At 75.0% G+C, this 42,147-nt stretch carries 4 protein-coding genes and 1 pseudogene; all 5 read right to left on the reverse strand.

Features of this window, described 5'->3' with window-relative positions:
* Positions 1-3,053: type I polyketide synthase (locus FPZ41_RS18365; RefSeq protein WP_152863971.1), on the reverse strand; the 3,053-nt coding region annotated here is incomplete at its 3' end.
* Between the two features lie 28 nt (positions 3,054-3,081).
* Positions 3,082-12,480 carry a type I polyketide synthase gene (locus FPZ41_RS49515; protein ID WP_152863974.1) on the reverse strand — a complete coding sequence of 3,133 codons (9,399 nt, stop codon included), beginning with the start codon at positions 12,478-12,480 and terminating at the stop codon, positions 3,082-3,084.
* Between the two features lie 94 nt (positions 12,481-12,574).
* Positions 12,575-15,856 (reverse strand): annotated as a pseudogene (locus tag FPZ41_RS18375) (type I polyketide synthase); the annotation flags it as partial.
* Positions 15,857-16,077: 221 nt separating this feature from the next.
* Positions 16,078-31,422 (reverse strand): type I polyketide synthase, encoded by a 15,345-nt coding sequence (locus FPZ41_RS48375; protein ID WP_322620400.1) that lies wholly within the window; start codon positions 31,420-31,422, stop codon positions 16,078-16,080.
* 49 nt (positions 31,423-31,471) lie between these two features.
* A partial coding sequence (locus FPZ41_RS18410; RefSeq protein WP_152863978.1) for a type I polyketide synthase occupies positions 31,472-42,147 on the reverse strand: 10,676 nt, incomplete at its 5' end.

Raw genomic sequence — 42,147 nt, forward strand, 5'->3', positions numbered from 1 at the left:
GTGTCGAGTCGGCCGGAGGCGTGGACGGTCCACTCGGCCCGCGGTTCGGCGGTGTCGGGGCGGGAGTGGACACTGACGGGGCGGCGGCCGTCGGCGGCGGGTGGGCCCACGCGTACCTGGAGTTGGATGGCCTCGCGTTCCGCGATGTCGAGCGGGGCCGTGAGGGTGAGATCGTGGACGCGCTCGCAGCCCACCTCGTCGCCGGCCCGCAGAGCGAGTTCCAGGAAGGCGGTGCCGGGGAGCAGGACGCGGCCGTGGACGACATGGTCGGCGAGCCATGGTTGCCGGGCGGGGGTCAGCCGGCCGGTGAGGACGACGCCCTCGCCGTCGGCCAGGTCGACGGTGGCGGCCAGCAGCGGGTGGCCGGACGCGCCGAGGCCGAGTCCGGTGGCGTCTCGGACACGACCGGTGCCGGTGGGCCAGTAGGGCTGCCGTTCGAAGGCGGTGGTGGGCAGGTCGACGCGGCGGGCACCGGTGTCCTGGTAGAGCGCGGCCCAGTCGACGGTTCCGGCGGCGCTGGCGGTGTGCAGCCGGGCCAGGCCGGTGATCAGGGACAGTTCCTCGGGGCGGTCGGCGCGCAGGAGCGGTACGGCGACCGTCTCGGGGTCGGCGAGGGTCTCCTCGACGAGCGCGCTCAGCACGCCGTCGGGGCCGAGTTCGAGGTGGGCGCGCACGCCTTGGGCGGCGAGGGTCCGTACGGCGTCGGCGAACCGCACGGTGGCGACGGTCTGCCGGGTCCAGTGGTCGGGATCGCGCAGTTCACGGGCGGTGGCGGTGCGGCCGGTGACGGTCGAGACGACGGGCAGCCGCGGGTCGTGGAAGGTGAGCCCGGCGACCACGGCGCGGAAGTCGTCGAGGACGGGCGTCATCAGCGGTGAGTGGAAGGCGTGCGAGACGGCGAGCCGGTGGGTGCGGTGCCCGGCGTCGCGGAGCCGGTCGGCAGCCGCGAGTACGGCGTCCTCGGCACCGGACATGACCACGGAGGCCGGGCCGTTGACGGCGGCGAGCGCGACGTCGTCGCCGAGCAGCGGGCGCACCGCGTCCTCGGACGCCGCCACGGCGACCATGGCGCCGCCCTCGGGCAGCGCCTGCATGAGGCGGCCGCGGGCGGTGACGAGGGCACAGGCGTCCTCGACGGACAGCACACCGGCGACATGCGCGGCGGTGATCTCGCCGATGGAGTGCCCGGCGACGAAGCCGGAGCGCACACCCAGCGATTCGGCGAGCCGGTACAGGGCGGTCTCAACGGCGAAGAGGGCGGGCTGGGTGTGTTCGGTGCGGTTGAGCGCGGCCTCGTCGCCGCCCCACATGACGTCCCGCAGGGCGGGGTCGAGGTGGCCGAGCAACTCGTCGAGTGCTTCGGCGAATGCGGGGAAGCGGTCGTACAACTCCCGTCCCATGCCGAGGCGTTGGCTGCCCTGGCCGGTGAAGAGGATCGCGAGGCCGCCCTCTGTGGCGGTGCCGCGGGCCAGTTCGCGCGGTCCGTCCTCGTGCGGCAGGAGTACGGCGCGGTGTTCCAGGTGGCCGCGTCCTGTGGCGAGGGAGTGACCGACGTCCGGTGCGGCCAGGCCGGAGGCGGCGGCCGTGACCCGGTGGAGCTGGGTGTCGAGGCCGGTGGCGGTGCGGGCGGACACCGGCCATGGCGTCAGGGCCGGGGTGGGTGTGACGTCGGGTTCCTCGGCGGGCGGGGCCTGTTCGAGGACGACGTGGGCGTTGGTGCCGCTGATGCCGAAGGAGGAGACGCCGGCGCGGCGTGGGGCGTCGGTGTGCGGCCAGGGCGTGTTGGCGGTGAGGAGCCGTACGGAGCCGGCGGTCCAGTCCACGTCGGGCGTGGGCTCCTGGGTGTGCAGGCTGCGTGGGAGCAGGCCGGCCCGTAGGGCCATGACGGTCTTGATGACGCCGGCGACTCCGGCGGCGCCCTGGGTGTGGCCGATATTGGACTTCACCGAGCCCAGCAGCAGGGGACGTTCGCGGTTCTGGCCGTAGGCGGCGAGGAGGGCCTGGGCCTCGATGGGGTCGCCCAGTGTCGTGCCCGTGCCGTGTGCCTCGACGGCGTCGATCTGGTCGGGGGTGAGGCCGGCGTTGTCGAGGGCGGCGCGGATGACGCGTTGCTGTGCGGGCCCGTTGGGGGCGCTGATGCCGTTGGAGGCGCCGTCCTGGTTGAGGGCGGTGCCGCGGACCACGGCGAGCACGGGGTGGCCGCTTCGCCGGGCGTCACTGAGGCGTTCCAGTACGAGGACGCCGGCGCCCTCGCTCCAGCCGACCCCGTCGGCGGCGGCGGAGAAGGGCTTGCAGCGGCCGTCGGAGGCGAGGCCTCCCTGGGCGGTGAAGGACACGAAGGTTCCAGGGGTGCACATGACGGTGGCGCCGCAGGCGAGGGCGAGGGCGGACTCGCCGGTGCGCAGCGACTGCACGGCCCAGTGCAGGGCGACGAGGGAGGAGGAGCAGCCTGTGTCGACGGTGACGGCGGGCCCCTCCAGGCCGAGGACGTAGGAGATGCGCCCGGAGATCACGCCGGCGGCGTGGCCGGTGGTGGCGTAGACGTCCATGTTCTCGCGGGCTGCGGCGACGACCTTGCCGTAGTCCTGGATGGTGGTGCCGGCGAAAACGCCGGTGCGGCTGCCGCGCAGTGCGGTCGGGGCGATGCCGGCGCGTTCGAGCGCCTCCCAGGCGGTCTCCAGCAGGAGCCGCTGCTGGGGGTCCATGGCGAGGGCCTCGCGGGGGGCGATGCCGAAGAACGCCGGGTCGAACTCGGTCATCGCGTCGAGGAAGCCGCCTTCGCGCGCACGGCTGCGGCCGGGTCCGTCGCCGGTGAGGCGGGCCAGGTCCCAGCCGCGGTCGGTGGGGAACGGGCCGATGGCATCCCGTCCGTCGACGACGAGCTCCCACAGGTCCTCCGGGGAGGCGACGCCGCCGGGGTAGCGGCAGCCCATGCCGACGACGGCGATCGGTTCGACGGCCGCCGAGATGAGCTGCTGGTTGTGCCGCCGCAGCCGCTCGTTCTCCTTCAGGGAGGTCCGCAGCGCCTCGACGTAGGGGTTGGGTGTGTTCAACGCGGGCTCTCTCAAGTCGGGCGGGATGTCAGTCCGAGGTGGTCTCGGCCGCGAGCCGCAGCAGGCTCTCGCCGTCGAGGGCGTCCAGGTCGTGAGGTTCGTGCGGGCCGGTGTCGCCCGCTGGGGTGCCGGTGGTCGCGGGGTCGCCGTCGGCGAGTTGCAGGATCAGGTCCAGCAGCCCGGCCTTGCGCAGCCGGGCGGGCGGGATGGCGGCGAGGGCGGCGCGGACCGTGACGTCCGGGTCGTCGCCGACGGCGGCCGCCGGGGCGTCGGGGAAGAGTTCGGTGCGCAGGTGGGCGGCGACGGCCGTGGCGTTGGGGTGGTCGAAGACGAGGGAGGCGGGCAGGGCGAGGCCGGTGACGGCCCTGAGCCGGTTGCGCAGCTCGACGGCGCTGACGGAGTCGAAGCCGAGGTCGCGCAGGGCGCGTTCGGCGGGTACGGCGTCGGAGCCGGAGTGGCCCAGGGTGGCGGCGGCCTCGGTGCGGACGAGGTCGAGGAGCAGACGGGTGCGTTCGACGTCGGGCAGCTCGGCGAGCCGGTCGCGCAGGCCGGGGCCGTCCTCGGGTTCGGGGGCGTCGGCGGACCCGGGTTCGGTGGCCGGCGCCAGTTCGGACAGCAGCGGGCTGGGCCGGGCCGCGGTGAAGGCGGGAAGGAACGCCGCCCAGTCGGTGGCCGTGACGGTCAGGCCGGTCACGTCCTCGTCGAGGGCGCGTTGCAGGGCGGCGAGCGCGGTGTCGGGGTCCATGGGGTGGACGCCGCGGCGCGCGAGTTCGGCGGCGAGGCCGGGTTCGGTGGCCATGCCGGTCTCGCCCCACGCGCCCCAGGCGATGGAGGTGGCGGGCAGGCCGGCGGCGCGGCGGTGCCGGGCGAGTGCGTCGAGGTAGGCGTTGGCGGCGGCGTAGGCGGGCTGGCCTCCGCTGCCCCAGGAGGCGGCGCCGGAGGAGAACAGCACGAACGCGTCGAGGTCGCGGTCCGCGGTGAGTTCGTGGAGGTGGCGGGCTCCGAGCAGTTTGGCGCTGAGCAGCGCCTGCAGGCTGTCCGGGGTGAGGGCGGTGGTGTCGCTGTCGCCGTCGGAGACGCCGGCGGCGTGGATGACGGTGGTCAGCGGCTGGTCGGCGGGCAGAGCGTCGAGGTGGGCGGCGAGGGCGGCCCGGTCGGCGGCGTCGCAGGCGGCGACGGTGACGCGGGCGCCGAGTTCGGTGAGCTGTTTGGTGAGGGTGTCGGCGCCGGGGGCGTCGGGGCCGCGTCGGCTGAGGAGCAGGACGTGGGCGGCGCCCCCGGCGACGGCCCAGTGGGCGAGGCGGCTGCCGAGGGCGCCGGTGCCGCCGGTGACGAGGGCGGTGCCGCCGGTACGCCAGGGCTGTGCCGCGGTGGGTTCCCCGGCGGGGACGAGACGGCGGGCGTGGGCGCCCGAGGGGCGCAGGGCCAGCTGGTCCTCGGTGGCGTCGGTGGTGAGCAGCGCGGCGAGCAGGGCGCCGGAGCGGGTGTCGACGGTGTCCGGCAGGTCGGCCAGGCCGCCCCACAGTGCGGGGTGTTCCAGGGCGGCGACCCGGCCGAGTCCCCACAGGGTGCCTTGGGCCGGGTGGCTGGCGAGGTCGCCGGGTACGGCGGCGACGGCTTCCCGGGTGAGGCACCACAGCCGGGCTCCGGTGGGCCGGTCGGCGAGTGCCTGGAGCAGGGCGACGGTCGCGGCGAGCCCGGCGGGCACCGCCGGGTGACGGGTGTCGGTGGGGTCCTCGGCGAGGCCCAGCAGGGAGACCACGACCGTGAGGTGTGGGGGCAGCGCCGCGGCGAGGGTGGTGCGGTCGGCGGTTGCGGGGTCGACGTCCACGCGGGCGGTGCCGGGTCCGAGGGCGGCGACGACGGCGGCCACCCAGGGGTCCGCGGTGTGCGTGTCCGGGACGACGACGAGGCGGTCGGCGGGCGGGACCGAGGCCGTTATGGCCGTCGGGTGCCAGGTCTCCCGGTAGCTCCAGGACGCGGCGAGCGTCCGGCGCCGGGACCGCTGCCGCCAGTCGGCGAGGGCGGGCAGGACGGCGGCGAGTTCGGGCTCGCCGGCTCCGGTCTCGGCGGCGAGGCGGGCGGTGTCGGCGTCGTCGACGAGGTCCCAGAACGCGCTGTCCTCGCCGGCGCCGGCCTGCGCGGGGGCTGTGTCGGGGGTGGGCCAGTAGCGGCGGCGCTGGAAGGGGTAGGTGGGCAGCTCGACGGCCGGCTCGGAGCGGGCGGCGGAGGGGAAGCAGGGCCGCCAGTCGACGGGCAGGCCCACCGTCCAGCCGGCCGCCGCCGACAGCAGGAAGGCGCGGGCGTCGGAGGCCTGACGGCGCACGGATCCGAGGACGACGGCGTCCTCGGCGCCCGCCGCTTCACAGGTCTCACCGATCGCGCCGGCCAGGACGGGGTGAGGGCTGCTCTCGACGAAGACCCGGTGTCCGGCCGCGAGCAGGGCGCGGGTGGCCGCCTCCATGCGCACGGTCTGCCGCAGGTTGCGGTACCAGTAGCCGGCGTCGAGGGCGGTGGTGTCGAGGCGTCCACCGGTCACCGTGGAATAGAACGGGACACTGGCCGGGCGCGGGTTCAACTCCCCCAGGGCGGCAAGGAGTTGTTCCTTCACGGCCTCGGTCTGGGGGCCGTGCCCGGCGATGTCGGACTTGACGTCCTTGGTGCGCAGGTTCCTGCGCGCGCACATGTCGCGCAGTTCGTCGAGGGCGCCGTTCTCTCCGGAGACGACGACCATGGAGGGCCCGTTGAGGACGGCTACGCCGACCCGTCCGGGCCACGCCTGAAGGAGGGGTTCGACCTGCTCGACGGGCGCGAACACCGTCATCAGGCCGCCCAGTCCACCGAGTTCGAGCATGGTCCGGCCGCGCAGCGCCACCAGCCGGGCCGCCTCCTGAAGCGTGAAGGCGCCCGCCACATGGGCGGCGGCGATCTCACCCTGCGAGTGGCCGACGACGGCACCGGGTTCAACGCCGAGGGAGCGCCAGAGGGCGGCGAGCGCGACCATGGTGGAGAACAGCGCGGGCTGCACGACGTCGGCCCTGTGCAGTACGTCGGGGTCGTCGCCCTCGCCGCGCAGCAGGGCGACGGGCGAGAAGTCGACGTAGGGGGCGAGGGCGTCGGCGCAGTCGTCGACGGTGGTACGGAACACCTGTGAGGTGTCGTACAGTTCGCGGCCCATGCCCCACCACTGGGAGCCCTGGCCGGGGAAGACGAACACCGGGCCGGTGGCGGTGCCGGCGGTCGTGCCGCGGATGACGGCGGGGTCGGTGGTGCCGGTGGCCAGGGCGTCCAGCGAGTCGAGGAGCCGGGCGCGGTCGTGGCCCAGGACGACGGCACGGTGCTGATGGGCGGCGCGGGTGGTGGCGAGCGACCAGCCGGCCGCCGCGGGCGCGGTCCCGGGCCGGGAGCGCAGGAAGGCGCCTGCGCGGGCGGCTTGTTCGGCCAGCGCGGGAGCGGTCCGGGCGGACAGGAGCAGGGGCACGTCGGGGGTGTCGACCGGTGGCGTCACCTCCGCGGTGGGCTCTGCCGCGGGCTGCGGGGGTGCTTGCTCCAGCACGAGATGGGCGTTGGTGCCGCTGATGCCGAACGCGGACACGGCGGCGCGGCGGGGCCTTCCGGTGTCGGGCCACTCCTCGGCGGACCGCAGCAGACGTACGGCGCCCGTGGTCCAGTCGACGCGGGTGGAGGGCGTGTCGGCGTGCAGGGTGCGCGGCGCGGTGCCGTGTTCGAGGGCCAGCACCGTCTTGATGACGCCGACCGCGCCGGCCGCCGCCTGGGTGTGGCCGATGTTGGACTTCACCGACCCCAGCAGCAGCGGGTACGTGCGGTGGTGCCCGTAGGCAGCGAGGAGGGCCTCGGCCTCGATGGGGTCTCCGAGCCGGGTGCCGGTCCCGTGGGCCTCGACGGCGTCCACGTCGGCCGGGCCGAGCCGGGCGTCGGCCAGGGCCTCGCGGATGACGCGCTGCTGGGCGGGCCCGTTGGGCGCGGTGAGCCCGTTGGAGGCGCCGTCCTGGTTCACGGCCGACCCGCGGATCACGGCCCGTACCCGATGGCCCCGGCGTCGGGCCTCGCTGAGGCGTTCGACGACGAGGAGCGCGACGCCCTCGGAGTAGCCGGTGCCGTCGGCATCCTCGGAGAACGCCTTGGAGCGGCCGTCGCGGGCGATGGCGCCCAGCCGCTGGATGCGGGCGAAGCTCGCCGAGTCGGTCATCACGGTGACGCCGCCGGCGAGGGCGAGCGCGCACTCGCCCGCGCGGACGGCGCGCACCGCCTGGTGCAGGGCGACCAGCGAGGAGGAGCAGGCGGTGTCGACGGTGAGCGCGGGGCCGTTCAGGCCGAGGATGTAGGAGACGCGGCCGGACAGGGCACTGGCGGCGAGGCCGGTGGCGGCGTGGCTCTCGGTGCGCTCGGCGGAGCCGCTGACCACATGGGCGTAGTCCTGTCCGTTGCTGCCGACGAAGACGCCGGTGCGGGTGGAGCGCAGGGTGTGCGGGTCGATGCCGGCCCGTTCCACGGCCTCCCAGGCGGTCTCCAGCAGGAGCCGCTGCTGCGGGTCCATGGTGACCGCCTCGCGCGGGGAGATCCCGAAGAAGGCCGCGTCGAAGTCGTGGGCGTCGTAGAGGAATCCGCCTTCGAGGCGCCCGCCGTCCGCGAACTCCGTCAGGTCCCAGTCGCGGTCGCCGGGGAAGGGCCCGATGGCGTCGCGTTCCTCGGCGAGCAGGTCCCACAGGAGCTGCGGGGAGTCGGCGCCGCCGGGCAGCCGGCAGGCCATGCCGACGATCACGACCGGGTCGTCCGCGTCATCGGCGTCGTCGCGGGATCCGGACGGGCCGGCGGGTGCGGCTTCCACGGGGTCCTCGCCGGTGCCGGTCAGGGCGGCCAGCAGATGTTCGGCGAGTTCGCGCGGGGTGGGGTGATCGAAGACGACTCCGGCGGCGAGTGACAGTCCCGTCACGGCGACGAGCCGGTTGCGCAACTCCACGGCGCTCAACGAGTCGAACCCGGAGGCCCGGAACGCCCGGTCGGGCGGTACGTCGGCGGCCCGCCGGTGACCGAGGGCGCCGGCGGCCGCGGTGCGCACCGCGGCCAGGACGAGCGTGGTGTGTTCGGCGGGCGGTGCCGTGCGCAGCCGGTCGGCCAGGGGCGTCGTGGCGGCGTCCGGTGTGTGGGAGGCGTCCGGGGCCGGTACGGCGGGGTGGTCGTCGAGGACCGGGCTGCGGCGCGGGCCGCCGCGCAGCGCGACGGCGAGGGGGGCGAGGTCGGCGACCAGGAGGGCGGGGTGGGGCTCGGTGGTGGCTTCCAGCAGGGCGGTCAGGGCCAGTTCGGGGTCGAGGCCGCCCAGGCCGGACCGTCGGCCCTGCGTGTCGTCCAGCACGGCGGCCATGCCGGCGCCGCGCCAGGCCGCCCAGGAGATCGACACGGCGGGCAGCCCCTCGGCACGGCGGCGGGCGGCGAGGGTGTCGAGGACGGTGTTGGCCGCCGCGTAGTTGGCCTGGCCGGGGTTGCCAAGGGCGCCGGACACCGATGAGAACAGTACGAACGCCGACAGGTCCTGGTTTCTGGTCAGTTCGTCGAGGTGGAGCGCGGCGGTGGTCTTGGCGCGGAACACGTCGGTGAACCGGTCCGGGGTGAGCCGGTCCAGCACGCCGTCGTCGAGGACTCCGGCGGCGTGCACGACGGCGGTCAGCGGCTGCTCGGCGGGGATCGCGGCGAGCAGGGCGGCCAGCGCGTCCCGGTCGGCGACGTCGCAGGCGGCGATGTCCACCTCGCAGCCGGCCTCGGCCAGTTCATGTCTCAGGTCGTCCGCGCCCGGCGCGTCCGGGCCGCGGCGCGAGACCAGCAACAGGCGCTCGGCACCCTCCTCGGCCAGCCGACGCGCGACCTGTGCGCCGAGGCCGCCGGTGCCACCCGTGACGAGGGTGGTGCCGGCGGGACGCCACCCGGTGGGCGGGCCGCCGGGCAGTCCCCCGGGCGCCTCGGGCTCCCGTCGAGGCGCCGGCACGAGCCGCCGGACGAGGGCTCCGGTGGCGCGTACGGCCACCTCGTCCTCTCCGTGCGAGGCCGTGAGGGCGGCCAGCGTGAGGGCGACGGTGTGCGCGGTGGGGTCGTCGGCGGGCAGGTCCAGCAGGCCGCCCCAGCGATCGGGGATCTCACGAGCGGCGACCCGCCCGAGCCCCCGGAGAGCGGACCCGGCGAGGCCACGGGCCCGGTCGCCTTCGGCGGCGGCCACGGCGTCACGCGTCGCACACCACAGGGGTGCCCGCAGCCCGGCGTCGCCGGTCGCCTGAATGGCCGTCAGCGCGGCGAGGAGCCCGGCCGGCACGTCCGCCGCGTCGGAGTCCTCGAGCGCGGTGAGGCACAGGACGCCCGCCGGCTCGCTGTCGCCCGCCGCGTCCCGCAGCAGTGCGGCGAGCGTGGCGCGGTCGGCGCCGGCGGGGCAGCGGACCGGCACGGCCGCCGTACCGAGGGCGTGGGCCAGCGCGCCTGCCCAGGGGTCGTCGTGCTCGGGCAGGAGGAGCAGCCAGGGGCCGGTCGTCCCACCGGGCCACGGGAAAGTGCACGGCTGCCAGTGCTCGCGGTGGCGCAGGGCGTCCAGGACGGCCCGGCCGCGGTGCCGGGACCGCCAGGACAGCAGGGCGGGCACCACGGATCGGACGGCGTCCTCCGGGACGCCGAGCCGGCCCGCGAGCGCGGCGGGTTCGGTGCGGCCGAGCGCCGACCACAGGTCCGTGCCGTCCGCTTCCCGGTTGGCGTTGCGGAAGGGGAAACGGCTGCGGCGGAACGGGTAGGTGGGCAACGCGACCCGCTCGGCCCCGGTCCCGGCGAACAGGGCCGTGAAGTCGACCGGGACGCCGTGGACGTACAGCCTGGCCAGGGCCGTGACGGCGGAGTGCTCCTCGTCCGGACCGCCGTGCAGCAGCGGTGTGACGACGGCGCCGGGCGGCAGGGTCTCCTGTGCGAGGGCCGCGAGGACGCCGCCGGGGCCCACCTCCAGCCAGGCGCCGACGCCGTGCTCGGCCAGGGTGCGCACACCGTCGGCGAAGCGGACGGTCTCGCGCAGATGGCGTACCCAGTAGTCGGGGGTGGTCAGTTCGCCGGGCTCGGCGAGCCGTCCCGTGACGTTGGAGACGACGGGCAGGGTGGGTTCGGCGAAGGACAACTCCGCGACGGCCGCACGGAACGGGTCGAGGGCGGGCTCCATCAGCGGTGAGTGGAAGGCGTGCGACACCCGCAGGCGCGCGGTGCGGTGCCCGGCCCCGGCCAGGCGGGTCGCGGCCGCGTCCACGGCCTCGTCGGGGCCGGAGAGGACCACGGAACGCGGCCCGTTGACGGCGCCCAGGACGACGCCGTCGGTGAGCAGCGGGCGGACCTCCTCCTCACCGGCGGCCACGGCGACCATCGCACCGCCGGCCGGCAGGCCCTGCATCAGGCGGGCCCGCGCGGACACCAGGCGGCAGGCGTCGGCCAGGGACAGCACTCCGGCGACGTGGGCGGCGGCGATCTCGCCGACGGAGTGGCCCATGAGGTACTCGGGCCGTACGCCCCAGGAGACCACGAGCCGGTACAGGGCGACCTCGACGGCGAACAGCGCGGGCTGCGCGAACTCCGTGCGGTGCAGCGTCCCTTCGTCCTCGCCCCACATCGCCGACCGCACGCGGGGGTCGAGCCCGGCGAGGACCTCGTCCAGGGCCGCGGCGAACACGGGGAAGCGGGCGGCGAGTTCATGTCCCATGGCGAGGCGCTGGCTGCCCTGCCCGGAGAACAGGACGGCGACGGACGGCTCGTCGCCCGCCACGGCTTCGGCGAGCGGCGGGGCGTCCTCGGCGGAGCCGAGCAGCACGGCCCGGTGCTCGAAGGAGGACCGTCCGCCGGCCAGCGAGTGGCCGATGTCGAGCGGGTCGTGCCCGGTGGCCCGCTCGCGTACGCGGGCCATGTGGTCGGCGAGGGCCTCGGCGCTGCGGGCGGACAGCGGCCAGGGCACCGCGCGTACGGGCGACGGGGCCGGCTCGGGGGCCGGTCTGGACTCGGCTGCCGGTTGCGGGTCGGGGGCCGCCTCCAGGATGACGTGTGCGTTGGTGCCGCTGATGCCGAACGCGGACACGGCGGCCCGCCGGGGTCGGCCGGTGCGGGGCCAGTCGGTGTGCTGCCGCAGTAGTTCGACGCGGCCGCCCGCCCATTCGACGGCGCCCGTCGGCTCTTGCGCGTGCAGGGTGCGCGGCAGCCTGCCGTACCGCATCGCCAGCACCGTCTTGATCACGCCGGCGACGCCCGCCGCGGCCTGGGTGTGTCCGATGTTGGACTTCAACGAGCCGAGCAGCAGCGGCCGTTCGCGGTCCTGGCCGTAGGTGGCGAGCAGCGCGGACGCCTCGACGGGGTCGCCGAGCGTCGTGCCGGTGCCGTGCGCCTCGACGGCGTCCACGTCGGCGGGGCCGAGTCCGGCGGTGGCCAGGGCCTGCCGGATGACCTGCTGCTGGGCGCGACCGCTGGGGGCGGTCAGGCCGTTGGAGGCGCCGTCCGAGTTGACGGCGGTGCCGCGTACGAGCGCCAGGACGGGGTGCCCGTGGCGGCGGGCGTCGGACAGACGCTCCACGACGAGGACGGCGACGCCCTCGGACCAGCCGGTGCCGTCGGCATCCGCGGAGAACGCCTTGCAGCGGCCGTCGGGGGCGAGGCCGCCCTGCCGGCTGAACTCGGTGAAGACGGCCGGGTCGGACATCACCGTGACGCCGCCGACAACGGCCAGTTCGGTCTCTGAGGTCCGCAGGGCCTGGACGGCGGTGTGCAGGGCGACCAGCGAGGAGGAGCAGGCGGTGTCGACGGTCAGGGCCGGGCCTTCGAGGCCGAGGACGTAGGCGAGCCGGCCCGACAGGACGCTGGCGGCGGTGCCGGTCATGGCGTGTCCGGCGCCGTCGCCGGGGCCGGGCCGACCGGAGTCCCACTGGTAGGTGCCCGCGTACACGCCGGTGCGGCTGCCGCGCAGGGACTGCGGGTCGATACCGGCGTTCTCCAGGGCCTCCCAGGCGACTTCGAGGAACAGTCGCTGCTGCGGGTCCATCGTGGCCGCCTCGCGGGGCGAGATGCCGAAGAACTCCGCGTCGAAGGCGTCGGCGCCGCCGAGGAACCCACCGCCGCGCGCGGTGCTCCCGGCGAGCAGCGCGGTCAGGTCCCAGCCGCGGTCGGCGGGGAAGTCGGTGACGGCGTCCCCTCCGGTGTCGACGAGCCGCCACAGGTCGTCGGGCGAGGTCACGTTGCCGGGCAGGCGGCAGCCCATGCCGACGACGGCGACGGGGTCGTCGCCGGATGCTCCGAGGGCGCGGTCCGTCTCCAGTTCCTCGATGCGCCGGTGGGCACGGCGCAGCTCCGCCGTCACCCGTCGGAGGTAGTCGACGACTGTGTCCTGCTGCTCTTCCTGCACGGGATGTCCCATCGCGTCGGCGGAGGGGTACGTGGCCTGCGGGTGGGGGGTGGCCCGCTGGGGTCACTGGCTTCGGGAGGTGGGGGGTGCCGCCCTGGAGCGCCGGTCAGCGGACCGGGAACTCCTTGTCGATCGGGAACTCCTGGTCGATGAGGTCCAGGAGCCGGTCGACGGGGGCGGCGGCGATGTCGGCGGCGTCCGCCGTAGCGCGGCCTCCATGGCCTGCGCCGCCGTTGCTGCCGTGGCCGCCGTCGACGCGGCCTCCCGGAGCGGGCTGCGGGGCGCGTCGGCCGAGGTCGGCCAGCAGGGCTTCGAGACGGTGTACGGCGCTGCGGCGTGCGGGGTGGTCCCCGGGCAGGTCGCGCAGGGCCTCTTCGAAGTCGGCGGGCCAGTCGGGCAGGGTGTGCGGCTGTTCGTCGAGGTGTTCGGCGAGTCGGGCGGCGAGCGCGGCCGGGGTGGGCTGGTCGTAGAACAGGGTGGCCGGAAGGTCGAGACCGGTGGCCTTGCCGAGGCGCACCCGCAGCTCGGTCTCGGCGTAGGAGTCGAGGCCCAGGGAGCGCAGGGCGAGGCGGGGTTCGACACGGCCGGGGTCGGCGTGCCCGAGGGCGGCGGCGGCCTCGGCGCGCACCAGGGTGAGCAGCGCGCGGACCCGGCGCGGGCCGGTGAGGGCCCGTAGTGCGTCGGGGTCGGCGGCGGGCAGGTCGTCGGTCCGGGCGGGCACGGGCAAGGCGGCGGGGTCTGACGGAGTGGGCCAGTGGCGTTCGCGCTGGAAGGGGTACGTCGGCAGTTCGGTGCGGCGGGCGCCGGTGCCGGTGCCGGTGAACAGGGCGGGCCAGTGCACGTCGCTGCCGGTGACGTGCAGCCGGGCGAGCGCGGTGAGCAGCGCCGTCTCGGGGTCGGTGCCGGCGCGCTGGGCGGCGACGGTCACCACGCCGCTCCACGCGAGCAGTTCGACGGTGCTCGCGGTGAGGGTGGCGTCCGTGCCCACTTCGAGGAAGGTGTGGACGCCCGCGTCGCGCAGGGCGGTGATGGCGTCGGCGAACCGTACGGTGCCGCTCACATGGCCGCTCCAGTGGGCGGGCGAGGCGAGGTCGGTGCCGGTGACACGGGCGCCGGTCAGGGTGGACACGACCGGGATGCGAGGCGTGCGCGGTTCGAGGCCGGCCAGATCGCGGCGGAACTCGTCGAGGGTGTCAACCACGAGCGGGGAGTGCAGTCCGTGCGGGGCGGGGAGGGCGGTGGTCGCGCGTCCCTCGGCCGCGAAGGCGTCGGCGATACGGGCGACTTCCCGCGCCGCGCCGGAGAGCACGAGCCGGCCGGGGCCGTCGACGGCGGCGACGGCGACGTCCGGGGTGAGCAGCGGTGCCACCTCGGCCTCGGTGGCGCGTACGGCGACGGTGGCGGCGGACGCGAGCCGCTCGGCCAGCCGGACCCGGGCGGCGACGACACGGCAGGCGTCGATGAGGGACAACGCGCCGGCGGCGTGGGCGGCGGCTATCTCGCCGAGCCCGTGTCCCGCGACGTGAGTGGGCGTCCGGTCGAGGGACTCCAGGAGCCGGTAAAGGGCGATCTCGTGGGCGAACAGGAGGGGTTCGGCGGTACGGGAGGCCCTGGGTGTGCCGGCTGTACCGGACGGGCCGGTGCCGGCTGTACCGGACGGGCCGGGTGTGCCGTGCGTGCCCGGTGTGCCGGGTTCGAGGATGTCGCCGCCCACGACGTCGGGCAGCGGTTCGGGCAGCAGCCCGTCGAACGCCTCGCGTACGGCGGCGAAGGCACGCGCGAACACCGGGAACCGTTCGGCGAGGGCACGGGTCTGTGCGGCGTGCGGGCCGCTGCGTCCGGCGAACAGCACGGCGGACAGGCCGGGTTCGGCGACGCAGCGGGCTGCGGTGGGCGTGCCGTCGGCGGACGCCAGCAGCACGGTACGGTGCGGCAGCGCGGTGGCCCGTCCGGTGGCCAGCGAGTGGGCGATGTCGGCGCGGGCCCGGTCGTCGGCGGGGTCCAGCCGGCGCAGCCGGGCGACCGCCGCGTCCAGGGCGTTCGCCGACCGCGCGGAGACGACCCAGGGCACGATGTGCGGGCTGCCGCCGGGCTCCTCGGCCGGGACGGGTGCGGGCGGTGCCTGTTCGAGGACGACATGGGCGTTGCTGCCGCCGATGCCGAAGGAGGAGACGGCGGCGCGGCGCGGCCTTCCGGTGGCGGGCCAGTCGATGGACTCGCTCAGCAGCCGTGCCGAGCCGGCGGACCAGTCGACGGCCGGGGTCGGCTCGGACAGGTGCGGGGTGGCGGGCAGGATACCGTGCCGCATCGCCAGCACCGTCTTGATCACGCCGGCGACGCCCGCCGCGGCCTGTGCGTGGCCGAGGTTGGCTTTCACGGAGCCGATGAGCAGCGGGTGTTCGCGCTGACGCCCGTAGGTGGCGAGGAGGGCCTCGGCCTCGACGGGGTCGCCGACGCGGGTTCCCGTGCCATGCGCCTCCACGGCGTCGATGTCGCCGGTGCCGAGCCCGGCGTCGTCCAGGGCCAGGGCGATCAGCTCGCGCTGGGCGGAGCCGCTCGGCGCGGTCAGCCGGTCGGTGGCGCCGTCGGCGTTGACGGCCGTGCCGCGGATCAGGGCCAGGACGGGGTGGCCGCCTCGCCGGGCGTCGGAGAGGCGCTCCAGGACGAGGACGCCGACGCCCTCGGCCCAGGCGGTGCCGTCGGCGTCGGCGGAGAACGGCTTGCAGCGGCCGTCGGGGGCGAGTCCGCCCTGCCGGGCATAACCGACGAGGCTGCGGGGCGTGGACAGCACGTTGGCCCCGCCGGCCAGGGCGAGCGTGCACTCCCCGGCGCGCAGGGCACGGACCGCACAGTGCAGGGCGGTCAGTGAGGAGGAGGACGCGGTGTCCACGGTGAGCGCGGGGCCGCGCAGCCCGAGGACGTGGGCGAGGCGGCCGGAGGCGACGCCGGGCGCGGTGCCGGTGACGGCGCCCGCGGCGGCGTCACCGGCGGCACGCGCGGTGACCAGGGCGTAGTCCTCGCCGCTGACGCCGACGTAGACGCCGGTGCGGGTGCCGTGCAGCGACAACGGGTCGATGCCCGCCCGCTCCACGGCCTCCCAGGCGGTCTCCAGCAGCAGCCGCTGCTGGGGATCGGTGGCGACGGCCTCACGGGGCGAGAGCCCGAAGAAGCCGGCGTCGAAGTCGGCGACGCCATCGAGGAATCCGCCGCGCCGGGGCACGGCGGCCCGGTCCGGACCGTCGAGGGCGTCCGGGTCCCAGCCCCGGTCGGCGGGCAGCGGACCGATGGCGTCGCCGACCCCGAGGAGCAGCTCCCACAGCCCCTCGGGGTCGGTGATCCCGCCGGGCAGTCGGCAGGCCATGGCGACGACCGCGACCGGCTCGGCGGCGACCGGGTCGTGCAGGTCGAAGAACTCCAGTCCGGACAGGATGGTCATGCCGCACCGCCTCCGATGGTTCAAGCACTCAACGAGACTGCTGTGGACGGTAGGTCGGGGCGGTCTCGGTTTTCCTTAGACCTGTCCGGCGCCGCCGCTCGGGCTGCGCGGCCTTGGCGCGTCGCACGTCCGCGCACGGCACCTGTCGTGCCGTGCGCGGGTGTGGATGCGGATCAGTGCCCCTCGGACTCCAGTGTCCGCAGCCACTCGTCCATCAGCCGGGCGGTCTCGTGGGACTTCTCGGCGATGAGAGTCTGGTGGGTGGCGTCGATCATGCGGGTGGTGTGGGCCGGCACGGGAGGGGCCTCGTCGCCGCGGTCGACCGCGGACATGGAGGTGGTGCAGCGGATCAGGAGGCTCGGCACGCCGGTCTTGTAGCGTTCCGCGCCGCCCGTGGTCATCCGCAGGAACCACTGGGCCATCGCCGACAGCCGGGCGCTGTCGAGCTTCACCGCCGGCTTGTCCATGTCGGCGAGGTAGTTCTCGTGGAAGAGGTCCCAGTCGACGCCCTCCCCCGCCTTGTACTCGAGGCTGAGCGTGTCGAGCATGATCACGCCCTCGGGCCGGATGCCCCAGGTCTCCTCCAGTACGCCCGCCGCGCGGTAGGCGAAGGTGCCGCCCATGGAGTAGCCGACGAGGACGAACGGCTCGCCCTCGCTGGCCAGCAGGGCGCTCTCGGCGATGAGCCGTACCGCGGCCTCGCTGTCGGCGGGCAGTGCCTCGCCCTCCGCGAAGCCGAGCAGCGGCAGCGCGCTGACGTGCCGGCTGCCGCGGAACGGGGCGGCCATGCGGGCGTACTGGTGCACGCCACCGGTGGCGCCGGGCGCGCTGACGCAGATCAGCCGGGGTCGCGCGGGTCCTTCGGCCAGGGCGACGGGCTGGGGCAGTTCCGGTACCTCGGCGGTGAGTTCGACCTGCGGGCGGGTCGCCGCGACGGCCATCAGCAGCCGCATGGCTTCCAGGGTCTTGCCGTTCCTGACGGTGTCGAAGAACAGGTTGACCACCGAGTCCGGGGCGCTGTCGCGGGTGTTGGCGGTGAGCGTGCCGGGGCCGGCCGCCGCGCGGTTGCCGAGGGCGGCCAACTGGCCCTGGAGCCATTCGGCGAGCCGGGCGGGGGTGCGGTGGTCGAAGACGGCCGATGTCGGCACCCGTAGCCCGAGGGCTTCGCCGAGCTGGTTGCGCAGTTCCAGGGCGATGAGCGAGTCGAAGCCCAGGGTGAGGAATTCGCGGTTCGGGTCCAGGGGGCCGTCCTCGCGCCGGCCGAGCAGTACGGCTGAGGTCTCCACGATGAGGTCGGTGAGCGCCTTGTGCTGCCCGGTGGCATCGAGCTTGGCGAGCCGGTCGCGAAGCGTGGCGAAGGACCGGGTAGCGGTGGCGGCGGTGCGCCGGGCTCCGCCGAGCAGGCCGCGCAGCAGGGGCGGTACGTCGCCGCCGGCGTGTGTCCGGTCGATCCGCAGCGGCACGAGGTGGGCCTCGTCGCGGGTGAGCGCGGCGTCGAACAGGGCGAGCCCGAAATCGAGGCCGAGCGGCGGGGTCCCGGAGCGTTCCATGCGCTGCATGTCTGTCTCGGTGAGCTGCGCGGTCATGCCGGTGCGGCGGGCCCAGAACCCCCAGGACAGGGAGGTGGCGGGCAGCCCCTGTGCGCGGCGGTGGACGGCGAGGGCGTCGAGGTAGGCGTTGGCGGCGGAGTAGCCTGCCTGGGCCTGGCTGCCGAGGACACCGGAGACCGAGGAGTACAGGACGAACCCGGCGAGGTCCGACTCGCGGGTGGCGCGGTGCAGATGCCAGGCGCCGTCGGCCTTGGGGCGCAGCACGGCGGAGACCCGCTCGGGGGTGAGCGAGGGCAGCACGCCGTCGTCCAGGGCACCCGCGGTGTGCACGACGGCGGTCAGCGGGTGTTCCGCGGGCACCGCGGCGAGCAGCGCATCGACGCTGTCGGCGTCGGCGACGTCGCAGGCAGCGACGGTCACCGAGGCGCCGGCGTCGGTGAGTTCGGTCCGCAGGGCGTCGGCGCCGGGCGCGCCCTCACCGCTCCGGGACGCCAGCAGCAGGTGCCGTATGCCGTGGCGGGTGACCAGGTGCCGGGCGAGTTCGCCGCCGAGGCCGCCGGTGCCGCCGGTGATGAGGACGGTGCCGTCCGGGTTCCAGTCGGCGACGCCTCCGGGGCTCTCGGCCGGCTTCTGCGCGGTGGCCCGGGCGAGCCTGGGCACGCGTGGGCGGCCGTCGCGGACCGCCCATTGTTCCTCTTCTGCCACGAGCACGGCGGGCAGGGTCGTGGCGGAGGTCTCCGCCCCGTCGAGGTCGACCAGGACGAAGCGGCCCGGGTTCTCCGACTGGGCGGAGCGGACGAGGCCCCATACGGCGGCCGCGGCCGGGTCGATCACGTCACCACCGTCGGGCATGTCACCGCCGTCGGGGGCCACTGCGCCGCGCGTGACCAGGAGGAGCCGCGAGCGGTCGAGCCGTTCGTCGCCGAGCCAGTCCTGAAGCAGCGTCAGTGTGCGGGTGACGGTGTCGTGCACGGCGTCGGGGCCTTCGCCGCCGGTGATGGAGACGAGGAAGCCGTGCGGGACGGGGCCGTTGTCGCCGTCCTCACCGATGGCGGCGGCGAAGGTCTCGGCGTAGGCGACCACGCTCTCCCCCGCCAGCGCCAGGGCCTGGCCGAGGCCGTGGGCGTCGTCGCCGACGACGGCCCAGCGGGCGCCCGCGGGTGCGGGCAGGTCGGCCGGCGCGGGTTCCCACGTGAGGTGCAGCAGGGCGTCGCCCGGGTCGTCGGCCGGGGTGGCGGTGGGCCGGTCGGTGCCCGCGCGCAGGGTGAGGGTGCCGACGGTGACGACGGGGTCGCCCTCGACGTCCGTCGCGGCGATCGTGAGGGCGTCCGGTCCGGTGCGGACGATGCGGGCGCGCAGCACGGTGGCGCCGGAGGCATGCAGGGTGACGTCCTGCCAGCCGAACGGCAGCATCCGCTCGTGGTTCTCCTCGCCCGCGTGGACACCGGCGTGCAGTACGGCGTCCAGGAGCGCCGGGTGCAGTCCGAGGCCCTGGGTGGTGCCGGCCGGTTCGGGCAGGACGACCTCGGCGTAGGCGTCGTCGTCGAGCCGCCACACGCCGCGCAGCCCCTGGAAGGCGGGCCCGTAGTCGAGTCCGGCACGGGCGTAGCGCTGGTAGATGTCGCTCACGTCGACCTCGGTGGCGCCGGCGGGCGGCCACTCAGTGGTGTCGGGCGGGGCCGGGGTGGCGGGGTCGCGGGAGAGGACGCCGGTGGCGTGCAGTTGCCAGGGGGCGTCGCCGCGGGCCGGACGGGAGTGGAACCGTATGCCGCGCCGGCCCTCCTCGTCGGCCGCGTCGACCCGGGCCTGCACCTGGACGGCACCGCGTTCGGGCAGGACGAGCGGGGCGGCGATGGTGAGTTCGTCGACCCGGCCGCAGCCGGCGGCGTCACCCGCGCGGACGGCGAGTTCGAGGAATCCGGTGCCGGGGAAGAATACGGCGCCGGACACACGGTGTTGTCCGAGCCAGGGCTGTGCGGACAGCGACAGCGTGCCGGTGAGGACCAGGTCGCCGGAGTCGGCGACGGTGACGGCGGCGCCGAGCAGCGGGTGCCCGGTGGCGTCGAGGCCGGCACCGGACACGTCGGTGGTCACGGCCCCGGCGGTGGGCCAGTACCGCTGCCGTTGGAAGGCGTACGTGGGCAGATCGACGACCCGGGAACGACCGGGCCCGGCCGCTGCGGCCCAGTCCACGGGGACGCCGCGGACGAAGGCTTCGGCGAGAGAGGTGAGCACCCGGTCCGTACCGTCCTCGCCGCGCCGCAGCGTGCCGACGGCGACGGCGTCGGTGCCGGCCGCCTCGGCGCACGACTGGACGGCGCCGGTGAGCACGGGATGCGGTCCGGACTCGACGAATCGTGTGCAGCCCTGTTCGAGCAGCGCGTGCACCGCGTCCGCGAATCGCACCGTCCGGCGCAGGTTGCGGTACCAGTACTCGGCGTCCATAGCGGCGGTGTCGAGGCGTTCGCCGGTGACCGTGGACAGCAGCGGGATCCGCGGGGCGCGGGGGGTGAGGGGCGCGAGGTCGGTGAGCAGGTCGGCGTGCAGGTCCGCGACGTGGGCGGAGTGGGAGGCGTAGTCGACGGCGATGCGCTTGACGCGGACGCCGTCGTCGGTGAGCCGGCCGAAGAACTCGTCGAGCGAGGCGGCGTCGCCGCTGACGACGACGGCGTCGGGGGCGTTGACCGCGGCGAGGGACAGCCGCCCGTCCCAGGCGGCGATGAGGGGTTCGACGTCGGCGGCGGGCAGCGGGACCGCGATCATGCCGCCGCGTCCGGCGAGCCGGCGGGCGATGGCCCGGCTGCGCAGGGCCACGACGCGGGCGCCGTCGGTCAGGGACAGCGCACCGGCGACGACGGCTGCGGCGATCTCGCCCTGGGAGTGTCCGACGACCGCGTCCGGGGTGACGCCGTGCGCCTCCCAGACCGCGGCGAGCGCGACCATGACCGCCCAGGTGGCCGGTTGGACGACGTCCACGCGCTCCAGCGCGGGGGCACCGTCGACGCCGCGCAGAACGTCGGTGAGGGACCAGTCGGTGAATTCGGCGAGCGCGGCGGAGCACTCGGCGATGCGCGCGGCGAACACCGGGGACTCCTCCAGCAGCCGGGCACCCATGCCGGCCCACTGCGCGCCCTGCCCGGGGAAGACGAGCACGGTACGGCCCTCGCCGTCGGCGGTACCGCGCACGACGCCGGCAGTCAACGCGTCGCCCGCGGCGAGCACGTCCAGTCCGGCGAGGAGGTCATCGCGGCCCGTGCCGACGACGACCGCGCGGTGCTCGAAGACGGCCCGGTCGGTGGCGAGGGCGTGGGCCACGTCCGCGAGGTCCAGGGCGGGGTCGTGGGTGATGCCGTCGGCGAGCGCGGCGGCCTGGCCGCGCAGTGCGGCGGGGGTGCGGGCGGACAGCACCCACGGCAGCGCACGCCCGACCGGCGTCGCGGCGGCCCCGTTGCCATCCGATGCCGACGGGACGGACTGGACGGCCTGTTCGAGGACGACATGCGCGTTGGTACCGCTGATACCGAACGAGGACACGCCTGCCCGGCGGGGCCGCCCCGTGACCGGCCAGGGCCGGGCGCGGTCGAGCAGTTCCACCGGGCCCGTCGACCAGTCGACGTGCGACGACGGCGTCTCGACGTGCAGGGTGGGCGGCAGGGTGCCGTGGCGCAGGGCCATGACGGTCTTGATGACGCCGGCGACTCCGGCGGCGGCCTGAGTGTGCCCGATGTTGGACTTCACGGAGCCGAGGAGCAGGGGCTGGGCACGCTCGGGCGCCCCGAACACCGCCATCAGGGCCTCGGCCTCGATGGGGTCGCCGAGCGTCGTGCCGGTGCCGTGCGCCTCGACGGCGTCGATGTCCGCGGGCGTGAGTCCGGCGGCGCCGAGGGCCTGGCGGATGACGCGCTGCTGGGAGGGGCCGTTGGGGGCGCTGAGCCCGTTGGAGGCGCCGTCCTGGTTGACGGCGGAGCCACGGACGACGGCGAGGACGCGGTGCCCGTGCCGTTCGGCGTCGGACAGCCGCTCCACGACGAGGACTCCGACGCCCTCGGACCAGCCGGTGCCGTCGGCCGCGTCGGAGAACGCCTTGCAGCGGCCGTCCCCGGCGAGGCCGCCCATGGCGGTGAAGCCGGAGAAGCTGGAGGAGCTGGTCATCACGGTGACGCCGCCGGCGAGGGCGAGTTCGCATTCGCCGCCGCGCAGCGCCTGGGCGGCCAGGTGCAGGGAGACCAGGGAGGAGGAACAGGCCGTGTCGACGGTGGCCGCGGGCCCCTCCAAGCCGAACACGTAGGCGATACGGCCGGAGATGACGCTCGCCGCGAGGCCGGTGCCGAGGTGGGTCGCCAAGTTCTCGGCGGTCCCGGCGGAGCGGGAGACGAGTTCGGCGTAGTCCTGGCCGTTGGTGCCGACGAAGACGCCGGTGCGGCTGCCGCGCAGGGTGTGCGGGTCGATGCCGGACCGTTCGAACGCCTCCCAGGTCGTCTCCAGCAGGACGCGCTGCTGCGGGTCCATCGCCAGGGCCTCGCGCGGGCTGATGCCGAAGAACTCCGGGTCGAAGTCGGCGACGTCGCCGAGGAATCCGCCCTCCGCGGTGGCGCTGTGGCCGCGGCCCGCCCCGGCGAGGACGTCGAGGTCCCAGCCGCGGTCGGTGGGGAACGGGCCGATGGCGTCCCGGCCGCCCGCGACCAGCTCCCACAGGTCCTCCGGGGACCGGACGTCGCCGGGGAAGCGGCAGGCCATGCCGACGATCGCGAGGGGTTCGTCGGGGGCGGCCCCACCGGTCGGCGGCGGCACGGCCGCGGCGACCGGCTCGCCGAGGAGCGTGTCGAGGAGATGCTCGGCGAGGGTGCGGGGCCGCGGGTGGTCGAAGAGCAGACCGGCGGGCAGCGGCAGGCCGGTGACCCGGGCCAGCCGGGTGCGCAGCTCCATCGACGTCAGCGAGTCGAACCCGAGGTCCTGGAAGGGCTTGTCCGGCCGGATCGCGGCGGGGTCGGGGTGGGCGAGGACGGCGGCGGCCTGGGTGCGCACCAGGTCGAGCAGCAGGGGCAGCCGCTCACCGGGGACCGTGGTGTGCAGCCGGTCCCGCAGCGCGCGGCGGGCTTCCTCACCGGCGGAGCGTGAGGTGCGGGCGGTGCGCAGGGCTTCCCGGCCGGCCGGGAGGGCGGCCAGGGCGGGCGACGGGCGGAGGCTGAACAGCGCTTGGAGGAACGGCGGATGCTGGAGGTCGGCGACCACGGTGACGGGGTGCGGTTCGGCGACCAGTTCGGCGAGCGCGGAGAGCGCCGCGACCGGGTCCAGGGCCTGTGTCGAAAGTGGGGTCGTCCGCCCGAAGGGCGGGCCGGGCGGCGGCGATGGGGGTCCCCCCGCGCGAGCTCCGGTTCGAGCGTGGGGGAGCGTGCTCTCGGCGTGCCGGGCGGAAGACCCCGTTGATGGACCGGACGTACTTGGGCCTTCGCCCGGTGCGGCGAGTAGGGGTACCTCCCACGCCCTTGAGGCAGAGGGGGAGCGTTCCGGGCGCCGCCCGGCAGGCGCCACTTTCGACACAGGCCCTAGCAGTGCGTCGCCGGAAGGCCGCTCCGCGACCTGGACTCCGGCGGCCATGCCTGCGCCGTCCCAGGCACCCCAGGCGACGGACGTGGCGGGCAGGCCCTCGGCCCGACGGCGCTGGGCGAGCGCGTCCAACACCGTGTTGGCCGCCGCGTAGTTGCCCTGACCCGGGTTGCCCACCGCCCCGGCCACCGACGAGAACAGCACGAACGCCGACAGGTCGTGCTCACGGGTCAACTCGTCCAGCAGAAGCGCGGGTTGGACCTTCGCGTGGAAGACGTCCGTGAACCTTTCGGGGGTCAGCCCGTCCAGCACGGCGTCGTCGAGGATGCCGGCGGCGTGAATGACGGCGGTCAGCGGCACGTCGGCCGGGATCGCCTCCAGCGCGGCCGAGAGCTCCGCGCGGTCGGCCGAGTCGCACGCGGCGATGGTCACGCGTACCCCGAGCTCTGCCTCCAACTGCTGTGCTCCGGGCGCCTGTCGGCCACGCCGACTGAGCAGCAGCAGATGCTCGGCACCGTGCTCGGCGGCCCACCGGGCCACATGCCCGCCCAGCGCACCCGTGCCACCCGTGATCAACACCGTCCCGGACGGCTCCCACACCGGAGCCTCCTCCGCACCCGGCGCCGGCACGAAACGGCGACCCAAGACACCGGCGCCGCGCACGGCGACCTCGTCCTCGTCACCGGGAGCGGCGAGGAAGGCGGTGAACCGGCGCAGTGCGGCGTCATCCGGCTGCGCCGGCAGGTCGATCAACCCGCCCCACCGGTCCGGGTACTCCAGAGCGGCGACCCGCCCGAGCCCCCACAGGGCAGCCTGCGACGGATCGACGGGTCCCTCACCGGAACCGGCGGTGGTGACGGCGCCACTGGTCACCGACCACACGGGCGCGTTCAGACCGGCGTCGTCAAGGGCCTGGAGGAGCAGAACCGTCGCGGGCAGGCCGGCGGGCACGTCGCCGGAGAGCGTGGTGGTGTCGGCGGCCAGCAGGGAGACGACGCGGGTGACGGGGTCGGCCGTCGCGAACTGCCTCAGCTGAGCGGCGAGTTCATCACGATCAGTGGTGTCCGCGACGAGCAGCGCGGTGTCCGGGCCGAGCGCGTCCGTGACGGCGCGGGCCCAGGGCGCGGCGGCCTGGTCGGCGGGCAGGACCGCGAGCCAGGTGCCTTCGCGGCGACCGGCTGCCGTGGCGGTCAGCGGCTGCCAGGTCTCACGGTGACGCCAGGAGTCGACGGTCGTACGCACCCGGCTGCGGCTTCGCCAGGAGGACAGCGCGGGGACGATCGCGTCGAGCGCGTCGGGAGCCACATCGAGGCGCCCGGCGAGGGCGGTGATGTCCGCGCGCTCCACGGCGGCCCAGAACTCGGCGTCCGCTCCGGAGCCCTGCGGTACCGGTTCGGCGGCCTCGGGCCAGTACCGGTCCCGCTGGAAGGCGTACGTGGGCAGGTCGACGCGGCGCGCGCCTGTGCCGGTGAAGTAGGCGGGCCAGTCCACGGGAACGCCGGTGGTGTGGAGCCGGGCCAGCGCGGTCACGGCCTCCGCCTCCTCGTCCTGGTCCCGGCGCAGCAACGGCACGGCCTCGACGGCGTCCGGCACGCTCTCCCCGACCTGCGGGGTGAGAACGGCGTCCGGACCGATCTCCAGGTAGTGCCGCACACCCGCGTCCCCGAGCGCCCGCAGCCCGTCGCCGAACCGCACGGTCTCCCGAACGTGACGGACCCAGTGCTCGACGGAACGCGCGTCACCGCCGGCCAGGTTGGAGACCAGACGCAAGGTGGGCTCGCCGAAGGTCAGCCCGGCGAGGGCGGTGCGGAAGTCGTCGAGCATCGGGTCCATCAGCGGCGAGTGGAAGGCGTGGCTGACCGAGAGACGCGTGTGCCGCCGCTCCCCCAACGCCGCCAACACCGTCTCGACGCCCTCCTCGGCACCCGAAAGCACCACGGAACGCGGCCCGTTGACCGCAGCCAACGCCACATCACCGGTCAGATGCGGGAGCACCTCCTCCTCGGCCGCCTCCACGGCGACCATCGCGCCGCCCTCCGGCAACGCCTCCATCAACCGCGCCCGCGCCGACACCAACGCGCACGCGTCCGCCAGCGACAACACCCCGGCAACGTGTGCGGCCGTGATCTCACCGACCGAGTGACCGGCAACGTACTTGGGCACGACGCCCAGCGACTCGACCAGCCGATACAGCGCCACCTCGACCGCGAACAACGCGGGCTGAGCCACACCCGTACGCTCCAACGCCTCCGGGTCCGCACCCCACATGGCCTCCCGCACCCCAGGCGGCAGCTGCCCCAACACCTCATCAAGGGCCTGCGCGAACACCGCGAACCGGCCGTACAACTCCCTCCCCATCCCCAGCCGTTGAGCACCCTGACCGGAGAACAGGACGGCGACCGGGCCGGGTTCAGCAACCGCTCTTGCGGCCTCGGTGAGTCCCTCGGGGGTGGCGAGCAGGACGGCCCGGTGGGGGAAGGCGGAGCGGCCGACGGCCAGGGAGTGGCCGACGTCCATGGGGGCGTGGTCGCCCGCGTGGGCGCGGATCCGGTCGAGCTGGGCGTCCAGCGCGGCCTCACCGGTGGCGGTGACGGGCCACGGCACCACGCGCGGGGTGACGGTGACCGTCTTCTGCTCCTCGGCCTCGATCTGCGGGGCCTGCTCAAGAAGGACATGGGCGTTGGTGCCGCTGATGCCGAACGAGGACACGCCCATGCGGCGCGGGCGGCCGGTGTCGGGCCAGTCGGTGTTGGCGGTGGCGATCTCGACGCCGCCCACGGACCAGTCGACGTGGGACGAGGGCACATCGGCGTGCAGCGTGCGCGGGACAACGCCGTGTCGCAGGGCCATGACGGCCTTGATGAGTCCGGCGGCACCGGCCGCGGCCTGGGTGTGCCCGATGTTCGACTTCACCGAGCCCAGCAGCAGCGGCCGTTCACGATCCTGACCGTACGTCGCCAGCAACGCCTGCGCCTCGATCGGGTCACCCAGCCGGGTGCCCGTACCATGCGCCTCCACGGCGTCCACCTCGGCCGGCCTCAACCCCGCCGACGCCAGAGCCTGCCGGATCACCCGCTGCTGCGACGGACCGTTCGGCGCCGTCAGCCCGTTCGACGCACCGTCCTGATTGATCGCCGAACCGCGCACGGTGGCGAGGACGGGATGCCCATGGCGCACGGCGTCCGACAGTCTTTCGAGTACGACCATGCCGACGCCCTCGGACCAGCCGGTGCCGTCGGCGTCGTCGCCGAAGGCCTTGCAGCGGCCGTCCTCGGCGAGGCCGCCGTGGTGACGGAAGCCCATGAAGGCGGCGGAGGTGGTCATGACCGTGACACCGCCGGCCAGGGCGAGGGAGCACTCGCCGCTGCGCAGTGCCTGCGCCGCCAGATGCAGCGACACCAGCGACGACGAGCACGCCGTGTCCACGGTGACCGCCGGGCCCTCCAGGCCGAAGACGTAGGAGAGCCGGCCGGAGATGACGCTGGCCGACAGCATGACGCCGCGGCCCTCCATGTCCTTGGCGCGGGCGATGAGGTGGTGGTAGTCGACGCCATTGCTGCCGACGAAGACGCCGGTGCGGCTGCCGCGCAGGCTCTGCGGGTCGATGCCGGACCGCTCGAAAGCCTCCCAGCCGGTCTCCAGCAACAGCCGCTGCTGCGGATCCATGGCGACCGCCTCGCGCGGGCTGATGCCGAAGAACTCGGGGTCGAAGTCGGCGGCGTCGTGCAGGAAGCCGCCCTGGCCCTGGATCTCCCAGCCGCGGTCGGTGGGGAAGGCGGTGATGGCGTCGGTGCCGGAGGCGACCAGCTCCCACAGCTGCTCCGGCGTCCGCACCCCGCCGGGGAAACGGCAGGCCATGCCGACCACGACGACCGGGTCCTCGGTGGTGTCGGCCGGCTCGGCGGCGAGCAGCGGGCCGTCCGACTCGTCCTGGCTGCCGAGAAGTTCAGCGACAAGATGCTCGGCAAGGGTGCGGGGCCGGGTGAAGTCGAAGAGCAGGCTGGCGGGCAGGGCGAGGCCCGTGGCGCGGGCGAGCTGGTTGCGCAGCTCCATCGACGTCAGCGAATCGAAGCCGATGTCGTGGAAGGCACGTTCGGCGTCCACGGCCTCCGGTCCGGCGTGGCCGAGGACGCCGCCGGCGTGGGTGCGCACCAGTTCGAGCAGGAGCGGGACGCGCTCGTCCTCGGGGGCGGCGTACACCTTGCGACGCAGCACGGATGCGGCGGAGCGTGTGTCGTCGCGGAGCCTGCGGGCCGCGCTGCGGGCCTCCTCCGCAGTGGGCAGGGCGCTGAGGGCGGCGCACGGGCGGATACTGAACAGCATCCGCAGGGTGTCCTGCTGCTGGAGGTCGGCGACGACGGTCACGGGGGCGGCGTCGACGGAGAGTTCGGCGAGCACACCGAGGGCGAGCCCGGGTTCGAGGGCGGTGGTGCCGGTTTCGCGCAGCGCGTCAGTCAGCGCTGCGGCCATGCCTCCGCCGTCCCAGGCACCCCAGGCGACGGACGTGGCGGGCAGGCCCTCGGCCCGACGGCGCTGGGCGAGCGCGTCCAACACCGTGTTGGCCGCCGCGTAGTTGCCCTGCCCCGGGTTGCCCACCGCCCCGGCCACCGACGAGAACAGCACGAACGCGGACAGGTCATGCTCGCGGGTGAGTTCGTCCAGCAGCAGCGCAGGGCTGACCTTGGCGCGGAACACGGCGCCGAAGCGGTGCGGGGTGAGGCCGTTGAGCACGGCGTCGTCGAGGACACCGGCGGCGTGGACGACGGCGGTGAGTGGCACGTCGGCCGGTATCGCCTCCAGCGCGGCGGAGAGCTCGGCGCGGATCGCCGTGTCGCACGCGGCGATGGTCACCCGCGCGCCGAGCGCGGTCAGCTCGGCCTCCAACTCCTCGGCCCCGGGCGTCTGTCGGCCGCGGCGGCTGAGCAACAGCAGGTGCTCCGCTCCGTGCTGTGCCGCCCAGCGGGCCACATGACCGCCCAGCGCACCCGTACCACCCGTGATCAACACCGTGCCCGACGGCTCCCACACCGGGGCTTCGTCGGCACCCGGCGCCGGAACGAGGCGACGTCCGAAGACACCACCGCCGCGCACGGCGACCTCGTCCTCCTCGCCTCCACCGGCAAGCTGAGTGGTGAACCGGCGCAGTGCGGCGTCGTCCAGGTGTCCGGGCAGGTCGATCAATCCACCCCACCGGTCGGGGTACTCCAGAGCGGCGACCCTCCCCAGACCCCACAGTGCGGCTTGCAGCGGCTGCACGGTGTCGTCCGGCGAGGTGGCTACCGCGCCGCGGGTGGCGGCCCAGATCCGGGTGCGGATCCCGGCGTCGTCCATGGCCTGGAGCAGTACGGCGGTGTCGACGAGGCCGACCGGGACGCTGGTCCAGCGGGTGGCGTCGGTGCCGGCGAGCAGGGAGAGCACGCCGGTGAAGCGGGTGCCGTCGGCGGTGAGCCGGGACAGTTCCTCGGCGAGTTCACCACGCGCGGGCCGCTTGCCGAGCCGGACGGACACGGTATCGGGGCCGAGCGCACCGGTCACGGCGTCGAGCCAGGCGCTGTCGGTGTCGGGCCCGTCGGCGGGCAGCACGACCAGCCAGGTGCCCGACGGTCCGGCGGCTGGTGCCGTGGGCAGCAGCTGCCAGGTCTCGCGGAAGCGCAGGGCGTCGGACAGCGACCGGGCGCGGCGTCTGCTGCGCCAGGCGGACAGCGCGGGGACCACGCCGCCGAGCGCCTCGGCGCCGATGTCCAGCCGGGCGGCGAGCGCCGCCAGGTCCTCGCGCTCCACGGCGGCCCAGAACTCGGCGTCCACGCCCGCACCGTCACCGGACACCACCATGGCATCGGCGGGCTCGGGCCAGTAACGCTCGTGCTGGAAGGGGTAGGTGGGCAGGTCGACGGTGTGGGCGCCGGTGTCGGCGAAGAGCGCCGGCCAGTCCACGGGGACGCCACCGGCGTGGAGTCGGGCGAGGGCCGTCACGGCGGCCGTCTCCTCGTCGCGGTCCCGGCGCAGCAGCGGTACGGCGGTCTCGACCAGGGGCGTGAGGACAGCGTCCGGGCCGATCTCCAGGAAGTGCCGCACACCCGCGTCCGCGAGCGCACGGACGCCGTCGGCGAATCGCACGGTCTGACGGGCATGCCGAACCCAGTGGTCGGGCGAGGCGAGGTCGGCCGGACGAACCGGCGCTCCGGTGACGGTGGAGACGACATCGATGTTCGCCTCGTGGGCGGTGAGCCCGGTGAGGGCGGTGCGGAAGTCGTCGAGCATCGGGTCCATCAGCGGCGAGTGGAAGGCGTGGCTGACCGAGAGACGCGTGTGCCGCCGCTCCCCCAACGCCGCCAACACCGTCTCGACGCCCTCCTCGGCACCCGAAAGCACCACGGAACGCGGCCCGTTGACCGCAGCCAACGCCACATCACCGGTCAGATGCGGGAGCACCTCCTCCTCGGCCGCCTCCACGGCGACCATCGCGCCGCCCTCCGGCAACGCCTCCATCAACCGCGCCCGCGCCGACACCAACGCGCACGCGTCCGCCAGCGACAACACCCCGGCAACGTGTGCGGCCGTGATCTCACCGACCGAATGTCCGGCAACGTACTTGGGCACGACGCCCAGCGACTCGACCAGCCGATACAGCGCCACCTCGACCGCGAACAACGCGGGCTGAGCCACACCCGTACGCTCCAACGCCTCCGGGTCCGCACCCCACATGGCCTCCCGCACCCCAGGCGGCAGCTGCCCCAACACCTCATCAAGGGCCTGCGCGAACACCGCGAACCGGCCGTACAACTCCCTCCCCATACCCAACCGCTGCGCGCCCTGACCGGAGAACAGAACGGCGAGCGGACCCTCCTGGGCCTCGCCCCGGGCCACCTCGGCCGGCCCGTCACCGGCGGCGACCAGCACCGCGCGGTGTTCGAAGGCCGAGCGGGCGGTGGCGAGTGAGTAGCCGACGTCCAGTGCGGGGTGGTCCTGCGCCTGGGCGCGGATCCGGTCGAGCTGTTCCTCCAGTGCGGCCTCGGTGCGGGCGGAGACCGGCCAGGCGACGATGCCGGGGGGGACGGTGACCTGCCGCGGCTCGGTGGTGGCGGCCGGGGTGTGCTGCTCGACGATGACGTGGGCGTTGGTGCCGCTGATGCCGAAGGACGACACGCCGACGCGACGCGGGTGCCCGGTGTCGGGCCAGTCGGTGGTGGAGGTGAGGAGTTCGACGGCGCCCTCGGTCCAGTCGACGTGGCCGGAGGGGCGGGCGACGTGCAGAGTGGGCGGCAGGACGCCGTGTCGCAGGGCCATGACTGCCTTGATGAGTCCGGCGGCACCGGCCGCGGCCTGGGTGTGCCCGATGTTCGACTTCACCGAGCCCAGCAGCAGCGGCCGTTCACGATCCTGACCGTACGTCGCCAGCAACGCCTGCGCCTCGATCGGGTCACCCAGCCGGGTACCCGTACCATGCGCCTCCACGGCGTCCACCTCGACCGGCCTCAACCCCGCCGACGCCAGAGCCTGCCGGATCACCCGCTGCTGCGACGGACCGTTCGGCGCCGTCAGCCCATTCGACGCACCGTCCTGATTGACCGCGGAGCCCTTCACCACGGCGAGGATGCGGCGGCCGCCCCGCACTGCGTCCGAGAGTTTCTCCAGTACGACGACACCGATGCCCTCCGACCAGGTGGTGCCGTCGGCGTCGTCGGAGAACGCCTTGCAGCGCCCGTCGGACGCGAGGCCGCCCTGAACGTCGAAGCCGGCGAAGGCGGCCGGGGTGGTCATCACGGTGACGCCGCCGGCCAGGGCGAGGGAGCACTCGCCGCTGCGCAGCGCCTGCGCCGCCAGATGCAGCGACACCAGCGACGACGAGCACGCCGTGTCCACGGTGACCGCCGGGCCGACCAGGCCGAGGACGTAGGCGACGCGCCCGGATATCACGCTGGCGGCGAGGCCGGTGCCGGCGTGCCCGGACAGGTCCTCCTTCGCGGTGTGCACGAGGCGGACGTAGTCCTGGCCGTTGGTGCCGACGAAGACGCCGGTCTGGCTGCCGCGCAGGCTCTGCGGGTCGATACCGGACCGCTCGAAGGCCTCCCAGCCGGTCTCCAGCAGGAGCCGCTGCTGGGGGTCCATCGCGAGGGCCTCGCGGGGGCTGATGCCGAAGAAGCCCGCGTCGAAGCCGCCGGCGTCGTCCAGGAAGCCGCCGCGGCCCTGGAGGTCCCAGCCGCGGTCCGCGGGGAACGCGGTGATGGCGTCGGTACCGGAGGCGACCAGCTCCCACAGCTGCTCCGGCGTCCGCACCCCGCCGGGGAAACGGCAGGCCATGCCGACCACGGCGACCGGCTCGTGGCGCCCCGACTCGGCCTCGTCGAGACGTCGCCGGGTCTCGTGCAGGTCAGCGGTGACGTACTTGAGGTACTCGACGAGTTTTGCTTCGTCCGGCATGGTCAATGCCCTTTCCTCGGTGGGAGACCGGTGGGGAGATGTGACCGGTTCAGCGGTCGGTGGGTCGGCCGATCTCGCTGTCGATGAAGGCGATGAGGTCTTCGGCTCCGGCCGCGTCGAGGCGCTTGCGCACGTCGTCGTCCGCCCCCTGCCGTTCGCCGCGGTCGTCGGTGATCCGGGCGAGCAGGGCCCGCAGCCGGGCGGCGGTGCCGGTGCGGACGGCGGGGTCGAGGCCGTCGGCGTCGAGCGCGCCGGCCAGGGTCGTGTCCAGGCGGTCGAGTTCGGCGTGCAGTGCGTCGGCGGGTGCCGTCGGACCGCGGCCGAGCCGCCGCGCGAGGTGCTCCGCGACGGCCAGCGGGGTGGGGTGGTCGAAGACGAGGGTGGCGGGGATACGCAGGCCGGTGACGGTGCCGAGCCGGTTGCGCATCTCCACGGAGGTCAGGGAGTCGAAGCCGAGCGCGGCGAACTCGTCCTCGGCGCCGATCTGTTCGGGTGTGTCGTGGCCGAGCACGGTCGCGGCCTCGGCGCGCACCAGGTCGGTGAGGTGCCGGGTGCGATCCTGCGGACGCAGTCCGTCGAGGCGGGCAGCGAGTTCGGCGGCGCGGTTGCGGCCCGCGGCCGTGCGGCGTCCGCCGATCAGCCCGCGCAGGACGGGGGGCACCGGTCCGGCGAACGGCAGCGCCGCGCCGGTGCGGGCGGCCGTGCGCATCAGTACGGGCCGGGCGTCGTCGCGGGCGGTGGCCGCGTCGAACAGGGCGAGACCCAGTTCGGGTTCGAGGGGCGGGGTGCCGGAGCGGTTCATGCGCCGGATGTGGTCCTCGCTCAGTCCGCTGGTCATGCCGGAGCCGTGCGCCCAGGGGCCCCAGGCCAGCGAGTGGCCGGGCCGTCCGGTCGCGGCGCGGTGCTGGGCGAGGGCGTCGAGGAAGGCGTTGGCGGCGGCGTAGTTGGCCTGACCGGGGCTGCCGACGACACCGGCGGTGGACGAGTACGTGACGAACGCGTCCAGGTCCAGATGGTCGGTGGCCCGGTGCAGATGCCAGGCGGCGTCGGCCTTGGGCCGCAGGACGGTGTCGAACCGGTCGGGGGTGAGAGCGTCCAGGACGCCGTCGTCGAGGATGCCGGCGGTGTGCACGACGGCGGTCAGCGGGTGCTCGGCGGGGACGCTCGCGACGAGGACGGCCACGTCGTCCGGGTCGGCGACATCGGCGGCGGCCACGGTGACCCGGGCGCCGTGGGCTTCGAGTTCGTCGCGCAGTTCCGCGGCGCCGGGGGCGTCGGGGCCGCGTCGGCCGGCCAGCAGGAGGTGGCGCATTCCATGGGCGGTCACCAGGTGCCGGGCGAGGATGCGGGCCAGGCCACCGGTGCCGCCGGTGATGAGCACGGTGCCGTCGGTGCGCCAGCCGGCCGGACCGGCGGCGGATGTGGCGGCGACGTCGGGCACGCGGGCGAGCCGCGCCACGCGCAGGCATCCGTCGCGCACCATGAACTGCTCCTCATCCGTGTCCGGCAGGGCGGGCAGCAGGGCCGCGGTGGACGCGCCGCCGTCGACGTCGACGAGGAGGAACCGGCCGGGGTGTTCCATCTGGGCGGACCGCACCAGGCCCCAGACCGCCGCCGCGGCCGGGTCGGTGACGTCCTCGCCGTGCGGTGCGACCGCGCCGCGGGTGAGGAACACCATGCGGGTACGGGCGAACCGGTCCTCGGCGAGGAACTCCTGCGTCAACGTCAGTGCGCGGTGCGTCAGTTCGTGGACCGCTCCGGCGGTGTCGTCGGGGCGGCCCGTGAGCGGGACGGCGAGCAGCCGCACCGGCGCGTCGTCACCTTCTCGTAGTTCGGCCAGGGACTTCACTGGTTCCGCGAGCGACCCGAGGGCGAGGGCCGGGTCGGCGTCGGCCGTGAGGGCGTACCAGGGGGCCGGCTCGGCGGGGGCGGCCGGGACGGGCCGCCCCTCCCAGTCCAGGCGGAACAGCGAGGTGCGCAGATCGGGTCCGGCGGCGGGGGCGTCGGCGCGGCGCTGCGCCGGGCGCAGGACGACGGCGCGGGCCGTGAGCACAGGCGCACCCGAGGGGTCGGCGGCGACGAGGTCACGTGTGTCGCCGCTGCCGGTCAGCCGTATGCGCAGTTCGGTGGCTGATACGGCGTGCAGGGACACCTCGCGCCACTGGACGGCGAGCAGCCGCTCGGGCTCGGTCTGCTCGGCCTCGGTGACAAGGTGCGCGGCGTGCAGGGCGGCGTCCAGGAGCACCGGATGCAGTCCGAACCCGGCGTGTTCGCCGGTCTCCTTGGGCAGGGCGAGTTCGGCGTACAGGTGGTCGCCGTGCCGCCAGGCGGCGCGCAGGGCGCGGGCGGCGGGGCCGTGCTCGACACCGGCGTCGGCGAGCCGGTCGTAGAGGTCGTCCAGGGCGAGTTCGGTGGCGTCGGGCGGGGGCCACTGGCCGGCGGCGTACCGGGTGGTGGCGGGTGCGGGGGCCGGTGGCTCGGGGGTGAGCCGGCCGTGGGCGTGCTCGGTCCAGTCGGCGTCCGGCTCCTGGGCGGGCCGGGTGTGGCACCACAGGGGCCGGGCGCCGTCGTCGCCGGGGGCGCCGATACGGAGCTGGAGTTGGAGGGCGCCCTGGTCGGGCACGGTCACCGGCTCGGTCAGGGCGAGTTCGGCGACGTGCGGTGTGTCGACCTGGTCGCCGGCGCGTACGGAGGCCTCCACCAGGGCGGCGCCGGGCAGTCGGCCCGCTCCGTCCACGGCCGACCCCTCCAGCCAGGGGTGGAGGGTTCGCGACAGGGTGCCGGTGAGCACCAGGTCCCCGGCTCCGGCGACGGGCAGCGCGGCGCCGAGCAGGGGGTGGTCGGTGGCGGCGAGACCGAGTCCGGTCGCGTCGGCGGAGCGCAGGGATGCGGTGGGCCACAGCCGGCGCCGCTGGAACGGATAGGTCGGCAGTTCGGGCAGGTGCCGGGCGCCCGTGCCGGCGTACAGGGCGGTCCAGTCGACCGTGACGCCCTCGACGTGCAGGGTGGCGAGCGCTGTCACCGCCGACGCCTCCTCGGGGCGGTCGCGGCGCAGCAGCGGTACGGCGACGGCAACCTCGGGCGCGAGGTCGGCGACGAGGGAGGTGAGGCCGCCGTCGGGGCCGATCTCGAGGAAGGCGTCGACGCCGGTGCCGGCGAGCGTGCGGACGGCGTCGGCGAAGCGGACCGGCTCACGCAGGTGCCGCACCCAGTACTCGGGCGAGGCGAGGTCGTCGCCGGCCGGGGCGCCCGTCGCGGCGGACACGAACGGGATGCGGGGCCGGTGGTGGGTCAGGGTGGCGGTGAAGTTCCGGAAGTCGTCGAGCACCGGGTCCATCAGCGGGGAGTGGAAGGCGTGGGACACCTCCAGCCGACGGGTGCGGCGGTCGCCGAGGCGGGCGAGGACGGCCTCGACGGCGGGCTCGGTGCCCGACAGCACCAGCGCTGAGGGTCCGTTGACGGCACCGATGGCGACCTCGCCGGTGAGGAGGGGCACCACCTCGTCCTCGGTGGCGGCGACGGCCACCATGACGCCGCCGGGCGGCAGTTCGCCCATCAGCCGGGCGCGAGCGCTGACCAGGGCGCAGGCGTCTTCGAGGGTGAGGATGCCCGCGACATGGGCGGCGGCGATCTCTCCGACGGAGTGTCCGGTGACGTACTCCGGCGTGACGCCGAGCGACGCGACGAGGCGGTGCAGGGCGATCTGGAGGACGAACAGGGCGGGCTGTGCGTGCTCGGTGCGGCGCAGCGTGTCGGGGTCGTCGCCCCAGACGATGTCTCGCAGGCCGGGCGGGAGGTGGGTGAGCACCTCGTCGAAGGCGTCGGCGAACACCGGGAAGCGCTCGTGCAACTCCCGTCCCATGCCCGGCCGTTGTGCGCCCTGCCCGGAGAACACCAGGGCCGGGCTGCGCTCGGCGGCGGTGCCGCGCACGCTCTCGCCGTCGGCGAGGAGCACGGCGCGGTGGGCGAAGTGGGAGCGGGCGGCGAGGGAGCGGCCCACGTCGTGCGGGTCGCGGCCGCGCGCCCAGTCGGTCAGCGCGGCGATCCGGGCGTCGAGGGCCTCCTCGGTGCGGGCGGACACCGGCCACGGCGCGAGGTCGGCTGTCACGCCGGACGTCGCCTGCTCCGGCTCGGGAGCGCCCTCGATGATGACGTGCGCGTTGGTGCCGCTGATCCCGAACGCGGACACGGCGATCCGCGGTGGCCTGCCCGTCTCGGGCCACTCGGTGGTGTCGGTGAGCAGGGACAGCGCGCCGGAGGACCAGTCGATACGGCTGGAGGGTGTGTCGGCGTGGAGGGTGCGGGGCAGCCGGCCGTGGCGCAGGGCGAGCACCGACTTGATGACGCCGGCGACTCCGGCGGCGGCCTGGGTGTGGCCGATGTTCGTCTTCACCGACCCGAGCAGCAGGGGCCGTTCGCGGTCGCGGCCGTAGGTGGCGAGCAGCGCCTGCGCCTCGATGGGGTCGCCGAGCCGCGTTCCGGTGCCGTGTGCCTCGACGGCGTCCACGTCGGCCGGGGTGAGGCGGGCGCTCGCGAGGGCCTGGCGGATGACGCGCTGCTGGGAGGGGCCGTTGGGGGCGCTGAGCCCGTTGGAGGCACCGTCCTGGTTGACGGCCGAGCCCCGCACGACGGCCAGCACGTCGTGCCCGTTGCGCACCGCGTCCGACAGCCGTTCCACGACCAGCATGCCGATGCCCTCGGACCACACCGTGCCGTCGGCGTCGTCGGAGAACGCCTTGCAGCGGCCGTCCGCCGCCAGGCCGCCCTGGATGCTGAAGCCGACGAAGCTGACCGAGGTGGTCATCACGGTGACGCCGCCGGCCAGGGCGAGTTCGCACTCGCCGCTCCGCAGCGCCTGGGCGGCGAGGTGCAGCGAGACAAGGGACGAGGAGCAGGCCGTGTCGACGGTCATGGCCGGCCCTTCCAGGCCGAACACGTACGCCAGCCGACCGGAGATCACGCTGGCGGCGAGACCGGTGCCGAGGTGGCCACCGATGTCCTCGCGGGCGCGGGTGGCGAGGTGGACGTAGTCCTGGCCGTTGGTGCCGACGAAGACGCCGGTGCGGCTGCCGCGCAGCGCCTCGGGGTCGAGTCCGGCACGTTCGAACGCCTCCCACGACGTCTCCAGCAGCAGCCGCTGCTGCGGGTCCATCGCGAGGGCCTCGCGGGGGCTGATGCCGAAGAAGCCCGGGTCGAAGTCGGCGACGTCGTACAGGAATCCGCCGCGGGTGGTGGCGCTGCTGCCGGGGCCGGCGCCGTGCAGGGTGTCGAGGTCCCAGCCGCGGTCGTCCGGGAAGGGTCCGGTGCCGTCGCGGCCGGTGAGCATCAGCTCCCAGAACTCCTCGGGGGTGCTGACGTCGCCGGGAAAGCGGCAGGCCATGCCGACGATGGCCAGCGGCTCGTCCTGAGCCACAGGCCCGGGGCGCTGGGCGCTCCGGTCGGCGGTGGCGGGGTCGTCGAGCAGTTCGGCGAGGAGATGGGCGGCGAGGCGGCGCGGGCTCGGGTAGTCGTAGACCAAGGTCGCGGGCAGCTTGAGCCCGGTGCCGGCGGAAAGACGTCTGCACAGCTCCACGGCGGTGAGCGAGTCCATGCCCAGCCTGCCGAACTCGTGGTCGGGGTCGATCCCGTCGCGGCCTCGGTGGCCGAGCACGACGGCCGTCTCGGTGCGCACCAGCCCCAGCAGGTGCCGCTTGCGCTCCTTGGCGCCGAGGGCGGTGAGCCGCGCGACAAGTTCGTCGCGGGAGGCGGAGCCGTCCGTGGCCGGCTGGGTGCGGGGAGCGGGCGGGGCGACGGGGCCGCCATCGGGCCAGTACCGCTCCCGCTGGAAGGGGTACGTCGGCAACTCCACGCGGCGTGCTCCGGTGCCCGCGCCGACGGCACGCCAGTCGACGGGGACGCCCGCGACATGGAGCGTGGCCAGCGCGCCGATCACGGTTTCCTCCTCGCCCCGGTCGCGGCGCAGCATCGGGGTGGCGACGCCGTCGTTCGGGCCGGTGGCGAGGACGATGCCGCTGAGCACACCGGCCGGGCCGACCTCCAGGAAAGCCCCGGCTCCCGCCGTACGCAGGGCGTCCACCGCGTCGGCGAACCGCACGGTCTCCCGGGCGTGCCGCACCCAGTACTCCGCCGAACACAGCTCCTCCGGCTCGGCGATGCGCCCGGTGAGGGCCGACGCCACCGTGATCCGGGGCGGGCGGAACTCCAGCCCGGCCAGGGCCTGCCGGAAGTCGTCCAGCATCGGCTCCATGAGCGGCGAGTGGAAGGCGTGGCTCACGGCGAGGCGCGTGTGCCGCCGCTCGCCGAGGGCGGCCACGACGGCGGTCACCTGGTCCTCGGCGCCGGAGACGACCAGCGCGGTGGGGCCGTTGACCGCGGCAAGGGACACACCGTCGGTGAGCAGCGGCCGTACCTCGTCCTCGGTCGCCTCGACCGCGACCATCACGCCGCCCGGCGGCAGCGCGGCCATCAGCCGGCCCCGGGCAGCCACCAGCGCGCAGGCGTCCGCGAGCGAGAGGACACCCGCGGCATGGGCGGCGGCCACCTCGCCGACGGAGTGCCCGGTGACGTGTCCGGCGGTGACGCCCCACGACTCCAGTAGCCGGAACAGCGCGACCTCCACGGCGAACACGGCGCACTGCGCGTGGTCGGTGCGGCCCAGCAGCGCCTCGTCCGTGCCCCACATCGCGTCCCGGACGCCTGCGTCGAAGTGGCCGAGTATCTCGTCGAGGGCGGAGGCGAACTCCGGAAAACGGGCGTGCAGTTCGCGGCCCATACCGAGCCGCTGGCTGCCCTGGCCGGGGAAGACGACGGCGAGGGGACGGTCGGCGCCGAGGCCACGGGCGAGTTCGGTCGTGCCGTCGGGGTGCAGGACGGCACGGTGTTCGAGGGCGGCACGACCGGCCAGCGTCCAGGCCACGTCCCGTGCGTCAAGTCCTTCGGCGGCCGACCTGATCCGGGCGATCTGGGCGTCGAGGGCGGCTTCGGTGCGGGCGGAGATCACCCACGGCAGCAGGGGGGTGGCGGGGGCGGCGCGGCTCGGATCCGGTGTCGTGACCGGAGCGCGGCCCGACTCCGACACGGTGACCCAGGTGCGCTCCGATCCCGGGGCCTCGGCCGACGCGTGATCCCGCCCCGGCGCAGTGGCCGACGCGCCGTCCGGATCCGTTGCGTTGGGCGGCGTCCGGTTCGGTTCCGGTGCGCCGAGGGGCGGCGGCCCTTTCAACCCGGTTGTGCTGGGCGGCTGTTCGAGCAGGACGTGTGCGTTGGTGCCGCTGATGCCGAAGGAGGACACGCCGGCGCGGCGGGGGCGGCCGGTGTCCGGCCAGGGGTGGTTCTCGGTGAGCAGCCGTACGGCCCCGCTCGACCAGTCGACGTGCCGGGACGGCGGGTCGGCGTGCAGGGTGCGGGGCAGGACGCCGTACCGCATCGCCATCACGGTCTTGATGAGCCCGGCGGCACCGGCGGCGGCCTGGGTGTGGCCGAGGTTGGACTTCACCGACCCGAGCAGCAGGGGCCGTTCGCGGTCCTGGCCGTAGGTGGCGAGCAGGGCCTGCGCCTCGATCGGGTCGCCGAGGGCCGTGCCGGTGCCGTGCGCCTCGACGGCGTCCACGTCGGCCGGGGTGAGCCCGGCGTTGGCGAGGGCCTGGCGGATGACCTGCTGCTGGGAGGGGCCGTTGGGCGCGGTGAGCCCGTTGGAGGCACCGTCCTGGTTGACGGCCGAGCCCCGCACCACGGCGAGGACCTCGTGCCCGTTGCGCACGGCGTCCGACAGCCGCTCCACGACGAGGACGGCGACGCCCTCGGACCACCCGGTCCCGTCGGCGCCGTCCCCGAAAGCCTTGCAGCGGCCGTCGGTGGCGAGGCCGCCCATGCGGGAGAACCCGGCGAAGCCCACCGGCGTGGACATGACGGTGACCGCTCCGACGAGGGCGAGACCGCACTCACCGCCTCGCAGCGCCTGCCCGGCGAGGTGGAGGGCGACGAGGGAGGAGGAGCAGGCGGTGTCGACGGTCAGGGCCGGGCCCTCCAGGCCGAACACATACGCCAGCCGCCCGGAGGCGACGCTGGTGTTCAGGCCGGTGGTGGCGTGGGCCTCGACGTCGACGGAGGACTGCATGACGAGGGTGCCGTAGTCCTGGCCGCTGAGGCCGACGAAGACGCCGGTGCGGCTGCCGCGCAGGCTGTGCGGGTCGAGGTCGGCCCGTTCGAGCGCCTCCCACGCGGTCTCCAGCAGGAGCCGCTGCTGCGGGTCCGTCGCCACCGCCTCGCGCGGGGAGATCTCGAAGAACGCGGCGTCGAACTCGCCAGCGCCGCGCAGGAATCCGCCGGCGACTCCGTCGGCCGAGGCAACGCCGGTGTGCTTCTCCCAGCCCCGGTCGTCGGGCATGCCGGAGATGGCGTCACCGCCGGCCGCCACGAACTCCCACAGCTCTTCGGGCGAGGTGATGCCGCCGGGGTAGCGGCAGGCCATGCCGACGACGGCGAGCGGTTCGTCCGCAAGGCCGGTGCCAGTGCCGGTGCCGGTGCCGGCTCGTGTGCCGGAGGCAGTCCGCGTCACGGGGCCGTCGCCGACGACACCCTCCTCGATGAGTTCGCCGAGCAGATGGATGGCGAGACGGCGTGGCGTGGGGTAGTCGAAGACCAGCGTGGCGGGCAGTTGGAGGCCGGTGGCGGTGGCCAGCCGGTTGCGGAGTTCGATCGCGGTCAGCGAGTCGACGCCGAGCCGGCGGAACTCGCTGTCGGCGTCGATCGCCTCGCTCGTGCCGTGGCCCAGCACACCGGCCGCCTCGGCCCGCACCAGCTCGACGAGGTGGCGGCGCCGTTCGTCGGGCCGCTGTCCCGCGAGCCGGTCCACGAGCGCGCCGCGCGTGACGGTCCCACTGCCGGCGATGCGTCTCCCTGGGCGGACCAGGCCGCGCAGCAGCGCGGGGACGGGAACGCCCGGGGGCAGGGGCGTGCCGCCGACGGGCAGCGGGGCGAGGACGGCCGCGTCGGTGGCGAGCGCGGCGTCGAAGAGGGCGAGGCCCTGCTCGGGGGTCAGCGGCGGGAGTCCGAGGGCCGAGATGCGCCGCTGGTCGCGGTCGGACAGCGCCGCGGTCATGCCGCCGCCGTCCTGCTCCCAGCCGGGCCAGCGCAGCGACAGCGCGGGCAGCCCGTGCGCGCGGCGGTGCTCGGCGAGCGCGTCGAGGAAGGCGTTGGCGGCGGCGTAGTTGGCCTGGCCGGGGCTGCCCATCAGACCGGCGGTGGACGAGTAGAGCACGAACGCGGCCAGGTCCAGGTCGCGGGTCTGCTCGTGCAGTTGCCAGGCCACATCGGCCTTGGGCCGCAGCACGGTGTCGAGCCGGTCCGGGGTGAGGGCGTCCAGCACGCCGTCGTCGAGGACGCCCGCCGTGTGGACGACGGCGGTGAGCGGGTGCGCGGCGGGGACGGCGTCCAGCACGGCGCCCACGGCTCCGGGCGCGGTGAGGTCGCAGGCGACAAGGCCGACCTCGGCGCCGTGCGCCGCGAGTTCCTGCTCGAGTTCGTGGGCGCCGGGCGCGTCGGGTCCGCGGCGACCGGCGAGCAGCAGGTGCCGTACGCCGTGCCGGGTGACGAGGTGGCGGGCGAGGAGGCTGCCGAGGCCGCCGGTACCGCCGGTGATCAGGACCGTGCCGTCGGGGTCCAGGGCGGGCGGCAGGGTGAGGACGAGTTTGCCGGTGTGCCGGGCGAGGCTCATGAAGCGGAACGCCTCGGCGGCCCTTCGCACGTCCCAGGAGCGCACCGGCAGGGGCCGCAGGGCGCCGTCGGCGAACAGCGCGTCGAGTGCCGTCAGCATCCGCCGGATGCCGTCGGGTTCCACCCAGCCCAGGTCGAAGGGCTCGTAGCGGATGCCGTCGGGGATGGTGTCCGCGGTGCGCAGATCGGTCTTGCCCATCTCCAGGAACCGGCCGCCGGGCCCGAGCAGTCGCAGTGAGGCGTCGACGAACTCGCCGGACAGCGCGTTGAGGACGACGTCGAAGCCCTCACCTGCCGCGGCGGCGAACCGGTCGGCGAAGCCGGTGTCGCGGGACGAGGCGATGTGGTCGTCCGCGACGCCGAGTTCGCGCAGCACGGGCCACTTGGTCTCACTGGCGGTGGCGAAGACCTCCGCGCCCAGGTGGCGTGCGAGTTGGATCGCGGCCATGCCGACACCGCCCGCGCCCGCGTGCACGAGGACCTTCTCGCCGGGCCTGACGTCGCCGAGTTCGACGAGCGCCCGGTAGGCGGTGAGGAACACCAGCGGCACCGAACCGGCCGTCTCCCAGGACCAGTCGGCGGGTACGGCGGTCACCTGCCGTTCGTCCACGACGACGCTCGGCGCGAAGCCGCCGGCGACCATGCCCATGACGCGGTCGCCCGGCCGCCACAGTTCGGCCTCGGGACCCGCCTCGACGACGACACCGGCGGCCTCGGAGCCCAGCAGCCCGGCCTCACCCGGGTACATGCCGAGCGCGCTCAGCACATCGCGGAAGTTGATACCGGCGGACCGCACCGCGATGCGCACCTGCCGCCCTGTCAGCTCTTCGTGCTCGCAGGGTCTCAGGGCGAGCCCGTCCAGGCTCCCGCGGTCGGTCACGTCCAGCCGCCACGGCCCGGTCACCGGTGGCACGAGCACGGCACCCGCACCCCGCGACAGCCGCCCGACCCGCAGTTCCCCGTCGCGCAGGACGGCCTGCGGTTCGGCGTCGTCGAGCAGGGCGGGCAGGG

The sequence above is a fragment of the Streptomyces acidicola genome, assembly GCF_009377235.1.
In the GTDB taxonomy this organism is placed as follows: Bacteria; Actinomycetota; Actinomycetes; order Streptomycetales; family Streptomycetaceae; genus Streptomyces; species Streptomyces acidicola.

Bases quoted from the DNA above. Each gene is read 5' to 3' on its own strand.
- FPZ41_RS49515 (WP_152863974.1), bottom strand. From the start codon at position 12,480: ATGGGACATCCCGTGCAGGAAGAGCAGCAGGACACAGTCGTCGACTAC.
- FPZ41_RS48375 (WP_322620400.1), bottom strand. From the start codon at position 31,422: ATGCCGGACGAAGCAAAACTCGTCGAGTACCTCAAGTACGTCACCGCT.